Source organism: Pseudomonas sp. MIL19 (assembly GCF_028680365.1).
In the GTDB taxonomy this organism is placed as follows: domain Bacteria; phylum Pseudomonadota; class Gammaproteobacteria; order Pseudomonadales; family Pseudomonadaceae; genus Aquipseudomonas; species Aquipseudomonas spirodelae.
Map to the genome: position 1 here is coordinate 1 of NZ_JAPPVG010000026.1, position 50,218 is coordinate 50,218.

At 60.8% G+C, this 50,218-nt stretch carries 46 protein-coding genes, 1 tRNA gene and 1 pseudogene; 27 read left to right on the plus strand and 21 right to left on the minus strand.

From position 1 onward, the window contains the following. Positions 1–150: 150 nt before the first annotated feature. Entirely contained in the window at positions 151–843 is a 693-nt protein-coding gene (locus N1078_RS15030; protein ID WP_274088973.1) for a hypothetical protein, read from the plus strand. After that, positions 840–2,657 (plus strand): hypothetical protein, encoded by a 1,818-nt coding sequence (locus N1078_RS15035; RefSeq protein ID WP_274088974.1) that lies wholly within the window; start codon positions 840–842, stop codon positions 2,655–2,657. Before N1078_RS15030 ends, N1078_RS15035 begins: the two co-directional genes overlap by 4 nt. Positions 2,658–3,159: 502 nt before the next feature. Here N1078_RS15035 and N1078_RS15040 read toward each other — a convergent pair. Further along, positions 3,160–3,236: transfer RNA gene (locus tag N1078_RS15040), tRNA-Arg, on the minus strand. 538 nt (positions 3,237–3,774) lie between these two features. On the opposite strand from N1078_RS15040, the gene gabD reads away from it, so the two are divergent. The 3 genes from gabD to N1078_RS15055 all read left to right on the plus strand — a co-directional run bounded on the left by gabD (position 3,775) and on the right by N1078_RS15055 (position 8,194). Continuing rightward, positions 3,775–5,223 (plus strand): NADP-dependent succinate-semialdehyde dehydrogenase, encoded by a 1,449-nt coding sequence (gabD, locus tag N1078_RS15045; protein WP_274088975.1) that lies wholly within the window; start codon positions 3,775–3,777, stop codon positions 5,221–5,223. Between the two features lie 171 nt (positions 5,224–5,394). Next, complete coding sequence (gene gabT / locus N1078_RS15050) at positions 5,395–6,675, plus strand: 4-aminobutyrate--2-oxoglutarate transaminase (RefSeq protein WP_274088976.1); 1,281 nt, start codon at positions 5,395–5,397, stop codon at positions 6,673–6,675. A 316-nt stretch (positions 6,676–6,991) separates the two neighbouring features. Further along, positions 6,992–8,194: an HDOD domain-containing protein gene (locus N1078_RS15055; protein WP_274088977.1), complete on the plus strand. Its 1,203-nt coding sequence runs from the start codon at positions 6,992–6,994 to the stop codon at positions 8,192–8,194. Positions 8,195–8,221: 27 nt separating this feature from the next. Here N1078_RS15055 and N1078_RS15060 read toward each other — a convergent pair whose 3' ends face one another. Beyond that, complete coding sequence (locus N1078_RS15060; RefSeq protein WP_274088978.1) at positions 8,222–8,656, minus strand: BLUF domain-containing protein; 435 nt, start codon at positions 8,654–8,656, stop codon at positions 8,222–8,224. A 14-nt stretch (positions 8,657–8,670) separates the two neighbouring features. Then, a complete protein-coding gene (locus N1078_RS15065; protein WP_274088979.1) occupies positions 8,671–9,087 on the minus strand; it encodes a hypothetical protein in 417 nt (138 codons plus the stop codon). Between the two features lie 203 nt (positions 9,088–9,290). On the opposite strand from N1078_RS15065, the gene arsS reads away from it, so the two are divergent. The 9 genes from arsS (at position 9,291) to N1078_RS15110 (ending at position 20,086) form a co-directional block, all read left to right on the plus strand. After that, positions 9,291–10,259, plus strand: coding sequence for an arsenosugar biosynthesis radical SAM (seleno)protein ArsS (arsS, locus tag N1078_RS15070; RefSeq protein WP_274089017.1), 969 nt, complete (start codon positions 9,291–9,293; stop codon positions 10,257–10,259). A 15-nt stretch (positions 10,260–10,274) separates the two neighbouring features. Next, positions 10,275–11,660: a sodium:solute symporter gene (locus N1078_RS15075; protein ID WP_274088980.1), complete on the plus strand. Its 1,386-nt coding sequence runs from the start codon at positions 10,275–10,277 to the stop codon at positions 11,658–11,660. Beyond that, positions 11,660–12,628, plus strand: coding sequence for a hypothetical protein (locus N1078_RS15080; protein ID WP_274088981.1), 969 nt, complete (start codon positions 11,660–11,662; stop codon positions 12,626–12,628). The genes N1078_RS15075 and N1078_RS15080 overlap by 1 nt, the downstream gene beginning before the upstream one ends. Continuing rightward, positions 12,621–14,762 carry an FAD-dependent oxidoreductase gene (locus N1078_RS15085; RefSeq protein ID WP_274088982.1) on the plus strand — a complete coding sequence of 714 codons (2,142 nt, stop codon included), beginning with the start codon at positions 12,621–12,623 and terminating at the stop codon, positions 14,760–14,762. Before N1078_RS15080 ends, N1078_RS15085 begins: the two co-directional genes overlap by 8 nt. Then, positions 14,762–15,472 (plus strand): DUF3047 domain-containing protein, encoded by a 711-nt coding sequence (locus N1078_RS15090; protein ID WP_274088983.1) that lies wholly within the window; start codon positions 14,762–14,764, stop codon positions 15,470–15,472. The genes N1078_RS15085 and N1078_RS15090 overlap by 1 nt, the downstream gene beginning before the upstream one ends. Positions 15,473–15,536: 64 nt before the next feature. After that, complete coding sequence (locus N1078_RS15095; protein ID WP_274088984.1) at positions 15,537–16,610, plus strand: FAD-dependent oxidoreductase; 1,074 nt, start codon at positions 15,537–15,539, stop codon at positions 16,608–16,610. Between the two features lie 367 nt (positions 16,611–16,977). Beyond that, positions 16,978–18,483, plus strand: a complete 1,506-nt coding sequence (locus N1078_RS15100) for a methyl-accepting chemotaxis protein (protein ID WP_443218117.1) — start codon at positions 16,978–16,980, stop codon at positions 18,481–18,483. 199 nt (positions 18,484–18,682) lie between these two features. After that, on the plus strand, positions 18,683–19,366 hold the full coding sequence (locus N1078_RS15105; RefSeq protein ID WP_274088986.1) for a type 1 glutamine amidotransferase domain-containing protein: 684 nt from the start codon (positions 18,683–18,685) through the stop codon (positions 19,364–19,366). Between the two features lie 63 nt (positions 19,367–19,429). Further along, a complete protein-coding gene (locus N1078_RS15110; protein ID WP_274088987.1) occupies positions 19,430–20,086 on the plus strand; it encodes a cupin domain-containing protein in 657 nt (218 codons plus the stop codon). On the opposite strand, the gene N1078_RS15115 is transcribed toward N1078_RS15110, so the two are convergent. Then, positions 20,083–21,315 carry an NADH:flavin oxidoreductase/NADH oxidase family protein gene (locus tag N1078_RS15115; RefSeq protein ID WP_274088988.1) on the minus strand — a complete coding sequence of 411 codons (1,233 nt, stop codon included), beginning with the start codon at positions 21,313–21,315 and terminating at the stop codon, positions 20,083–20,085. The two genes, N1078_RS15110 and N1078_RS15115, sit on opposite strands and share 4 nt — an antisense overlap. A 77-nt stretch (positions 21,316–21,392) precedes the next feature. On the opposite strand from N1078_RS15115, the gene N1078_RS15120 reads away from it, so the two are divergent. Both N1078_RS15120 and N1078_RS15125 read left to right on the plus strand, forming a co-directional pair. Further along, positions 21,393–21,797 carry a MerR family transcriptional regulator gene (locus N1078_RS15120; protein WP_274088989.1) on the plus strand — a complete coding sequence of 135 codons (405 nt, stop codon included), beginning with the start codon at positions 21,393–21,395 and terminating at the stop codon, positions 21,795–21,797. A 356-nt stretch (positions 21,798–22,153) separates the two neighbouring features. Next, on the plus strand, positions 22,154–23,467 hold the full coding sequence (locus N1078_RS15125; RefSeq protein ID WP_274088990.1) for an NAD(P)/FAD-dependent oxidoreductase: 1,314 nt from the start codon (positions 22,154–22,156) through the stop codon (positions 23,465–23,467). A 37-nt stretch (positions 23,468–23,504) separates the two neighbouring features. Here N1078_RS15125 and N1078_RS15130 read toward each other — a convergent pair whose 3' ends face one another. Both N1078_RS15130 and N1078_RS15135 read right to left on the minus strand, forming a co-directional pair. Further along, complete coding sequence (locus tag N1078_RS15130) at positions 23,505–25,511, minus strand: alkaline phosphatase D family protein (RefSeq protein ID WP_274089018.1); 2,007 nt, start codon at positions 25,509–25,511, stop codon at positions 23,505–23,507. 94 nt (positions 25,512–25,605) lie between these two features. Beyond that, the gene (locus N1078_RS15135) at positions 25,606–26,292 is read right to left on the minus strand and encodes a Crp/Fnr family transcriptional regulator (RefSeq protein WP_274088991.1); all 687 of its coding nucleotides are present in this window, start codon (positions 26,290–26,292) and stop codon (positions 25,606–25,608) included. 104 nt (positions 26,293–26,396) lie between these two features. Here N1078_RS15135 and N1078_RS15140 point away from each other — a divergent pair, with 104 nt between their 5' ends. Then, positions 26,397–26,921 carry an Mpo1 family 2-hydroxy fatty acid dioxygenase gene (locus N1078_RS15140; RefSeq protein WP_274088992.1) on the plus strand — a complete coding sequence of 175 codons (525 nt, stop codon included), beginning with the start codon at positions 26,397–26,399 and terminating at the stop codon, positions 26,919–26,921. Between the two features lie 16 nt (positions 26,922–26,937). On the opposite strand, the gene N1078_RS15145 is transcribed toward N1078_RS15140, so the two are convergent. The 8 genes from N1078_RS15145 to hemF form a co-directional block, all read right to left on the minus strand. Continuing rightward, positions 26,938–27,687 carry a hypothetical protein gene (locus tag N1078_RS15145; protein ID WP_274088993.1) on the minus strand — a complete coding sequence of 250 codons (750 nt, stop codon included), beginning with the start codon at positions 27,685–27,687 and terminating at the stop codon, positions 26,938–26,940. Between the two features lie 173 nt (positions 27,688–27,860). Next, the gene (modC, locus tag N1078_RS15150) at positions 27,861–29,003 is read right to left on the minus strand and encodes a molybdenum ABC transporter ATP-binding protein (RefSeq protein ID WP_274088994.1); all 1,143 of its coding nucleotides are present in this window, start codon (positions 29,001–29,003) and stop codon (positions 27,861–27,863) included. Next, positions 29,000–29,680, minus strand: a complete 681-nt coding sequence (gene modB, locus N1078_RS15155) for a molybdate ABC transporter permease subunit (RefSeq protein ID WP_443218116.1) — start codon at positions 29,678–29,680, stop codon at positions 29,000–29,002. The genes modC and modB overlap by 4 nt, the downstream gene beginning before the upstream one ends. 12 nt (positions 29,681–29,692) lie before the next feature. Next, entirely contained in the window at positions 29,693–30,451 is a 759-nt protein-coding gene (gene modA / locus N1078_RS15160) for a molybdate ABC transporter substrate-binding protein (protein ID WP_274088996.1), read from the minus strand. Positions 30,452–30,680: 229 nt separating this feature from the next. After that, entirely contained in the window at positions 30,681–31,310 is a 630-nt protein-coding gene (locus N1078_RS15165) for a class I SAM-dependent methyltransferase (RefSeq protein WP_274088997.1), read from the minus strand. Positions 31,311–31,316: 6 nt separating this feature from the next. Beyond that, the gene (aroE, locus tag N1078_RS15170; RefSeq protein ID WP_274088998.1) at positions 31,317–32,141 is read right to left on the minus strand and encodes a shikimate dehydrogenase; all 825 of its coding nucleotides are present in this window, start codon (positions 32,139–32,141) and stop codon (positions 31,317–31,319) included. After that, positions 32,141–32,530 carry a VOC family protein gene (locus tag N1078_RS15175; protein ID WP_274088999.1) on the minus strand — a complete coding sequence of 130 codons (390 nt, stop codon included), beginning with the start codon at positions 32,528–32,530 and terminating at the stop codon, positions 32,141–32,143. Before N1078_RS15175 ends, aroE begins: the two co-directional genes overlap by 1 nt. Positions 32,531–32,535: 5 nt before the next feature. Then, positions 32,536–33,453, minus strand: coding sequence for an oxygen-dependent coproporphyrinogen oxidase (hemF, locus tag N1078_RS15180; RefSeq protein ID WP_274089000.1), 918 nt, complete (start codon positions 33,451–33,453; stop codon positions 32,536–32,538). Between the two features lie 156 nt (positions 33,454–33,609). Here hemF and N1078_RS15185 point away from each other — a divergent pair, with 156 nt between their 5' ends. Further along, positions 33,610–34,587 carry an NADPH:quinone reductase gene (locus N1078_RS15185; RefSeq protein ID WP_274089001.1) on the plus strand — a complete coding sequence of 326 codons (978 nt, stop codon included), beginning with the start codon at positions 33,610–33,612 and terminating at the stop codon, positions 34,585–34,587. Positions 34,588–34,684: 97 nt separating this feature from the next. Here the strand turns inward: N1078_RS15185 and N1078_RS15190 are convergent, their stop codons facing one another. The 3 genes from N1078_RS15190 to N1078_RS15200 form a co-directional block, all read right to left on the minus strand. Next, entirely contained in the window at positions 34,685–35,242 is a 558-nt protein-coding gene (locus N1078_RS15190; protein ID WP_274089002.1) for an L-threonylcarbamoyladenylate synthase, read from the minus strand. A gap of 106 nt (positions 35,243–35,348) precedes the next feature. After that, positions 35,349–36,464: a DNA-processing protein DprA gene (gene dprA / locus N1078_RS15195; protein WP_274089003.1), complete on the minus strand. Its 1,116-nt coding sequence runs from the start codon at positions 36,462–36,464 to the stop codon at positions 35,349–35,351. Positions 36,465–36,567: 103 nt separating this feature from the next. Beyond that, entirely contained in the window at positions 36,568–37,593 is a 1,026-nt protein-coding gene (locus tag N1078_RS15200; RefSeq protein ID WP_274089004.1) for a LysM peptidoglycan-binding domain-containing protein, read from the minus strand. Positions 37,594–37,745: 152 nt separating this feature from the next. Here N1078_RS15200 and def point away from each other — a divergent pair, with 152 nt between their 5' ends. From def to N1078_RS15225, 5 genes are read left to right on the plus strand one after another with little or no spacing between them, the layout of a single operon-like run. Next, complete coding sequence (def, locus tag N1078_RS15205; RefSeq protein WP_090254233.1) at positions 37,746–38,252, plus strand: peptide deformylase; 507 nt, start codon at positions 37,746–37,748, stop codon at positions 38,250–38,252. A gap of 59 nt (positions 38,253–38,311) precedes the next feature. Then, positions 38,312–39,256, plus strand: a complete 945-nt coding sequence (fmt, locus tag N1078_RS15210) for a methionyl-tRNA formyltransferase (protein WP_274089005.1) — start codon at positions 38,312–38,314, stop codon at positions 39,254–39,256. Beyond that, the gene (gene rsmB, locus N1078_RS15215; protein ID WP_274089006.1) at positions 39,253–40,566 is read left to right on the plus strand and encodes a 16S rRNA (cytosine(967)-C(5))-methyltransferase RsmB; all 1,314 of its coding nucleotides are present in this window, start codon (positions 39,253–39,255) and stop codon (positions 40,564–40,566) included. Before fmt ends, rsmB begins: the two co-directional genes overlap by 4 nt. 12 nt (positions 40,567–40,578) lie before the next feature. After that, entirely contained in the window at positions 40,579–41,952 is a 1,374-nt protein-coding gene (gene trkA, locus N1078_RS15220; protein ID WP_274089007.1) for a Trk system potassium transporter TrkA, read from the plus strand. Between the two features lie 10 nt (positions 41,953–41,962). After that, positions 41,963–42,286: a hypothetical protein gene (locus N1078_RS15225; RefSeq protein ID WP_274089008.1), complete on the plus strand. Its 324-nt coding sequence runs from the start codon at positions 41,963–41,965 to the stop codon at positions 42,284–42,286. 143 nt (positions 42,287–42,429) lie between these two features. Here the strand turns inward: N1078_RS15225 and N1078_RS15230 are convergent, their stop codons facing one another. The 4 genes from N1078_RS15230 to N1078_RS15245 form a co-directional block, all read right to left on the minus strand. After that, positions 42,430–43,083, minus strand: a complete 654-nt coding sequence (locus N1078_RS15230) for a 7-cyano-7-deazaguanine/7-aminomethyl-7-deazaguanine transporter (RefSeq protein WP_274089009.1) — start codon at positions 43,081–43,083, stop codon at positions 42,430–42,432. Positions 43,084–43,209: 126 nt separating this feature from the next. Next, complete coding sequence (locus N1078_RS15235; RefSeq protein ID WP_274089010.1) at positions 43,210–43,473, minus strand: PilZ domain-containing protein; 264 nt, start codon at positions 43,471–43,473, stop codon at positions 43,210–43,212. A 99-nt stretch (positions 43,474–43,572) separates the two neighbouring features. Beyond that, positions 43,573–44,460, minus strand: a complete 888-nt coding sequence (locus N1078_RS15240) for a lysophospholipid acyltransferase (protein ID WP_274089011.1) — start codon at positions 44,458–44,460, stop codon at positions 43,573–43,575. 56 nt (positions 44,461–44,516) lie between these two features. Beyond that, positions 44,517–45,074, minus strand: a complete 558-nt coding sequence (locus tag N1078_RS15245) for a DNA-3-methyladenine glycosylase I (RefSeq protein WP_274089012.1) — start codon at positions 45,072–45,074, stop codon at positions 44,517–44,519. A 66-nt stretch (positions 45,075–45,140) separates the two neighbouring features. On the opposite strand from N1078_RS15245, the gene glyQ reads away from it, so the two are divergent. The 4 genes and pseudogenes from glyQ to N1078_RS15265 all read left to right on the plus strand — a co-directional run bounded on the left by glyQ (position 45,141) and on the right by N1078_RS15265 (position 49,680). Continuing rightward, positions 45,141–46,088, plus strand: coding sequence for a glycine--tRNA ligase subunit alpha (gene glyQ / locus N1078_RS15250; protein WP_274089013.1), 948 nt, complete (start codon positions 45,141–45,143; stop codon positions 46,086–46,088). Next, on the plus strand, positions 46,085–48,187 hold the full coding sequence (gene glyS / locus N1078_RS15255; protein WP_274089014.1) for a glycine--tRNA ligase subunit beta: 2,103 nt from the start codon (positions 46,085–46,087) through the stop codon (positions 48,185–48,187). The genes glyQ and glyS overlap by 4 nt, the downstream gene beginning before the upstream one ends. A gap of 95 nt (positions 48,188–48,282) precedes the next feature. Further along, positions 48,283–48,816, plus strand: coding sequence for a D-glycero-beta-D-manno-heptose 1,7-bisphosphate 7-phosphatase (gmhB, locus tag N1078_RS15260; protein ID WP_274089015.1), 534 nt, complete (start codon positions 48,283–48,285; stop codon positions 48,814–48,816). 32 nt (positions 48,817–48,848) lie between these two features. Continuing rightward, positions 48,849–49,680 (plus strand): annotated as a pseudogene (locus tag N1078_RS15265) (lysophospholipid acyltransferase family protein). The last annotated feature ends 538 nt before the right edge of the window (positions 49,681–50,218 follow it).

Consider the following 50,218-nt stretch of genomic DNA (forward strand, 5'->3'; position numbering starts at 1 on the left):
CAGGAAGCCTTGGCTATGCGGCATGATGCTCCGGCTTCAATTCAATAACCGTGTTGCACTCAGCTCCTGCAACCGCCCTGCCTGCAAGCACTTTATCAAGCTCAGACCGAAGCATTTAAAGATCGCTGCAATATTATCCTGCTCGATGAGATGAACCTCTCACGACCTGAACAGTATTTTGCAGAGTTTCTCTCAGCGTTGGAAATAAACAGTGCTAGTGAGCGCCTTATTAGCTTGAGTGAAAACTGCCTGACGGATGCACCTCGCTTTCTTAAAGAGCAGCGCAAAATACTTGTTCCGGAAAATCTCTGGTTTATTGGTACGGCTAACCAAGATGAGACAACCAATGAACTGGCCGACAAAACCTATGACCGTGCTCATGTGATGATCCTGCCACGTCAGGAAGAGACCTTCGATATCCAAAAGCTACCGCCAATAAGATATTCATTCAGCTCTCTGCAAGATCGGTTTGACAAGGCTATTGCAGTGAACCAAGACGACGTACAGGAACTGCTGGAGCAGCTCAAGTACAGCGATCTGACAAGCGTCTTAGCTGAGAGCTTCGATTTTGGTTGGGGTAACCGTTTTGAACGTCAAGCTAAGCGCTTCATCCCCGTGATGATCGAGTGCGGTGCTTCAAAGCAGGATGCCTTGGATCACCTGCTTTCCACGCGGGTGATGAGACCTGGCAAGGTTACCAAGCGCTTCGACATTTCCGTTGAACAACTCGGCCGGGTAGAAGATGCACTCGACCAGTTTTGGAAGGAAATCAAGGGTGGCGAAGCTGTCAAATCTAAGCTGCTGATCGTTGAAGATCGTCGGCGCAAGGAACGCGGTGCATGAGGCTACATGATCGTATTACCGGGCAGCCTCTTAATGGGTTGCCTGAGACGGTGTCTTCGGGTCGCTATCTGCTTCGTCAGAAGGCAACCCTAAACCGTCATACGTCGCTTGAGATAGATAGCTTGCTATGTACTGATGGTTCAAGCCGCTGTCAATTGGAGGCGCTAGTATCGCCCTTCACCCCCACAGAGAAAGATGCTGAGGATGATTTAGAGCTGTTTTGCGACGCAGTTACTTCCATAGTCAGATTGATGGCAGCCGGCGACGAGCATCCCTCGCCACTTATGCCAGCGGCCATTATTAGCGAGCAGGGGCATATGAATGCTCTGGAGCAACAGTTGGCCGAGGTTTTGAAAGCAGGTCATTTACAGTCAATTGCAAAGCGTCCGCGCGTTGACCTTAAGTACGAAGAGACAGTTACTGAGGTTTCCCGTGCCCGTCGCCTGACCAGTAGTACCTACACCCATCTAGCGTCACATTCTGAGTGCTGGCAAAGCATGAGTTTGCTTGGCGTGACGCCGCGCAAAGTTCTGGCTCGATTCAGCGAGGATGATTATTCGATTTACGAAAATCGTGTTTACGCACGTTTACTGGACGAGCTGGATAAATATTTAACCCGCCGTTTGAAGCGCCTTCAAGCGCTGCGGGACGGTTTAGAAAAAACGTTGAAGTTCTCGCAGAGTGCTGACTTGCACTATCTGCTTATCCGCGAGATATGCGCTTTGTGGGGGGAAACCTACTGTACAGAGCAGACAAAGCAGCAGCTGGAAGAAACCCAGAACACCCTGGGTACGGTCAGTGCACAGCTCAAATGTATCCGTGGCCTTAAGCAAGGCGGTTTGTATCTGCAAGTCCCGCGCTCTTTACGAGTAGGCGCCTCGCTGCATCGGACCAATATCCTTACCCATGACCAGCATTATCGGCATGTCGCGTTGTTATGGGATGAGCTGCACAATGCTTGCCAGCAAGCTAACCGCACCCCTGCGCAAGTGCTTGCAGCTAATCAACAGCTAGAGCTGGACTACAGCGTCTACACCGGTCTTGTTCTGCGTCAGGCCCTGTTGCGCTATGTTCCACTAAACGATGGCAGCGCCAGCTGGGCAAATCGCCAGATCAGTATTCGACAAAACGGGCTGAACTGGCAGCTTATGGTCGATAACAATACCAAGCTAGAGCTGGTGCCTTGGGCATGCTCATGTGCTTTGCCGGATGACATCAAAGAACTGCCAAGTCAGCGTGTCATTTGCTGGCCGGGTATAGAACTTGAAGACAGCCTAGATACTGTCCTCATTGGTTGTGCGCTTCGCGTTTCCCCGATGGATCTCTATGTGGTGGAGCGTATGGGGGCGCTGGTGGATCAGGTGCTAACCCGAGTAATGCTTGCTGGTTACGCCGTGCCGGTGATGCCGTTACCAGGGCCGGTTGCTGTGGCGGGGCAAATGATCAAAGGGCTCAAAGTCCAGGGCAACCAGTTGCAAGTGCTGAGTCACCTCGCGGACGAAGATGCGGCCAACATGCAGGCATCGTTTGCAAAACATGCACGTCCAGAACTAGGGCAGGCATTCGATAGTCGCTTAAAAGAGCTTCAGGCGCTTAGTGGTTGTCCGGTTTGCGCTGCGACATGCGAGTTAACCGCTCAGAGTGACGGCGGATTTAGCAGCGTCTGTAAACAATGCGAAACCAAGCGTTACTGGCGCAAGCTAACTGGAACAGGCTGGGAGTATCAGCAGTTCCTCAATGGGATAGATGTATTTCGTGTCAACGGGCGGCGTAGCATGACTCTCGTGATAGACCGGAAAGCGGGTGATGCCTGATTGAGCACGCCAGATATTTGCTTGAGCAGGAAGCCCGTATCAGCTACGGAGACTTGTCGAGTCTTGGCCAGAATGGACGTAGCCTTTAAGTCCTCGTCCGGTCATGTCTTGTCTAAGAGGCTGTTTGGGTTAGGACATGCACCATCAAGTTCGTATTTCAGATGTGCTCGATTTTGATTACCAACCAGTAGAATCTTATTTAGGCCGTAACCAGCAGACTCCAGGACATCCAAGCGTTCCAGAGTGATCTGCAAAGCGTGCAGCATGCTGCAATCCAATTTTAAGCTAGTACTCAAAAGTCTGGCTCGTTAACTGAAGCGGCCAAACGTTAGGCACGGTTTAGGCACAGAATTGGCACAGCGCGAAAATCAACCTAAAACGAGTCGCCCAGGCAGTGCTCATCTTGGGCTGCAAGTAGGGCAGTTTAAGTTTCGAGATGTAGCTGGGATTAGAGCAGGTCGATTTTACGGATTTTTAAAAATCCCTATAAATCAAAAAGATATGGCGCACCAGGCGGGATTCGAACCCACGACCCCCGCCTTCGGAGGGCGGTACTCTATCCAGCTGAGCTACTGGTGCGTAATTGTTGCGGCGATCATTTGACCACTAGCTGTCACCCTTCTCAACCCAACGAGTATTGCCTTCGGAGGGCGGTACTCTATCCAGCTGAGCTACTGGTGCGTAATTGTCGCGGTGGTCATTTGACCACTAGCTGCCACCCTTCTCAACCCGACGAGTATTGCCTTCGAAGGGCAGTACTCTATCCAGCTGAGCTACTGGTGCAACGCGGCGCAATCATACGCATCTCGCTGGCGGGCGTCCATGCCGCTACTTTGTTCGTGATTCTGCACGGGAACCGCCGCCTGGCTATCTGGGCCTGCGAGCAGGGAATATGCACAGTCCTCGTTAATTTTTTCGAACATACTATTGCCCTTTACCCCTCTTAACCCTAGCATTCGTTTGAGATTTCAAACGCTCTTGCTGAAATCATCTGCGCTACGCTTTTTTGCGCGTTTATTAAGCAGCATAAGCCCAACGATCAAATCCAGCGACGCTGTAGGGCGGCGCATTCGATGACAGGTACCGATGCCAGGGTGTCGGAATTGAGGAGACTGCCATGCAACTGAAAGACACCCAGCTGTTCCGTCAGCAAGCTTATATCGACGGTGTTTGGTTGGACGCCGACAGCGGCCAGACCATCAACGTGAATAACCCGGCAACTGGCGAAATTCTCGGTACAGTCCCAAAAATGGGCGCGGCCGAAACCCGTCGCGCCATTGAAGCCGCAGAGAAAGCGCTGCCGGCCTGGCGTGCACTGACCGCCAAGGACCGCGCCAACAAACTGCGTCGCTGGTTCGAGCTGATCATCGAAAATCAGGACGACCTCGCGCGCCTGATGACCCTGGAGCAGGGCAAGCCATTGGCTGAAGCTAAAGGCGAAATCGTTTATGCCGCCTCCTTTATTGAGTGGTTCGCCGAAGAAGCCAAGCGCGTCTATGGCGATGTGATTCCCGGTCACCAACCAGACAAGCGCTTGATCGTGATCAAGCAGCCAATTGGCGTGACGGCAGCAATTACCCCGTGGAACTTCCCGGCGGCGATGATCACCCGTAAAGCCGGCCCGGCGCTCGCCGCGGGCTGCACCATGGTGCTCAAGCCTGCGTCGCAAACGCCTTTTTCGGCGTTTGCCCTGGCTGAGCTGGCCCAGCGTGCCGGTATTCCTGCCGGTGTGTTCAGCGTGGTGTCCGGCAGCGCCGGCGATATCGGCAGCGAGCTGACCAGCAACCCGATCGTGCGTAAGTTGTCCTTCACGGGCTCGACGGATATCGGCCGCCAGCTGATGGCCGAATGCGCCAAGGACATCAAAAAGGTGTCCCTGGAACTGGGCGGCAACGCGCCGTTCATCGTGTTCGACGACGCAGACCTGGATAAGGCCGTCGAAGGCGCGATCATTTCCAAGTTCCGCAACAACGGCCAGACCTGCGTCTGCGCTAACCGCCTGTACATTCAGGACGGCGTATACGACGCCTTCGCCGAGAAACTGGCGGTTGCGGTGGCCAAGCTGCAGATCGGTAACGGCCTGCAAGAGGGCACCACCACTGGCCCGCTGATCGACGACAAAGCTGTGGCCAAAGTGCAGGAGCACATTGCCGATGCATTGAGCAAAGGCGCGCGCCTGCTCACCGGTGGCAAGCCGCACACCTTGGGCGGCAGCTTCTTCGAGCCAACCATCCTGGTCGACGTGCCGAAGCATGCAGCGGTGGCCAAGGAAGAAACCTTCGGCCCGCTGGCCCCGCTGTTCCGCTTTAAGGACGAGGCCGAAGTCATTGCCATGTCCAACGACACCGAGTTCGGCCTAGCCTCTTACTTCTATGCCCGTGATTTGGGCCGTGTGTTCCGTGTAGCGGAAGCACTGGAGTACGGCATGGTGGGCGTTAACACCGGGTTGATCTCCAATGAAGTCGCGCCGTTCGGCGGCGTCAAAGCCTCCGGTCTGGGCCGCGAAGGCTCGAAGTACGGCATTGAGGACTACCTGGAAATCAAATACCTCTGCCTGGGTATCTAACCCCCGGCGAAGTAACTGCGCAGAGGTGCACGAGAGCGCTGCACCTTCTGCGTTTATATGGACAGACCCTGTGGCCGGGTGTGCTGCGGCAGTCGATCATCGAATACTGCCAAGCCCTCCCGGTAACACATCCTTGAACCACGCCGCGATTAAACGGCGAATGAGGACACCATGAGCAAGACCAACGAATCTTTGATGCAACGCCGGATGGCTGCCGTTCCACGCGGTGTCGGCCAGATCCACCCGATCTTCGCTGAGCGCGCGGAAAACGCCACCGTATGGGACGTCGAAGGCCGCGAGTTTATCGACTTCGCCGGCGGTATCGCCGTACTCAACACCGGCCACTTGCACCCTAAGGTAGTAGCCGCGGTACAAGAGCAGCTGACCAAGCTGTCGCACACCTGCTTCCAGGTGCTGGCTTACGAACCCTATGTCGAGCTGTGCGAAGAAATCGCCAAGCGCGTACCGGGTGACTTCGACAAGAAAACCCTGCTGGTGACCTCCGGCTCGGAAGCGGTCGAAAACGCCGTGAAGATTGCCCGCGCCGCCACTGGCCGTGCCGGCGTGATCGCCTTCACTGGCGCCTACCACGGCCGCACCATGATGACCCTCGGGCTGACCGGTAAAGTCGTGCCTTACTCGGCCGGTATGGGCCTGATGCCAGGCGGTATCTTCCGTGCGCTGGCACCGTGTGAGCTGCACGGTGTGAGTGAAGACGCGTCGATCGCCAGCATCGAACGCATCTTCAAGAACGATGCGCAGCCGAGCGACATCGCGGCCATCATCATCGAGCCGGTGCAGGGCGAGGGCGGTTTCTACACCAACTCTCCAGCCTTCATGCAGCGCCTGCGTGCCCTGTGCGACGAGCACGGCATTCTGCTGATCGCTGACGAAGTACAAACCGGCGCGGGTCGTACCGGCACCTTCTTTGCCACCGAGCAACTGGGCGTAATTGCGGACCTGACCACCTTCGCCAAGTCGGTCGGCGGTGGCTTCCCGATCGCGGGCGTGTGCGGCAAAGCCGAAATCATGGACGTGATCGCACCCGGCGGCCTGGGCGGCACCTATGCCGGCAGCCCGATTGCCTGCGCAGCGGCCTTGGCCGTGTTGAAGGTCTTCGACGAAGAAAACCTGCTGGAGCGTTCACAAGCGCTGGGTGAGAAAGTCAAAACCGGTCTGCGCGCGATCCAAGCCAAGCACAAGGTGATTGGCGATGTCCGCGGTCTGGGCTCGATGATTGCCATTGAACTGTTCGAGGGCGACGAGAAGCGCACCCCGGCGGCGGCATTGGTCGGCAAGATCGTTGCGCGTGCACGTGAGAAGGGCTTGATCCTGCTGTCGTGCGGCACTTACTACAACGTCATTCGTTTCCTGATGCCCGTGACCATTCCCGACGCACAACTGGAGAAGGGTCTGGCGATCCTCGCCGAGTGCTTCGACGAACTGGCCTGATACTCAGCTGTTCATGCAAAAGACCCGCTTAGGCGGGTCTTTTGTTTTCTACCGCCGTATCAGGCTCAGCACTGAAATCCACGGCTATATCGCACCTGTTTCAGGGCGGATTTGAAACCGTGGCAAAATGCCTCATGCCGGTTTTTTATCTAAACCAACCGCTCTAGAACAGCCTATTCAGCCATGATTTAAACTTGGCTAAGTGCTCAAGATTTTCTCGCGTTGCATGCGCGCGTGACTGGCTTTCCCTTACACTGCGCGCGGCTGGCTGCGCTGAAGCCATTATTTTGCTATGACGCTTTTCTCTGAGGTTTCCATGACTGCTACGGCCAAGGCTGCGGAGATTCTGATCGCCGAAGCAGAACCCTGGACTGCCGATCTGCTCGTGCAACTGGTTCGTGATGTTCGCCCCGATGCACGCATTCTGCGCGTCACCGACGGCGAAGCGGCGCTGGCCAAATGCAAACGGCGCCTGCCGGATCTGGTGATTGCCGATGGCGACCTGCCGGGGGTCGATGGCCTGGAACTGCTGCGCCAACTGCGCCGTCACCCACGCACCCCGGCACTGCCATTTATCCTAATCAGCAGCCGCCTGGATGCCAACAGCGTGCGCGCTACACGGCCGCTGGCACCGACGGCCTACCTGGCTAAACCGTTCAATGCCGAACAACTGCGCCAGCGCCTATTGGCCATTCTCGGCAGCGCAGAGGCGCCAGCGATGAACGCTAACGCCCCTCTGCTCGTCGACAGCCTGGATGAGTACCTCAACGCGGTGCGTGAAGAAGGCCAGGGCGCGCCGCTGTTAGCCTCGGTACGTGACTCGGTGAGCCAGTGCCTGAAAGGCGACGAAACCAACCTGCGTGAACTTGAACAGATCTTTTCCCGTGACCCGCAGATCACTGCGCGCCTGATCGCTGCGGCCAACAGTGCTGCCCAGCATCAGGGCGTGCCCTGTCAAACCCTGAGCCAGGCACTGCCACGCCTGGGCGTGGCGCGCACGTTGAATCTGGTGCTGGGCATGGCCGTGCAGCGCAACGCGCAACTCAGCGACCCGCGCTTGGCCGAGCTGGCCAACAGTGCCTGGGAGAGCGCCCAGCGCAGTGCCGATCTGGCGCGCTGGCTGGCCAACGAGCTGCATCTGGATGCCGAGCTGTGCTTTACCGCCGCGCTGTTGCACAACATCGGTGAGCTGGCATTGCTGCGTAGCCTGCAAGATTGGCAGGACGCTGGCGGCGTACTGCGTGACGAGCAAATCCCGCAAAGCCTTCAGCAACGCGCCGCCAGCTTCGGCTCGGCGCTGCGCATCCGCTGGCGGTTGCCGTTCGGCCTGCGCGAGCTGATTACCGCGTTTTACACCCTCAGTAGCGGTGTCTTTTCGCGCGAGGCGCTGGTGCTCAATCTGGTGTGCCTGCTGCTACGCCAACGCAGCAATCAATCAGCCAAAGAGTTACGCGACGAACGCTGCGTACGCTTATTGCGCCTGGATATCAGCCTGCTAGAGCGCATTCCCAAGCTGTAGCGGCCAGTGGGCTGAGCCACTGAGGTTCTAACTGAGAACAGGCGATTTAAGCGTGCTGACGGTCTCACTCAGCTCCAGTAGCAGACCGGTAATTTGCTCGGCGCTCATGTTGAACGGATCAAAGCGGTCGCTGGCCGAATACTTGAGAAACAGCTCGCGGTTGGTCTGCTTGGCCCCGGCCCAACCCATGCTCCAGTTGCTGTAACGGCGCATGCTGATTTCGGCGTAGTCGAGGATGGTCAACTCCTTGTGCCGGGTGTCATCGGCCAGGCGGTTGTACAAGGCATTAACCTCGGCCCGCGGGCCTTCCAGCGCCTGCAGGAAGATATCGGCGTTGCAGCAAAGAATCCCGGTCAGGCCTTTACGCGGGTTGTTGCGCTGCGAACTGTCGAGAATTTCGCGAATCAGCTCAGCAGACACGCTGTGACTGGCTCGGCTGGCATAGGTGAGGCGGACAAGCATGGTGATCTCCTTTATTAACGTGGCAGCAGGGTTCGAGCAAAAATCAACGTACCGACACCCCAGGCGGCGTTAACCAGAAAGCCGATCAGAAAACGCCCCGGCAGCTTCACCGGATCAAAACCCATCCCCTTGAGTGGAAACACCACCAGCAAAGCGACGGTGGTCAGGGCGATACCGCCGAACAGCAGGGCCTTGAGCCAAGGTTGTGGGGTGCCTGCCTGCCAACGCAGCACCAGCAGCATCACCACCGCCCAGAGCCCACCCCAGAAGGATGCCGAAAGTAACGCAGGCACTCCCAATGGCGCAGTAGGGCTCAGGTTGAACGGCGCAAATGGCACCACTGCCAGTGCATGAAGCAAGCCCAGCACAGGCTGGTGAAAAAACGGCACGGCCAGAAAGCCCGCGAGAAAAAACAGACTCAAACGCAACATCGGTAATCCCCAGGCTAACGACTGTTAGCCGATACTGCCTTATTTGTATAAGATCCGTACAACTAATTGCACGGCATTCTTCTATCCAGCTGTGTAACAAAACCCCGCGTGCACTCTCTATAGTGGCGACATCACGGCTGAGCCTATTCAGCCCGCTGCGCCCACCCGGCGCGCCCCTCATAAAGGAGCCAACTGTGCACGCCATGCTGCCCTTGCTCGACCAACTGGCTTTTCCGGCAATCCGCCGGGGGCCACTGGAAGCGCTGCAGATCAACCTGACCTACCGCTGCAACCAGCGCTGCCTGCATTGCCACGTGAATGCCGGGCCAACGCGCACCGAGGAAATGACAGACGAAAGCCTGGCGTTATTGCATCAAGTAATCGATGCGCACCCGGTGCAAACCTTGGACCTCACCGGCGGCGCACCGGAAATGCACCCACGTTTTCGTGAAATTGTTGTACATGCGCGCCGTGAAGGCCTGCGGGTGATCGACCGCTGCAACCTGACCATCCTCAGTGAGCCCGGCTATGAAGACCTGGCCCAGTTCCTTGCCGAGCAAGGCGTGGAGGTCAGCGCCTCGTTGCCATGCTACTCACGGGATAACGTCGATAAACAGCGCGGCGATGGCGTATTCGAGGCCAGTATCAAAGGCCTGCAACAGCTCAACGCCCTCGGCTATGGCCAACCCGGCAGCGGCCTGATTCTGAATCTGGTGTACAACCCGCAAGGGCCAAGCTTGCCGCCGCCTCAGCAAGGCCTTGAGGCCGACTATAAGCAGCACCTGGCGGAAGATTTCGGAATCGTCTTCAACCACCTGCTGACCATTACCAACCAGCCGATTGCGCGCTTTGGCAGCACCTTGGTCAGCAAGGGCCAGTTCAACACCTACATGCAATTGCTGCGCGACAGTTATCGCCCGGAAAACCTCGACGCACTGATGTGCCGCTCGCTGGTCAGCGTCGACTGGCAGGGTTATCTGTACGACTGCGATTTCAACCAGATGCTCGATCTGCCACTGCCCTTGCAAGGCCAGTTGATTGGCTGCCAGCGCGCGCATTTGCGTGACCTGCTCGGCGCCACACTCGATGGCAACCCGATTGTTACCCGCGACCACTGCTACGCCTGCACCGCTGGACAGGGCTCCAGCTGTGGCGGCGCATTAAATGAATAAGCTTGGAGTGAACCTATGAGCAGCACGGTCGGGCTGTTTTTCTGGGGGTTTCTGCTGGTGTATGGCGCGCTGATGGTGGCGCTGTCGCCGCGCGCAGTGACCCTCGGTGGCTTCTTCAACGGTGAAGACAATCAAGGCCGCAGTGCTGCGCCTTGGTTGCTGACCTCAAGCATTTTTATCAGCTGGATCTTCGCCAAGTCGGTGACCAACGCCGCCAATCTGGGAGCCAGTTACGGCCTGATCGGCGGCCTGGCCTACGCCATGTATTGGCTGTCGATTCCGCTGACCGGCTTCGTCATCTACCGCCTGCGCCGGCGTTATGCGGCCACGGGGCTGGTGAGTTTTCTCAGCAGCCATTATGGCCGTGGCGCGGCGCTGGCGTTTTCTGCCGCCATCCTGATCCGCCTGTTTAACGAGGTGTGGAGCAACACCGCCGTGGTTGGTGGTTATTACGGCGACGCCGGCAGCCTTGAGTTTATCGGCGCGGCCTTGCTGTTTACCGCCGTGACGCTGGCCTATAGCCTGCGCGGCGGCCTGCGTAGCTCGATCCTTACCGATGCGGCGCAGGCGGCGATCTTTATCGTCGCGCTGGTCTGGGTACTCGGCCTAGTACTCCCGCAGCATTCCCCCAGCGAGCTGGCCAGCACCAGCCACTGGGCACTGAATGCCGGCGTCGATCTGCTGCTGGTCGCCGGTCTGCAGGCCTTCAGCTATGGCTTCCATGACCCGGTGCTGACTGATCGCGGCTTTATCAGCGAAGAGAAAACCATGCGCCGCTCATTCGTGATTGCCGGCGTACTGGGCTTTATCGCCATCCTCGCGTTCAGCCTGATCGGCGTCCATGCGCAGCTCACTGGTTTAGCGGCCTCAGACAACGTACCCGCCGCCCTGGCCAAGACCATGGGCATCGGCGCGTTAATGGTGATGACCGTGGTGATGGTCTCTGCCGCGGGCTCAACCCTGGACTCAACCTTCTCCAGTTTGGCCAAGTTGGCCGGGCGTGAGCTGCCTAAGTTGGCCGGCCGCGACCTGGGCCAGAAAGCCATCGGCGTGGGCATGGCGGTGATGGTGCTGTTCGCCCTGCTCGGCAACCTGCCGATGATCGCCGGCACCGACATTCTCAAAGCCACCACCATCAGCGGCACCATGGTGATCGGTCTGGCACCAGTGTTTATCCTGCACGGCCTGACCACGCCAACCCGCCTGGGCTTTCACCTGAGTTTCTGGACTGGTCTGGGCTTGGGCGTGGCCCTGACGCTGGGCTGGATCCCGCCAAGCTGGGCCATTGGCGACGGCAAATACGCGCTGCTACTCGGCACTAACCTGTATGGCCTGGGCCTTTGTGTGCTGGGCTATCTGGTTCCCGGCTGGCTGCGCGCCGGTCAACGAGGCGCAGCCTGATGCGCGCCGGCCGCGATTGCCCGCTGGACTACCGCCTGGCGCGGGATGCCTTTAGCGGTGAACCGCTGTTCGAATGCGCAACGCTGTATGTAGTGGGTGGCCTGTATGGCAATCGCCAGGCCCTGGCTGCGCTGCAACGGCGCCTGGTTACCGAGCCCAATGCCCGAGTGGTGTTCAATGGCGATGCGCATTGGTTTGACCGCGACCCGCAGATTTTCCAGCAGATTGAAGAAGGGCTGAGCCCGCACCTGACCCTGCGCGGCAATGTCGAAACCGAGCTGGGCCGCGCCGACGACAGCGGTGCTGGCTGCGGCTGCGCCTACCCGATGAGCGTGGACGACGAGGTGGTCGAGCGCTCCAACGCCATTCAGATGGAACTGAATCGAACCGTGCAAGGCTTGCCCGGTATGGCCGAGCACTTGGCTGCACGTCCGAGTACAGCGCTGGTCAGCGTCGGTGGCCAGCGCGTCGCCATCAGCCATGGCGATGAGCAGTCCCTGGCCGGCTGGAATTGCTCGCGCGAAGCGCTGAGTGTGCCGGCCCGCCAGCAGCAGCTGGATAGCTGGTTCGCCACTCACAATGTGCAGGTTCTGGCCACCAGCCATAGCTGCGCCGCCGTCGCGCTGAACCTTAAGCACGGCGCACTGGTCAATAACGGCGCGGCTGGCCTGCCTAACTTTGCCGGCGGCCGTTATGGCCTAATTAGCCGCATCGCGACCACGCCGCACCCGGCGGCGCTGTATCGCTGCCAGCGCGACGGATTGTTTATCGAGGCCCTGCCGCTGAACTACGACCACGCTGCCTTTCTCGCCGACTTCGACCGCCAGTGGCCCGCCCACAGCCCGGCGGCGCAGTCCTATCGCTCACGTATTCTTGGCACTGTGGCGGACCAACCGTCGCAGGCCCTGCTGGCCGGCTTTAGCCTGTGCCAAAGCCTCTGCGCCTTGGAGGCGCTGACTGATGAATAGCCGCAAAATCGCCCTGATGGGCTTGATCCTCGCCTTGCTCGGCAGCTTCTTTGTCTTCGACATTGGCCAGTACCTCAACCTTGAGGCGCTGAAAGCGCAGCAAGTGGCACTCAACGCCCAGGTCGCCGAGCAGCCTTGGCTGGCGGCGGGGTTGTTCTTTCTTGCCTATGTCGCGGTAACCGCATTGTCGCTGCCCGGTGCGGCGCTGATGACCCTGCTCGGCGGAGCGCTGTTTGGGCTCATCGAGGGCTTCGTGCTGATTTCTTTTGCCTCCACGTTGGGCGCGAGCCTGGCCATGCTCAGCAGCCGCTTTCTCCTGCGTGACTGGGTGCAGAGCCGCTTTGGCCAGCGCTTGGCGAGCATCGATGCCGGAGTCGAGCGCGAAGGCGCGTTTTATCTGTTCGCCCTGCGCCTGGTGCCGCTGTTTCCGTTCTTCCTGATCAACCTGGCCATGGGCCTGACCCGTCTGCCGCTGCGCACCTACTGGTGGGTCAGCCAGCTCGGCATGCTGCCCGGCACTCTGGTGTATGTGAACGCAGGCCGTGAGCTGGGCCAGCTGGAATCGTTGTCCGGCATTCTTTCGCCGGGGCTGCTCGGCGCCTTTGTGCTGCTCGGGGTGTTCCCGCTGATCGCGCGCAAGTTGCTCGGGCTGATTCAGGCGCGGCGGGTGTATGCAGGCTGGCACAAACCCAAAACCTTCGACCGCAACCTGGTGGTGATTGGTGCCGGCGCAGGCGGGCTGGTCAGCGCCTATATCGCCGCGGCGGTGAAGGCCAAGGTCAGCCTGATTGAAAAACACCAGATGGGCGGCGACTGCCTCAACACCGGCTGCGTCCCCTCCAAGGCGCTGCTGCGCTCGGCCAAACTGGCTAACGAACTGAAGAAGGGTGAGGCCCTGGGCTTTACCGGCGTGCAGGGCCAGGTGGATTTCCCGGCAGTGATGCAGCGCATCCAGCGGGTGATTGCCGATATCGAGCCGCATGACTCGGTGGAGCGTTACACCGGCCTGGGCGTCGAAGTGATTGAGGGTGAAGCGAAAATTCTTTCGCCCTGGACGGTCGAGGTCAATGGCCAAACCCTGAGCAGCCGCAACCTGATCATCGCCGCCGGCGCGCGGCCGTTCGTGCCCGATATCCCTGGCCTTGAGCAGGTGCAGGCTTACACCTCCGACACCATCTGGACCCTGCGCCAGCAGCCGCGCTGGCTGCTGGTGCTGGGCGGCGGGCCGATTGGTTGCGAACTCTCGCAGGCCTTCCAACGCCTTGGCAGCCAAGTGATTCAAGTAGAACGCGGTGGCCGCCTGCTGCCCCGTGAAGACGCCAACGCCAGCGAAGCGGTAATGGCCAGCCTGCGTGCTGATGGCGTCGACCTGCGCCTGGGTCATCAGGCCGAACGCTTTGAAGTGGTCGACGGTGAAACCCGCATGATCGCCCGCAACCTGGACACCGGCGAGCCGGTGACCATCGCCTTCGACTGCCTGCTGCTGGCCCTCGGCCGTAAAGCTAATGTCAGCGGCTACGGTGCTGAGGAGCTGGGCCTGACGCTGCGTGACAATGGCACTCTGGAGACTGACGAATACCTGGCCACGCGCTTCCCCAATATATTTGCGGTGGGCGATGTCACCGGGCCGTACCAATTCACCCACGTGGCCGCCCACCAGGCCTGGTACGCGGCGGTCAACGCGCTGTTTGCCGGTTTTAAACGCTTCAAGGCGGATTACCGGGTGATTCCACACTGCACCTTCACCGATCCTGAAGTGGCCCGTGTTGGCCTCAGTGAGGGCGAAGCCCAAGCGCAAAATGCCGCCTATGAAGTCACCCGCTACGGCATCGACGACCTCGACCGCGCCATCGCCGACGAAGCCGCCCATGGTTATGTGCAGGTGCTCACCGAGCCCGGCAAGGACCGCATTCTCGGCGTGACCATCGTTGGCGAACACGCCGGTGAGCTGCTTACCGAGTACGTGCTGGCGATGAAGTACAACCTGGGCCTGAACAAGATTCTCGGCACCATTCACAGCTACCCGACCATGAGCGAGGCGAACAAGTATGCCGCCGGCGAATGGAAACGTGCCCACGCCCCACAACGGCTGTTGCGGCTGGTTGAGCGTTTCCACACCTGGCGGCGCAGCTGATGCGCGCGTTAGTGCTGGGGCTGATCCTCGCCGCACCGCTGGCCCAGGCAGAGAACCTGCTGACGCCCTGGACAGCAGGCCCGCCGAGCGCCGCATGGTCCACGCCTTGGAAGCTGGCGGACATTCCCAAGCTCAAGCCGTCTGAGCGCAGCCTGATCGAGCTGGATGGCCAGCAAGCACTGCAGATCAAAGCCGATGCCGCCGCCGGTGGACTGCTGCACCCCTTGAGCCTGCCCGGCGATCAAGCCTGGCAGCTGAGCTGGCAGTGGCGCACCGAACAGCGCCTGGATAAAGCCCGCTTCGCCACCCGCGAAGGCGACGACTACGCCGCGCGAGTCTATGTGCTGCTCGACTACCCGCTGGACTCGCTGAGTTTTGTCACACGACAAAAGCTGCGCCTGGCGCGGACCTTCTTCGACCCCGACCTGCCGGCGGCAACCCTCAGCTACGTTTGGGATAACCGCGAAGCCCCTGGCACCCATGCCCGCAGTGCCTACACCGAAACGGTGGAGATGCGGGTGCTGCGCGGCCCTAAAGCCGCGCTGGGCGAGTGGCTGACGGAATCCCGCGATCTACGCGCCGACGCCACTGCCGCCTTCGGCAGCGCACCACGCAAGATTCTCGGCGTGGTGTTTGCTGCCGACAGCGACAACACCGGTGAAAGCGTGACCAGTTATTTCGCCGCGCCACAAATACGCAAGCTGCCCTGACAACAGCTCGGGTAAGTCTTTACCATGCAGCCACTGTTAGACACCCAACCTATGGAAGCTTGGCGTGACCCATCACTATGACCTGCTATTGATCGGCGCCGGCCACGCTCACCTCGGGGTGCTGCGGCGCTGGGCCTTGGTCGAACGGCCGCCGGGGCGTATCGCCCTGCTCAGTGCCGGACCGGTGGCCTGGTATTCCGGCATGTTGCCAGGGCTGTTGGCCGGCCGGCATAGCGCTGCAGATTGCCAGGTGGAGCTGCAAACCTTGTGTCGTGCGGCCAAGGTTGAGCTGATCATCAGCCCGGTGGAGAGCTTGTCCGCGGCCCAGCAGCAGGTGCAGCTTGATGATGGCCGTACCCTCGACGCCAGCTGGTTATCGCTGAACGTCGGCGCGCAAATCAGCGCACCGCCCCAGCAGGGCGAGGCCATGCAACTGCTGGCCGTCAAACCCTTCGATAGGTTCCTTGCCGGTTGGCAGCAGTGGCAGGCCGCGCCCCGGCCCATGGCCATTCTCGGTGGCGGCGCGGCGGGGGTCGAGTTGGCCCTGGCCTTGGCCGGCCAGGTGCCGCAGCTGGCGCTGTTCTGCGCAGGCCATCTACTCGATGGCTTGTCGCCTGGGGTGCGTTTGCGCGCGCTCGGCCACTTGCGCCAACACCGCGTAGAAGTACGCGAGGATTGCCCAATCAGCCGCATCGAGAACGACTGCCTGCTCAGCGGTAATGCGCCGGTCTGGCGCGGCCAGCGGTTATTGCTGGCCAGCGGTGCCAAGGCCTTTGCCTGGCCGCAGCACAGCGGCCTGGGCTGCGATGAGCGCGGCTTTGTGTTGATTGCTCCCACTCTGCAGAGCTACACCCACCCGACAATTTTTGCTGTGGGCGACTGCGCCAGCCTGCCCGGTGCACGCAAGAGCGGGGTGTATGCAGTTCGCCAGGGCCCGGTGCTGGCCACCAACCTAAGTGCGGCGCTGCGCGGTTTGCCGCTCAAGCGCTACCGCCCACAGCGGCAGAGCCTGGCCCTGCTGGCCACCGGTGACGGCGGTGCCCTGCTGGACTGGCACGGCTACAGCGCCGGCGGGCAACTCTATGGCCGCTGGAAAGATTTTCTTGATAAGGGTTTTATCCAGCGTCATCGTTTTTAGCCGCTCTGCGCCCTAACCCCACGGGGTTAACCAAACGCTAAGTGATTAACGCTCCTGCGACCAAAGTGTCATGGTCGAATACACCCATGGCTGCTCGAATCAACCTTTCAGCAAAGGTTGGCCGCAGGGAGCGTCACCCACTATGGTCTATAGAATTGTCGACAGCGGCCGATTGCCTAAGCAGGCATATCCAACTGCACGCACCCAGGTTCCAGCAGGCATGGCCCGCCCACTGCATAGCGGCGCGCCACAGGCAGTTTCTGGCCTTGCTTGGGCCAGAATAAGAATAATGAGGTTTGTCATGCGCTCCGCGTTTATTACCTATCCCAAGGCTTGCCTGCTGCACGCCGTCGGGCTGGCCGGATTAATGGTGGCCTATCAACAGATCCAGCTGCCCTGGTTTATCAGCATTCCGTCGTTCCTGCTGTTGGCGCTCTGGCCCTGGCTCGGGCCCTGGCAGCGTCAGCACGAAGAGCCGCTGGCGCAGGCCAATCCGCCGCATCCATCATTCAACGACCTCAGCCAGAGCCTGTCGCGGCAAACCTGCCACAACGCCCTGGCCGCAGCCGAAGTGGCCCATGCGGCGCAGCAACTGGCCGGCAAGCTGCACTCGCAGCTGAGCGCCACCGAGCAGATCAACCAGGCCGCTGAGGCCATCACCCACACCGAACAGGACAACGCTCAGCGCGCCGAGCAAACCCTGCTGGCCGCGCAAAGCGTGCGCCAGAACAGCGCCAGCGGGCAGCAAGAGCTGCGTGAAGCGATCGAGGCCATGCAGCAGTTGAGCGCGCAGACGGCAACCAGCCGCGAGCTGATTGATGGCCTCAGCAGCCGCACCGAACAGATCGAGAAAGTCACCCAAGTGATCCAGTCAATCGCCAGCCAGACCAACCTGCTGGCGCTCAATGCGGCCATCGAAGCGGCCCGCGCCGGTGAGCTCGGCCGCGGTTTTGCCGTGGTCGCCGATGAAGTACGCAACCTCGCTGGGCGCACCAGCAGCGCCACCGAGGAGGTCGCGCAGATCGTCGGCGATATCCGCCAGCAAAGCGGCGCCGTGGTCAGCCACATGCAACAACAAGCCGAGCAGCTCACCCAGGCGGCGCAACAAATCGAGCATACCGGCGAGCAATTGCTGGGGATTGCCGAGCTGGCCGAGGATGTCGAAGCCCAGGTTGGGCAGATCGACAGCGGCACCCGGCATAACCATGAACGCCTGGCCGAACTGTCCGTCGCCGTCGGCCAATTACGCAGCGATGTCGACGACAGCGAAGGGCAAACCCGCCAACTCAGTAACGCCGCCGAGCGCCTGGTCGGCCAAGCGGAAAGCATCAGCGAGCAACTCGCCGAAGTCGGCCTGGATGACTATCACCAGCGTATTTTTGATCTCGCGCGTAACGCCGCCGCGCAGATTGCCGCGCAGTTCGAAAGCGATATTCAGGCGGGCCGGGTCAGCGTCAGCGACCTGTTCGACCGCCACTACCAACCGATTGCCGGTAGCTTCCCAGCCAAATACAGCACCCGCTTCGACCGCTATGCCGATCAGGTGCTGCCAACCATTCAGGAGCCGCTGCTCAGCCAGCATGAAGGCCTGGTGTTCGCCATCGCCTGCACCCCGGAAGGCTATGTGCCGACCCACAACAACGCCTTCAATCATCCGCCCTGCGGTGACCGTACCGTAGACACCCTGAAGAGCCGCAGCAAACGCCTGTTCAACGACCGCACCGGCATCCGCTGCGGCAGCCATCAAAAGCCGTTGCTGCTGCAAACCTATATGCGCGACACCGGCGAGCTGATGCACGACCTGTCGGTGCCGATCATGGTTCAGGGTCGCCATTGGGGTGGTTTGCGCCTGGGTTATAAGCCCGAGGCCTAAATCGGCGCGACGCTATCCCGTCGCACCCCGAGAGCCAGGCCTGTGGCGGCGGGCAGCACGGACAGAGATTCGAGCGGAGCGGGGTATTCATCCTCTCGATACTCGTCATTAAAACTTTTGAATTATCGAATCAGAGCAAGGCTCCTATGCTGTACGCCATTCACGCTCGCAATGGGCATTTACCTACAAGGAGCAGGTTATGAAGATTCTGCTGGTTCTGACTTCCCACGACCAACTCGGCGATACGGGCCATAAGACCGGTTTCTGGCTAGAGGAATTTGCTGCGCCTTATTACGTATTCAAGGATGCCGGTGCGCAGCTGACCCTGGCCTCGCCCAAGGGCGGTCAGCCACCCCTTGACCCGAAAAGCGCTGATGCCGATGCGCAAACCGCCGCTACCGACCGCTTCAACGCCGACCCGGCCGCGCAACAAGCACTGGCCAACACAGTGCCGTTAAGCCAGGTAAAGGCGGACGATTTCGATGCCGTGTTCTACCCAGGCGGCCATGGCCCGCTGTGGGATTTGGCCGAAGACCGCACCTCAATTGCCCTGATCGAACGCTTCCAGGCACTCAACAAGCCAGTGGCGGCGGTGTGTCATGCACCGGGCGTGCTGCGCCATGTGAAAGCGGCCAACGGTAAGCCGCTGGTCAGCGGTAAAAAAGTCACCGGGTTCAGTAACAGCGAAGAAGCGGCGGTGCAGCTCACCGAAGTGGTGCCCTTCCTGGTGCAAGACATGCTGATCGCCAACGGCGGCCATTACACCAGCAAGAACGACTGGCACAGCCATGTGGCGGTCGACGGCCTGCTGATTACCGGGCAAAACCCGGCGTCCTCAGAGGCCACCGCCGACGCACTGATCACGCTGCTAAACAGCCACTAATCGCTAAACAGGCTGGCGTACCGCATATATAAAGCTGAACGCCGGCCAGAGGTCATTTCAACCATGCAACTTAACGCCGATTTCAGCCAGCGGGCGCTTGTGCGTCCAGACGACAGCCCCTGGGTCGCATCGCCCATGCCCGGTGTCGAGCGGCGCATGCTCGACCGCATTGGCGAGGAACTGGCACGAGCAACCTCCATCGTGCGCTATGCCGCAGGCTCTCACTTCAGCTCGCACCAGCACCCCGGCGGTGAGGAGTTTCTGGTGCTGGAAGGGGTGTTCTCCGACGAGCGCGGAGATTACCCGGCCGGCACCTATGTGCGTAATCCGATCGGTAGCCAACATGCGCCGTTCAGCCGCGATGGCTGCACGATCTTCGTCAAACTCATGCAGTTTGATCCAGCAGATGATCAGCACGTCGTCATCGACAGCAACCGCGCCGAGTGGCGACAAGGCTTGGTTCCGGGTCTGCAGGTGTTGCCGCTGCATCAGCATGGCACCGAGCATGTGGCGCTGGTGCGTTGGGCGCCGGGCACCTATTTCAATGCGCACCGGCATTGGGGCGGCGAAGAGATTCTGGTGCTCGAGGGTACCTTTCAGGATGAATTCGGCGACTACCCGGCCGGCAGCTGGCTACGCAGCCCGCACCTGTCGCAGCACACCCCATTCAGTGAACAGGGCTGCCTGATCTGGGTAAAAACCGGGCACCTGCCCGATTAACCCTCGCTGGCCATCGACCGCTTATACACACGGGTGCGCCACGCCGCTTTGAGTTGCTCCAGCAATAAGGCGCGCAGCGGTGAAACCTGCGCATGGGTGCGCTTACCGCGGCTAAGCTGGCGCAGCTGAAACTTCACCGTGGCCATGTACGCCAACGAGGCAAACGCCTTGTTCTTCCAGCGGATCGGCGGCAACTCGGCCAGGGCTTCACGCTGGCCAGCCTGCCACTGCTTAGGCAAGGCCGGCTCGATGGCCAACGCCGTACCGATACCGGCCATGGCCACACCGCTGGCCAGCACCTGCTCGACCACCGGCAGGCGGCGAATACCGCCAGTGACCATCACCGGCATCCTGGCCACCGCCGCGATCTCCCCGGCAAATTCGAGGAAATACGCCTCGCGCGCCAAGGTCCGCCCGTCGCGGGCATCGCCCTGCATGGCCGGCGCTTCGTAGCTGCCACCGGACAGCTCGACCAGATCAACCGCCTGTTCATTAAGCAACTGCACCACACGCTTGGCATCGGCTGCGGCAAAGCCGCCGCGCTGGAAGTCCGCCGAGTTGAGCTTGACCGCCACGCAGAAACCCGGCGCCACCGCCGCGCGCACCGCCGTGACCACCTCAAGCAGCAGGCGTGCGCGGTTCTCCAGCGGGCCACCCCAGCGGTCCGTGCGTTTGTTGCTCAGCGGCGAGAGGAACTGGCTAAGCAGGTAACCGTGCGCCGCGTGGATCTGCACGCCGTTGAAGCCGGCCTGTTCGGCCAGTTGCGCAGTGCGCGCAAAACGCTGAATCAATTCGGCAATCTCCGCCTCATCCAGGGCTTTGGGCACGGCAAACATCTTCGATAAACCGCCCAACTGCAACGCCACGGCCGAAGGTGCAACAGTCGGCTGGCCGAGGTTAGCCTGCATCTGCCGGCCCGGATGATTGATCTGCATCCAGATCTGCGCCCCCTTGGCGCGGCCAATGCGCGCCCAGTCGCGGAACTTGTCCAACTGCGAGGCGTCTTCCAGCACCACGCCGCCAGGGCCGGTCATGGCGCGACGGTCGACCATCACATTGCCGGTCAACAACAAACCCGCACCGCCTTCGGCCCAGGCGCGATACAACTGCAACAACTCGGCAGACGGGCCCTGATTCAGGTCGGCCAGGTTCTCTTCCATCGCCGCTTTGGCGATGCGATTGGCCAGGATGCTGCCGTTGGGCAGATGTAAGGGTTGGAAGGCGGTCATGGCGTACTCCGAGGTAGCAGGTGGAGCGAGCCTAAGGTTAAAGTCAACTTTAAGGTCAATAGCCCGGAGTGACGCTCATGAAAATTGGTGAACTGGCCACCCGCAGTGGCTTGGCGCCCTCACGCATTCGCTTCTACGAAGCCAGCGGGCTGCTCAGCGCGCAGCGCCAGGCCAACGGTTATCGCCGCTACCCCGAGCAGGCGTTGCACACCCTGGGGATTATCAGCTGCGCACAGCAGGCCGGGTTCAGCCTGGAAGAGATTCGCCGCCTGCTGCCGCAAACCGAGTCACAGGGCTTGGGGCACGCTGAATTGCTCGCCAGCCTGCAGCGCAAGGTCGTCGAAATCGAGGCCATGCAACAGCGGTTGCTCGAGAACAAAGCACAACTGCTGACGATCATCGCCACCATCGAAAATAAACCCGAAGGCATGCCCTGCAGCGAGAATGCCGAACGGGTACTGGCCAATCTGCGCGGCGCCTGAATCAGCCAAACAAGCCCGGCCAATGTTTAGCGATACAGCAACCAAGCATGTGAAAAATCAGATTTAACCGATGCTTGGCCCTGTGTGACCCTGCTGGCCATGTGTTCTTCCACCGCGTTTTCCGCCCCCTCTGCATGCGCCACGCAGCTGTCTAAACGGTGCCATTGCGCCGCCCGGCAGAGCAATGCCACGCTGCCAAAACCCCTGGCCTTCTGGGCGCTCTGGCATTGCCGCCATGCGCGCCCACCGGATGCTGCACAGCTATTCCTCTGATTGCCTTGTAGCCAGCGCCGCTGGTTGCCAACGCGGAGCCCTGCTTGCTCCAGCACCCGCATGTTGTACCCAGGAATCGTCTTATGAACGCCGCAATCAAACCCGTGCTGCCCGCCGCCGAACGCTGCCCGTCCTATTACAGCGCCACCCTCAATGAAGAAACCGACTACCCGACCCTGCAAGGCGAGGTCAGTGTCGATGTGGTGATCATCGGCGGCGGTTTTACCGGTGTAGCGTCTGCCGTTGAATTGGCCGAACGCGGCCTGAAAGTGGCGATTGTCGAGTCCAACAAGATTGGCTGGGGCGCCACCGGGCGCAACGGCGGCCAGGTCACCGGCAGCCTGTCGGGCGATGCGGCAATGACCAAGCAGATGCGCAACACCCTCGGCGAAGAGGTTGAAGACTTTATCTGGCACCTGCGCTGGCGCGGCCACGACATCATCAAGAACCGCGTGGAAAAGTACGGGATCAACTGCGACCTCAAGCACGGCCACCTGCATGCGGCGATGAAGCCCGTGCATATGCAAGAACTGCAGGCCACCTACGCCGAAGCGCAGCGCCGCGGCATGGGCGCTGACGTGACCCTGCTCGACCGCGACGGCGTGCGCAGCCACCTGGCCAGCGACCTTTACAGCGGCGCGCTGAAGAACACCCGCAATATGCACCTGCACCCGCTGAATCTGTGCATCGGCGAAGCCAAGGCGGCGGCAAGCCTGGGCGCGCTGATTTTCGAGCACTCCGAAGTACTGGAGATTGTGCATGGCAACAACCCGGCGGTGGTCACCGCCCAAGGCCGGATCAATGCCAAGCAGGTGCTGCTGGCCGGCGACGTGTACCACAAGCTGGAGCCGAAGAAGCTCAAGGGCATGATCTTCCCGGCCATGGGCGGCATCGTCACCACCGCACCGCTGGGTGAGCTGGCGAAGCAAATCAACCCGCAAGACCTGGCCGTGTATGACTGCCGCTTTGTCCTCGACTACTACCGCATGACCGCCGACGGCCGCCTGCTGTTTGGCGGTGGCTGCAACTATTCCGGGCGCGATTCACGCGACATCGCCGCCGAGCTGCGCCCCGGCATCGAGCAGACCTTCCCGCAGCTCAAGGGCGTCGCCATCGACTTTCAGTGGAGCTGCGCCATGGGCATCGTGATCAACCGTATCCCGCAGCTGGGCAAGCTCTCGAACAACGTCTGGTACTGCCAGGGCTACTCCGGCCATGGCATCGCCACCACCCATATCATGGGTGAAATCATGGCCAACGCCCTGACCGGCACGCTGGGCCACTACGACACCTTCGCCGCCTGCTCACATATCAAGGTGCCGCTGGGCGATGTGTTCGGCAACCCGATGCTGGCCGCCGGCATGTGGTACTACCAGATGCTGGAAAAATTCCGCTAAGGCATGCGCTTGTACTAAATCGCGGCCAAAGCCGCTCCTACGACAGGTGTGAGTCTGTAGGAGCGGCCTTAGCTGCGAGCGTTGGATCAGCGCAGGGATCCTGGGCCTCATCACGCTCATCGACAAACTCCACCGCTGGCGAGCCGTCGGCATTTAGCTGGTAGATCGCGCGTGGCTGGCCGTTGTCGTTGAAGAACACCTGCCCCAGCCCCGTGCCATTCCAAAGGCGCTCGCCGGCCTTGCTGCGTGAGGGAATGCGCGGTGTGACCTGCATACGCCGACGCTTGGTCAGCCAGTTGAGCGGCGACCAAGGCGCATATAACCAGCGATTGAGGCGATCAAACCAGTCGAGCAAGCGCCGTGGAAATTCGTTTTTCACCCCGCTGCTGGTGATCTGCCAGAGCTGCGGGCCGCGTTTGCGCTGGCGGATTAGCACCTCGTAAACGAACGAATAGTGCACGTCGCCGGAGAGAATTACGTAGTTACCCGGCGTGCGCGAGTGGCGAAAAATGTTCAGCATCACCTGCGCGGCGCCGCGGTGGGCCATCCAGTTTTCCGCATCGACCATCAGCGGATGACCGGCCCAGCTGAAGAGCTTCTGGATAGCCTCGATCAGCTTGACGCCAAACATCGGTGCCGGGGACACGATAATCGCCGAGGGATGATCGAGCAGTTCTTGTTGAAACTCGCACAGCGCTTCCCAGTCCAGCAGGCCAGACGGCCGCTTGAGGTTGCGCTCGCTGCGCCAGCGCCGGGTGCGCGTATCCAACACCACCAGCGCCGGGGTACTGGGCAGCACAAACTGCCACTGGTGAAATCTCAGCAGGGTGTCGATCAACCCATCCTGCGGCTGACTGTCCATATGATTGGCGGCATCACGACCCTCGGTCATCGCGCGGATCATCTGCAGCGGTTTGGCGAACACATCCGGGTTGTTACCCCAGCCCTGGCACAGCAGGTAGGCGATCAAGGCATTGCCGATAATCCGTTTGGAAAACGGATGACCATAGGCGGTCTGTTCCCACTGCGCGGAGAGGTTCCAGTCATCGGTGATGTCGTGATCATCGAAAATCATCAAGGTCGGCAAGTGGGCGAGGGCACGCGCAACCCCGCCGAGGCCAGCGCGAAACGCCTCGATATGCTCACGCTCAGCCTGATAACGCGCGACTTTCTCCACGCTCAATTCAGGCATTTCGGCCTTGAGCAGCGTCCAGGGCAGCGGCGACCAGACCAGCAGGTACATGGCCAATACTTCGGCGCAGGTGACCAGGTGGTTGTCGGCGCTGCTGGTGGTAAACACCGGCTTTTCCACCCCACCGAAGAAGCGCTCACGCAGGGTTTCGTTGCTCTTCAGCGCCGGCAGCAACTCGCCGCGCTGGTAGTAGCTGGCCGGGTGCTGATACAGCGCCTCGCTGTCATCGACCACCGCGCCCTCCAGGTGCTCACCGAACAGGCCGAGGCGCGCGATCACCTGATGAATCGCCCGCAGCATCGGTCCGCTGACATCATCGGCATAGATCTGATCACCGCTCATCAGCAGCAAGGCCGGACGTTGTTCGGGGGTGTGCGCTTCAGCCAGCAAACGGTCGGCGCAGAGCAGGCCATCGGCCGCCGGGTGATGCGGCTTGCGGCAGGAGCCATGCAGAAGGTGATCAAGTTGCGCACGCAGGACAAAATTCGCCTGGCGCGCGCCGGCATACAGCAGGTGCGGGGCCCACTCCGCCATGCCCATGTCGGCCTGGCCGGCCTGTTCGATCAGCAGGTCGTAGTCGATCTGCACGTCGCAGGGCAGCGGCGTATCCAGCTTGAGGTCGATCAGGTGAATAAATGCCTGCTCGCCGATCTGGATGACCTGGCAGCTGTCGCCTTGCAATGGGTAGCGCTGCGGCTCTGCAGCGTCGCCATGCGCCAACTGCAGGCTCAGCGTCAGTGGCTGACTACCGACCAGCCACAGCACCAGGCGCTTTGGCTCCATGCGCCGCAGCAGCGGGCCAGCCAGCACCGGGGGCACGTCAAGGTGGGCAACAGCGCTGGTGGTTGGCATCAGGTCATTGAGCTCGAGTGGCAATACAGGTCGGCAATAGAGCGCCAGTGTGCACCAGAGGTTCAGTCGGTGCAGCGTGTCGCGGCAGTTTGCCTCACTGCGCTGCTTGGCGCAGGCGCGGCCAGTCGAGGATTTCGATCTCGCCATAGGTCAGGCGCACAATGCCCTGGCCTTCCAGCTCCTTGAGAATCTGATTGGTGGTTTGCCGGGAGATCGCCAGCATCAACGCCAGCTGCTCTTGGGGCAAATGCAGAACACGGCGCGGCTCACCTTCGCCGTAATTCTCGGCCATCAGCAGTAAGCGCCGGGCCAAACGGGGGGCGGCGGGCAGCAGGCTCATTTCTTCCAGGGCGATAAATGCCAGGCGCAGTTTCTGGCTCATTAGCAGGGCGAAGTCGCGCCAGTACTGCGGCTGTTGCTCAAGCAACGTGAGCAAGCGTGCCTGCGGTACCCACAGCAGGGTTGAGGCACTTTCGGCAAAGGCGTCGTGGGTGCGCGGCTGGCCATCGAACAAGGAGATTTCGCCAAACCAGTAAGGCGCTTCGACCAGGGTCAGCAGCGCCTCTTTACCGGTCGCACTGACCGCACCAATGCGCATACCGCCAGCAACCACCGCATACAGGCCGCAGGGCTTGTCGCCACGACGAAACAGCACCTGACCCGCGGCTAACGGCTGCACCTGGGCGGCCGTCAGCAGGGCTTCTTGCAACTCCATGGGCAAGGCGCTGAACCAGTGGCCCTGACGCAGACGCGCCTGATAAGCGTAGGCCGCCGCGCTCATCGGGCGCTCACAGAGCGGTGGCTCGCAGTTTGTCGGCTAGCTGACAGAGCCGTGCGAGTAGGCGAGTTCATGCTAAGCACCTGTCCTGCGTGAGGAAAATAATAATGAAAACCCTAGTCGACCATCTGGCGCAATACGCGGCGTATCACCGCGATCAACGCAACATTCTCAGCCACTTTATCGGTATTCCCCTGATTGTGCTGGCCGTGGCCGTGCTGCTTTCACGTCCCGGCTTCGAACTGCTCGGCCTATGGCTTTCCCCCGCGCTGTTGGTAGCCCTGGCGGCGGGTGTGTTCTACGTGCGCCTAGATCGGCGTTTCGGCCTGTTGATGGCGTTGCTGCTGGCACTCAGCCTGTGGGTGGGCGCCGGCGTGGCGCTGCAATCGACGCCAGTCTGGCTCAGCAGCGGTATTGGCCTGTTCGTGATTGGCTGGGTCATCCAGTTTGTCGGCCACTACTACGAAGGGCGCAAACCGGCGTTTGTCGATGATGTGATGGGCCTGGTGATCGGCCCACTGTTCGTCGCCGCCGAAGCCGCCTTCCTGCTGGGCCTGCGCAAAGACGTTGAGCAGGCCATCGTCGAGCGCGCAGGGCCAACCTGCATCCGTGACAAGCACGCCAGCTCCTGAGCACGTGCGGTACGGTTCAGCCTTTGGAGAGCGCCATCCACTGGTCAGTCAGTGAACGCGTATGGCGATACACGGTGATCGGCGCAAACGGCCGGCCCGAGGCGCTCTGCAGGGCGCTGCTCTGGCTATTGAGGTCAACCAGGGCGGCCTTGAGGTAATCCCAGCGGGTTTTCAGCTTGCCAACCTGCGGATCGGCCTTGCCGTCTAGAGTGGCCAGTTGCGCATCCACTGAGGGCACGATCTTGCGCTCATCCTGGCCGAGGTAGGTATCGGGCTGCTCACGGGCGGTTTCGAAATTGCCAAAGTAGGCGCGGCTCAGGTACTGCACCGCGAGGTATTCGAGCTTGGCGGACAATTCACTGTCGCCCGGGCTGGCAAGTGTGCGGCTGTGCTCCAGCACGCCGAGCAGGGCTTTGCTGAGGTCCTCGGGGTAGCGCCAGGGCATGTCATCTTCGTTCGGCCCAAAGGCCACGCCACGACGAATCTGCACCACCAGTTCCTGATGCGCGCCGCGCAGGGCATTGCTGCTTTGCGGCAGGCTTTGCACTGCCGCCGCCAGGGCTTGCAGGTCGGTCTCAAGGGCATCCTGATGTTTCTTTTGGAAACCTTCACCGCGTAACAGCATCAGGCTGCTGGTGACCCGGCTAGCCTGCACCTGTACCTGTTCTTGCGGAGTCACGGCATGGGCAGCGGTCAGTGGCGAGAGAGCGGCCAGCAAGCCAATAACCGCGAGCAATAGCGTGCGAGACAGCGATGTAAAACGCATACGAGGGGTGCTCCTTATTATTGTTGTGAGCAGCGCTGAGTCGAGTCAGCTAATACAAACGCGCGCCACAGGGTACTGCACTGAATAGCGCAGAAAAGCAGCCTAAAGAGTGATTTCGTCGGAAAGATGCGCCAATCCGCCAGATGCGCAGCGCGCTGTAATATGACTGCCCGTCAACTGGCGCCCAGCAGTGACACCGACTTGACCTGCGCCCACAGTGATTGCTCGCGCTGGATGTTCAGGCGGTCGAAGGAGTAACGGGTGATCCGCGCCATCAGTTGCTCGCGCCCTACCTGCACACGCACCAGCACATGCGCCTGTTCGGCGACGTTGATCCAGTCCACCACCCGCGCCGGTAGCAGGTTGAGCACACTGCTTTGCTGCGCCTGCTGCAGGCTCAGGCTGACATCCCGCGCCTTGATCTTTACCCGCACCGATTGGCCCGTTGGCAGCGGCCCATGGGGCAACTGCAGGCTAATGTCGCTGCCGGGCAACTGCACCGCGAGCAACCCGTAAGCGGGGTCATGGGCCGTGACCTGTGCATCCACAACGGCCTCGGCATCCTCCTCAAAAACAAACGGCAGGTCGGCGCGCAGCAAGGTTTCCTTCAAGGGGCCGCTGGCGCTGACCTTGCCGTCTTCCAGCAACACCAGATGATCGGCTAGGCGCGCGACTTCATCAGGCGAATGACTGACGTAGATAATGGGCATCTGCAGCTCACTGTGCAGGCGCTCCAGATAGGGCAGCACTTCTTGTTTGCGCTTGAGGTCGAGGGCAGCCAGTGGCTCATCCAGTAACAGCATCCGTGGGCTGGTCAGTAGGGCACGGGCGATGCCGACGCGCTGCTGCTCGCCACCGGATAGCTTGCCCGGCAAACGCTGCAGCAAATGGCCAATACCCAGTAACTCCACTGCCTGCTCCAGAGCAATGCGCCGCTGCGCTGCCGGAATACGTTTAAGCCCGTACTCCAGGTTGCGCCGTACCGACAAATGGGCAAACAGATTGGCGCCCTGAAACACGTAACCCACGGCGCGTTTGTGGGCTGGCACGAAGAGGCCTTGGGCACTGTCTTGCCACACCTCGCCATTGACCTGCAGATAGCCCTCGCTGGGCCGATCCAGCCCGGCAAAACAGCGCAGGCAACTGGTCTTGCCTGAGCCCGAGTGGCCGAACAAAGCGCTGACCCCACGACCGGGCAGGTTGAGGTCGACATCCAGAGTGAAGCCAGCATGCTCAACCTTGAAGCGCGCCTGGATTTCGCCCGCGCCGCCAAGCGTCGGCGTCGGCACATTGCGCCGCTGCAACGGCCAGATCATTGCCACACCCGCTGGCTGCTTCGCCCGGAATACAGGGCCAGCAGCACGATAAAGGAAAACAGCACCATCCCACCGGCCAGCCAATGGGCCTGGGCGTAATTCATGGTTTCTACGTGGTTGTAGATCTGCACAGACGCCACCTGGGTCTTGCCGGGGATATTGCCGCCAATCATCAGCACCACACCGAACTCACCAACGGTATGAGCGAAGCCGAGAATGGAGGCGGTCACAAAACCCGGTTTGGCCAACGGCAGCACCACCGTAAAAAAAGCATCCCACGGCCCAGCACGCAGCGTGGCGGCGGCCTCCAGCGGCGCCCGACCAATTGCCTCAAAGGCGTTCTGCAGCGGCTGTACGACAAAGGGCAGGGAATAGAACACCGAGCCAATCAGCAGCCCGGTAAAGGTAAACGTCAGGGTGCCCAACCCGAGGCTCTGCGTCAGCTGACCGATAACGCCGTGCGGGCCCATGCTCACCAGCAGGTAGAAGCCAATCACCGTGGGCGGCAGCACCAGCGGCAGGGCGACGATGGCGCCAATCGGCTGCTTCCAGCGCGAGCCGGTGCGCGCCAACCACCAGGCAATCGGCGTACCGATCAGCAGCAGCAAGACCGTGGTCAGCGCGGCCAGCTCAAGCGTCAACAGTACCGCAGCAAAATCAGCTTCAGTCAGAGGCATCAGCACATCCCTTTAACGCTGGTAGCCGTAAGACTGGATAATCGCGACCGCTTTTTCGCCTTTCAGGTACTCGCTAAAGGCCAGCGCAGCAGGGTTGTGTTCACCTTTTTTAAGGATCAACGCATCCTGCTTGATGGGTGTATGCAGCTCCGCCGGCACTTGCCAGGCCGAACCGCTACTGAGCTGACCCTCCTTGTACACCTGTGACAATGCAACAAAGCCCAGCTCGGCATTGCCGGTGGCAACGAACTGATGCGTTTGGGTAATGCTCTGCCCCTCAACCAGTTTGTCTTTCAGCGTTGCGCTCAGCCCCAACTTTTCCAGCACCTGGCTGGCCGCCAGGCCATAAGGTGCAGCCTGCGGGTTAGCCATTGCCAAGTGCCTGAACGGGCTGGCCTTGAGCACCGCATCGCTGCCATCCACATACCCCGCTTGCGCCGACCACAGCACCAAACGGCCGACCGCGTAGGTAAACCGCGAGCCGCTGACCCCCAGGCCTTCACGCTCCAACTTGGTCGCCGTGCGTTCATCGGCACTTAAAAACACCTCGAACGGGGCGCCATTGCGGATCTGCGCATACAGCTGGCCGGTGGCCCCAAAAGCGGCGAGCACAGTGTGCCCGGTATCGCTCTCAAACTCGCGGGCAATGGCCTGCAGCGGCGCAGTGAAGTTGGCCGCAACCGCCACCTGTACCTGCTCAGCCAGGACGTTACCGGTGAATGCCAGCGCCGCGAACAGCGGACACAGCGTGTGGAAAATACCAAACCTCATGCCGACTCCTGGGGGTGACGTGATCGCAGTAATGCCGCAACAACTCGCGTTATATACAAGAGAACATAGCGATAGGCGAAATTTATTCGTGCTCGCTGCACGCCCACACATAAGCAGACGGAGGGAAATACCGGGAGGTGTGAGATGTCGACGCAACCGTTTTGTTGAAACCAGGCGGCAACGTCAGGCTTCAATGCCGTGCGGCGAACAGCCAAGTATTGCCCATGGCTTAGTCGGTTCGGCGCCAAACACTGGCTAGCCAGGGCTGCTGTTCGCGCGGCAAGCCGGCTGGGCGGTAGTAATGCTGCAACTCACTAAAACCAGCGGCGGTTAACAACGCGCGCCAGGTGTTCAGGTCGTAATAGGCGGCGTAGCGGTCACCCTGCCAGCCTTCCTGATTATCACCACGGGGGTTGGAGCTGAACAATACGCCGCCCGGTTTGAGCGTGGCATGCAACTGCGCCAGCACCCGTGGCAATTCCTGGCTGGGAATATGGAACAGCACGGCATTGGCGAACACGCCGTCAAAGCGCTCGGGCGGCAGATCGAGGGCGAGAAAGTCCTGCTGCCAGGCTTCGCAGCCGCTGTCGGCGCGGGCCATTTCGACAAACCGTGGGCAGCCATCCAGGCCAACGGCGGTGTGGCCCATAGCGCTGAAAGTGCGCAAATCGCGTCCGGGGCCGCAGCCGAAATCGAGAATCTGATAGGGCGCAGTCGCTTCAATGGGCGCGAGCAGGGCGGCGATGTTCTGGCTGACATCGTGCTCGCGGGTGCCCTCACGAAAGTCTTCGGCGCAGTCCTGATAGTGCCGCACCGTCAGCGCGCTGATCTGCGCCAACTGCTCCGCGCTCAGGCGCATACGCGCTTAACCCTCGGCCAACAAGCGGCGTAACTCAGCCAATACCGGGGCGCTGGCCGGGCGTATATCACGCCACAGAGTAAAGGCCTCAGCCGCCTGCTCGACCAACATGCCCAACCCATCCAGGGTGCGCGCCGCACCCTGCTCAGTGGCCCAACGGTTAAAGGCCGTCAGCTCCTTGCCGTACATCATGTCGTAACACAGGGTATGCCCCGGCTGGATTAGGCTCGGCGCAATCGGCGGTACATCACCGGCCAGGCTGGCCGAGGTGCCGTTGATAATCAGATCGACCGGTGCATCGATCCAGTCATAACCGCTGGCAACCACCGGGCCCAGGTCGGCGAATTCACGGGCCAATTGCTCAGCCTTTGTCACCGTGCGGTTGGCGATCACCAGCGCCGCCGGTTGCTCGGCCAGCAACGGCTCCAGCACCCCGCGCACCGCACCGCCCGCGCCGAGCAGGAGGATGCGTTTACCCTTGAGCGGCACCCCGGCATTCACCGTCAGATCACGTACCAGGCCCGCGCCGTCGGTGTTATCACCGAGAAGGCTGCCGTCATCCAGCTTCTTCAGGGTATTCACCGCACCGGCGCGGCGCGCGCGCGCGCTGAGCTGATCGGCCAGGGCAAACGCCTGTTCCTTGAACGGTACGGTGACATTGGCACCCAGACCATGCTCGAAGAAGGCGCGGGCATAGCCGGGGAAATCCTCCAGCGGCGCCAGTAAGGCCTCATAGCTCAACTGCTCACCGCTCTGCTCGGCAAACAGGCGATGGATCAGCGGCGATTTGCTATGGCCAATGGGGTTACCAAAAACGCCGTAGCGGTCCATCAGGCTTCCTCTTGCAGGTTGGCGAGTTCGATCAGGTTACGATCAGGGTCGCGAATGTACACCGAGAGCAGCGGTCCGGTCGCCCCAGTACGAAGCACCGGACCTTCCTCGATGGCCACGGCGCAGGTGTGCAAATGTTCGATCACCTGGCTCAGCGGAGTGCTAAGAATGAAGCACAAATCAGCTGAGCCCGGCGTCGGACGCAGAGCCTTGGGTTCAAACTCGGCGCCATAGCGGTGCAGGTTGATCTTTTGCTGACCGAAGGCGAGCGCCTTACGCCCAGCGCCGAACGTGACGCAGTGCATGCCCAGCACTCGCGCGTAAAAAGCGCAGGTGACCTCAATATCGGCTACGGTCAGCACCAAGTGATCAAGACGCTCGATGTGCATGCGTCTCAGCCCTGCAGCCCGAGCCAATCGCGGTCGGTGAGGAAGTACTCGGTCAGGCGTGCTTCTTCACTGCCGGGCTCGGGCTTCCAGTCGTAGCCCCAACGCACATGCGGCGGCAGCGACATCAGGATCGATTCGGTGCGCCCGCCAGACTGCAAACCGAACAGCGTGCCGCGGTCAAACACCAGGTTGAATTCGACGTAGCGGCCGCGGCGGAAGGCCTGGAATTCGCGCTCGCGCTCGCCATAAGGGGTCAGCTTGCGGCGCTGCACGATGGGTAGGTAGGCCGCAATATAGGCATCGCCGATGGCGCGCATAAAGGCGAAGCTGGTGTCGAAGTCCCACTCGTTCAGGTCATCGAAGAACAAGCCACCAATGCCGCGCGGCTCGCCCCGGTGCTTGAGGTGGAAGTAGCGGTCACACCATGCTTTGAACTTCGGATACACCTCAGCACCGAACGGCGCGCAGGCATCATGAGCCACCTGGTGCCAGTGCGCGCAGTCCTCCTCATTACCGTAATAAGGGGTCAGGTCGAAACCGCCACCGAACCACCAGACAGGCTCTTCGCCCTCTTTCTCGGCGCTGAAGAAGCGCACGTTGGCGTGGGACGTTGGCACGTAGGGGTTTTCCGGATGAATCACCAGCGACACGCCGAGGGCTTCAAACCCCCGACCGGCCAGCTCTGGGCGATGAGCGCTGGCCGAAGGCGGCAGGCTGTCGCCGAACACATGGGAGAAGTTCACCCCGCCCTTTTCGATCAGCGCGCCATTCTCCATGACCCGCGTGCGGCCACCGCCACCCGCCGGACGCTGCCAGGCATCCTCGAAGAACTCAGCACCGCCATCCTCGGCTTGCAGGGTGTTACAGATACGGTCTTGCAGATCCAGCAGGTAGGCTTTGACGGCCTCAGTACGGTCACTCACGGCGGCACCTTAAAGCAGGTAGGGCAGCTCAGCGGCCAGAGGGCTGAGCGGCGAAATCGGCCGCAAGCATAACATTTGCATTCGCCACCTCGCAGTTGACGCCGGTCAATGGAGAGGATTGGATAGCACACCCTTATCTAGCGTCAGGAGACCGGCATGGCCAAGCGTATCCAGTTCAGCCACCACGGCGGCCCGGAAGTTCTCGAATACCGCGACTACACCCCTGCCGCACCAGGCCCTAATGAAGTCCGTGTGCACAACCAGGCAATTGGCCTGAATTTTATCGACACCTATTTCCGCAGCGGCTTGTACGAACCACCCAGCCTGCCAAGCAGCCTGGGCACTGAGGGTGCAGGGATTGTCGAGGCCGTGGGTGCTGCTGTGAGCGGTTTTCAGGTCGGCGACCGCGTGGCCTACGCCACCGGGCCGCTGGGCGCGTACAGCGAGCTGCATGTGTTGCCGGCCGAGAAGCTGGTGAAGTTGCCGGATGCGATCAGCTTCGAGCAAGCGGCAGCGGTGATGCTCAAGGGCCTGACCGTGCAGTACCTGCTGCGTCAGACGTTTGCCCTGCAGGGTGGCGAAACCATCCTGTTCCATGCCGCCGCCGGCGGGGTCGGTTCCCTCGCTTGCCAATGGGCCAAGGCGCTGGACGTCAAATTGATCGGCACCGTTAGCTCGGCCGAGAAAGCCGCGCGAGCCAAGGCGCAGGGCGCCTGGGCAACCATCGATTACAGCCATGAAAATGTCGCCCAGCGTGTACTCGAGCTGACCGACGGCCGGAAGTGCCCGGTGGTTTACGACGGCGTTGGCAAGGACACCTGGGAAGCCTCGCTGGACTGCGTGGCCCAGCGCGGCTTGCTGGTCAGCTTCGGCAATGCCTCCGGTGCGGTGACGGGCGTCAATTTGGGCATCCTCGCGCAGAAGGGCTCACTGTTCGTAACCCGACCGACGCTGGCGGGCTATGCCGATACCTCGGCGCACCTGCAAAGCATGGCCGACGAGCTGTTTGCCATGATCGAAAGCGGCACGCTGCACGTGGACATCAACAACCGCTATGCGCTCAAAGATGCCGCGCTGGCGCAAACCGCCCTGAGCGCGCGGCAGACCACTGGCTCGACCATTCTGCTGCCGTAAAAATCCGTAGGGTGGGTTAGTGACGCCTCCACAAAACGTGCATCCCGTGAGGTGCCCGTGCGTCGCGTATCCCACCATTTAGAGGCGCAGACAGTCTTCAGGACGGCCTAATCACATCCCCAGTAATCAGGTCACGGATCAGGCTGGGGTTCTTGCGCCCGCCCAACGCCCCGCCAAGCACAGCATCCAGCTGACCGGGGAAATACTGCTCGACTCGCAGGCGCGAGCGCGCGGACGGGCGACCGGCGGGATTGGCCGACGTTGAAACCAGTGGCCCGGTCAGACGGCAAAGCGCACGGACCTGTGGATGATCGCTGACGCGCAGGGCCACGCTGTTGTGCTGGCCGCTGATCCACTCGGGTAAGCGATTCTGATGCGGCACCAGCCAGGTGTTGGGCCCCGGCCAGCTACCGGCCAAGCGCGCCAGCCAGATTTCCGGCAGGTCTTCGAGGAGGAAGTCGAACTGCTCGATGTCACCAGCAACCAAAATCAGCCCCTTGTGCATGGGCCGGTCCTTCAGTTCCAACAAGCGCTCCACGGCGTCGGCATGCCAAGGATCGCAGCCCAGCCCCCATACCGCTTCAGTCGGATAGGCAATCACCCCACCATTACGCACAACCAGTGCGGCCTGTTGTATTTGCCAGTTGCTGACCATTGACTGCTCTCCACTAAGGTCTTGCGGGCAGTGTATCCAAGCCAAGAGCCTACACAAGGCCTCGCGCTAGAGCCAAGCCAGGCAAAACTGCGCTGGCCGGCAGTGTTTAAGGCGCGCGAGCTACCCAGTGGCCATTTTCACACACCACTTGGCCTTCCAACTCCAGCTCCGTCAGCGCGGCTAGAACTGCGGCCAACGGCAGACCACTGGCCACCACCAACGCCTCGCTGCTATGGGGGGCGGCGCGTAACAAGGTCAGCAATGGATGACTAAAAGGCTGCGTTTTACCCTCAGTGCTAACTGGCGGCTGCGCCTGCCAGCCGCGCAAGGCCTGCAAAATATCCTCGATGCTTTCCACCAGGGTCGCGCCTTCGCGAATCAGCTGATGACAGCCACGCGCACCGGGATGATGAATTGAGCCAGGAATCGCATACACCTCGCGGCCCTGCTCAGCAGCCAAGCGTGCAGTAATCAGCGAGCCGCTGGACGGGCTGGCCTCCACCACCAGTACGCCGACGGAGAGGCCACTGATGATGCGGTTACGCCGCGGAAAATTGCTGGCATGCGGCGGGCAATCCAGTGGTAACTCGGAAACCAGCGCGCCGCCCTGGGCCACTATCGTCGCCGCCAACTGTTTGTGCCGCGCCGGATACAAACACTGCAAGCCGGTACCCAGCACTGCCACCGTCTTGCCGTTGGCATCCAGCGCACCTTGATGGGCCGCACCATCAATGCCCAGCGCCAGGCCACTGGTAATTACAAAGCCGCCGCCGGCCAAGCTGCGGGCAAAGCTGTGCGCGGTATCCAACCCAGGTCGCGATGCACGTCGGCTGCCGACCATGGCCAGTTGCGGCTGTTCCAGCAGCGTCGGGTCGCCCTGCACAAACAACAGCGGCGGGGCATCCGTCAGTTCGCCCAGCAACCCGGGATAAATGGGGTCGTCCCACATCAACAGGTGCTGCGTCTCGCCCTCCAGCCAGGCCAGACTGTGTGCGGCGCGCTCACGCACGGTTGCACTGCGCCGCCCCTCACTGCAGGCCTGCGGCAAACCCAATGAACGCCAGGCGCTAGCCGGTGCGCTGAGCGCGGCAGACGCACTGTCGAAAGCACTGAGGAGTTTTCGAAAACGACGGGGGCCCAGCTCCGGCAAGCAATGCAGGCGCAGACGGGCTTCCAATTCAGCTGGAGAGACGGCGGGGGAAATAAGGGCAGATTGCGACATCGGGATCATCCTTGATCAGTCGCGCCGCGTGGGCGGCAGAGTCAGGTCAGGCGGCCAGAGCTGGCACACCATAAAAAGCCCCGCATCTGCGGGGCTTTCGGTGTTACGGGTTACGCACTTTGTCCATCAGCTCAAGCGAGCGAGAAGCGCCCAGCACCAGGCCATAGCTGAGCTTTTCGTAGGTGCGGAACACCATCAGCAAGCCTGAACGCTCATCCGGGATCTTCACCGAGTCACCGGTTATGCGGTCACGCACGGTTTCGCCAGTTTTGTAGATCGCCAACACGTTGCCTTCTTTCAGACCGTCACGTGCCCCTTTATTGATGGTCACCACATCGAACTGACCAATCTGGGTCACACCGCGCGGCACATCGAGAATCACCCCGTTGATTTCACCTTCCGGCTCACTCGGCATAAAGGTCGAGTTGATCGCACGCTCTTCGGTGGCGAACAGGCGGTCGCCAAGTCGTACTTCCTGGGTCGAACGGGTGAGTTCCATCGTGCCGACGTCGCCTTCCTCGGCAACAATTTGACCGGAGCCGATGTCGTCGGCGTTGATCCCAAGGAACTCCTTGGTCTCAGGGTCTGTGTAGGTTTTGCCTTGACGGAAAATGCCGTAGGCCGGCGCGGCTTGATCAAAGCTGCCACGGGCATACACGCGGTCACCGGCACCGCTGACGACGCGCTCGGCGTTACCGGCGACGATATAGGGCGCACCCAAAAACTGCTCGGGCTTATCCACAATGCGGTTGCTTAACAGGAAGCTGTTAATCGCCTCCAGCGGAATGGCCGGAATGGCTTCAGCCATCGGCGTGCTGCGGATCTGCGGCGACAGCTTGATGGTGCCGCGCGACTCGCCACGGTTAAGCATCAGGCGCGGTTGGCCATCAACATACACCAGGCTGAGTTGGTCGCCCGGGTAGATCAGATGAGGATTTTCCACCTGTGGGTTGGCGTGCCAGATTTCTGGCCACTTCCATGGCTGGCTAAGGAATTTTCCGGAAATATCCCAGAGGGTATCGCCCTTGACCACGGTATAACGGTCTGGGTGACCGTCCTTAAGTTGCACGGCGGCATGGACCAAGCCGCTTGCCGCAACCAGCAGCAGGGCGAGTAGTGATTTCCTCATGCGGTGAATCCCTTTATTATGTGCCTTCACGTGGAGCGCCCTAGCGCCGCGACAAAACCCAGTCGTGCTGCGGCGTGAAGCCGTTTTTCAATGCTGCTCATCATCTTAGCAGCGGATTTTGACTTTATTCCACAAGTGCATCACAAACGCATATGGCGATCCTGAATATCCTCGAATTTCCCGATCCGCGCCTGCGCACCATCGCCAAGCCGGTGGACGTAGTCGACGACGCCTTGCGTCAGCTGATCGATGACATGTTTGAAACCATGTACGACGCGCCCGGTATTGGCCTGGCGGCGACCCAGGTCAACGTGCATAAACGCCTGGTGGTGATGGACCTGTCTGAAGACAAGTCCGAGCCGCGGGTGTTTATCAACCCCGAGTTCGAACCACTGACCGAAGAAATGGATCAGTACCAGGAAGGTTGCCTGTCGGTGCCGGGGTTCTACGAGAACGTCGACCGCCCGCAAAAGGTCAAGATCAAGGCGCTGGACCGTGATGGCCAGCCCTACGAGCTTATCGCCGAAGGCCTGCTGGCCGTGTGTATCCAGCATGAGTGTGATCACCTCAACGGCAAGCTGTTTGTCGATTACCTGTCTAATCTCAAACGCGACCGCATCAAGAAGAAGCTGGAAAAGCAACATCGCCAGCAGGCTTGATCCACACCTTTACAAAGGCTTGCTACGGCAAGCCTTTTTCTTTTTAGCAGTGAGAATCTATGTCTGAGTCTTTGCGTATTGTCTTTGCCGGCACCCCGGAATTCGCCGCCGAACACCTCAAAGCCCTGCTCGACACACCCCACCAGATCGTTGCGGTGTACAGCCAGCCAGACCGCCCGGCCGGTCGCGGGCAGAAACTCACACCCAGCCCGGTCAAACAGCTCGCCCTGCAACACGCCATCCCGGTGTACCAGCCGCAGACCCTGCGCGACCCAGCGGCGCAAGCCGAACTGGCGGCGCTCAAGCCCGACCTGATGGTGGTGGTCGCCTATGGCCTGATCCTGCCGCAAGTGGTGCTCGATATCCCGCGCCTGGGTTGTATTAATAGTCATGCCTCCTTATTACCGCGCTGGCGCGGTGCCGCGCCAATTCAGCGCGCGGTCGAAGCCGGCGATGCCGAGTCGGGTGTAACCGTGATGCAGATGGAGGCGGGCCTGGACACCGGGCCAATGCTGCTGAAAGTCAGCACCGCCATCAGCGCCGAAGACAGCGGCGGTAGCTTGCATGATCGCTTGGCCGCGCTCGGCCCACCGGCCGTTATCGAGGCCATTGGTGGTTTGGCCGCTGGCACGCTGCAAGGTCAGGTGCAGGACGACAGCCTGGCCACCTACGCACACAAGCTCAACAAAGATGAAGCGCGGATTGACTGGAGCCGCCCAGCCGTTGAATTAGAACGCCTGGTACGGGCTTTTCACCCATGGCCGATCTGCCACAGCACCCTCAATGGCGAAGCCCTAAAAGTGCATGCCGCGCAGATGGGCGAGGGCAGTGGCGCCCCCGGGACCATCCTCGCCGCCGACAAGTCCGGGCTGACCGTGGCCTGCGGCACGGGTGCGCTGCGCCTGACGCGCCTGCAACTGCCGGGCGGCAAAGCGCTGAATTTCAGTGACCTGTACAACAGCCGTCGCGAGCAGTTCGCCGCCGGCTTGGTACTCGGTCAATGAACCCGCGTCTCGCCGCCGCCCGTGCCCTGGCCGTGGTGCTCAATGGCAAAGCCTCGCTGGGCAGCAGCCTGCCGCCGTTACTGGATAAAGTTGAACTGCGCGACCGTGGCCTGACTCAGGACCTGGCCTTTGGCACCGCCCGCTGGCAACCGCGCTTGGCATTAATCGCCGAGCAGCTGCTGCAAAAGCCCTTCAAGGCCGTCGACCGTGACGTTGAGGCGTTGCTGCTGATTGGCCTTTATCAGCTGTTCTATACGCGTATTCCGGCCCATGCCGCCATCGGTGAAACAGTGGCCTGTGTCGATAAGCTGAAGAAGCCTTCGCTCAAGGGCCTGCTCAACGCCGTACTGCGCAATGCCCAGCGCGACAGCGAAAGCATTCTTGCCAGCCTCGACCGCGACCCGGTGTTGCACACCGCGCATCCCCGCTGGCTGCAGAAAGCCCTGAAAGCTCAGTGGCCAGAACAGTGGGAAGCCATCTGCGCGGCCAACAACGCCCACCCGCCACTGATTCTGCGGGTCAACCGCCGCCTTGGTAGCCGCGATGAGTACCTGGCCGAACTGCGCCGCGTTGGTTTCGAAGCCGAACCTTGTACGTTTAGCCGCGACGGCATCCGCTTGCTCCAGGCCTGTGATGTCACCACGCTACCGGGCTTTGCCGAAGGCCGCGTCAGCGTGCAGGACGAAGCGGCGCAACTGGCGGCCGAGTTGCTCGACCTGGCCCCCGGCCAACGCGTGCTGGACGCCTGCGCTGCGCCCGGCGGCAAGACCTGTCACCTGCTCGAAGCCGAACCGGCACTGGCCGGCGTAGTCGCAGTGGACCTGGAAGAAAAACGCCTGGTGCGGGTGCGTGAGAATCTCAAGCGCCTGGGCCTGGACGCCGAGCTGATCGCCGCCGACGGTCGCGACTTGGACGCCTGGTGGGACGGTAAAGCATTCCAGCGCATCCTGCTCGACGCGCCCTGCTCGGCCACCGGGGTGATCCGCCGCCACCCGGATATCAAACTGACCCGTCAGCCCGACGACATAGCCGCCCTGGCGCAGTTACAAGGTGAGTTGCTGGACAGCCTGTGGCAAACCCTTGAGGTTGGCGGCATCCTGCTCTATGCAACCTGCTCGGTGATGCCGGCGGAAAACAGCGACAACATTGCCGCTTTTCTCGCCCGGACCCCCGGTGCGCGTGAGCTGGATATTGCCGGGGCGTTCGGTCACAAGACCGCCCACGGGCGCCAGCTATTCCCGCAAGTAGACGGCCACGACGGCTTCTACTATGCCAAGCTGATGAAAATCGCTGCCGCTGCGCGCAGCTGAGGAACACACGGCATGAAGATCATCATTCTCGGTGCAGGCCAGGTCGGCGGCACCTTGGCCGAACACCTGGCCAGCGAAGCCAACGACATCACCGTGGTCGACACGGACGGCGAGCGCCTGCGTGACCTCGGCGACCGCCTGGATATCCGCACCGTGCAGGGCCGGGGCTCGTTCCCCACAGTATTGCGCCAGGCCGGTGCAGACGATGCCGACATGCTGGTGGCGGTGACCAACAGCGACGAGATCAACATGATCGCCTGCCAGGTGGCCTACAGCCTGTTCCACACCCCGACCAAGATCGCCCGGGTGCGCGAAGCGGCCTACCTGACCCGCAGCGGCCTGTTCTGCAACGAGTCGATCCCGGTCGACGTGCTGATCAGCCCCGAGCAGGTGGTGACCAATTACATCAAGCGTCTGATCGAATACCCCGGTGCACTGCAGGTTATCGACTTTGCCGACGGCAAGGCTCAGCTGGTCGCGGTCAAGGCTTACTACGGCGGGCCACTGGTCGGTCAGCAACTGCGGCAGTTGCGCGAGCACATGCCCAATGTCGACACCCGTGTGGCGGCGATCTTCCGCCGTAACCGGGCGATCATGCCGAAGGGCGACACGGTGATCGAAGCCGATGACGAAGTGTTCTTTATCGCCGCCAAGGCGCATATCCGCGCGGTGATGAGCGAAATGCGCCGCATGGAAGACAGCTACAAGAAGATCGTCATCGCCGGCGGCGGGCATATCGGCGAGCGTCTGGCCGAAGCCATCGAGAGCCGCTACCAGGTGAAGATTATCGAGATGAATCCGGCCCGTTGCCGCTACCTCTCGGAAACCCTCGACAGCACCATCGTGCTGCAGGGCAGCGCCTCGGACCGCGACCTGCTGGTGGAAGAAAACATCAGCGACGCCGACCTGTTCCTGGCACTGACCAACGACGACGAGGCCAACATCATGTCGTCCTTGCTGGCCAAGCGCCTCGGCGCGCGCAAGGTGATGACCATCATCAACAATCCCGCCTATGTGGACCTGGTCCAGGGCGGCGAAATCGACATCGCCATCAGCCCGCAAATGGCCACCATCGGCACCTTGCTGACCCACGTGCGCCGTGGCGATATCGAAAGCGTGCACTCCTTGCGCCGCGGTGCTGCCGAAGCCATCGAGGCCATCGCGCATGGCGACGCCAAATCGAGCAAGGTGGTCGGCCGCGCAATCAAGGACATTGACCTGCCGCCCGGCACCACCATCGGCGCAATCATTCGTAATGAAGAAGTGCTGATTGCCCATGACGCCACGGTGATCAATTCCGGCGACCATGTGATCCTGTTCCTGGTCGACAAAAAATACATTCGCGATGCTGAGCGGTTGTTCCAGGTCGGCCTGACCTTCTTCTAGGAAGCGCGCCATGAGCACAGAAGCGCTGGAAAAGATGCTGGCCAAGGGTGTGGATAACGCCCTGCTGCGCTTCGGCCTGGGCAAGGGCTATCTCGACGCGGGCGATAACTCGCTGGCGGCGCAGCACCTGCAATGCTGCGTGCAATTCGACCCGCAATATTCGGCAGCCTGGAAGCTGCTCGGTAAAGCGCTACTCGCCGCCGAGCAACCGCTGGCGGCACGCCAGGCCTGGGAGCAGGGCATGGCGGCTGCCCACGCGCGGGGTGACAAGCAGGCGGAAAAGGAAATGACGGTGTTTCTGCGCAAGCTGGCGAAACAGCACCCCGCCGACTAGCGCTGACGGCAAGCCTGGCCATTTACCCCATGCACCCAACCACGGCCGCTGCTGGCCAGCGCAGGCTTGGCTATTGGCCTGCAAGTGCGGCCGAACACAGGTAATGCGCGCTGCCACCGCGAATGCACGGCAGCAGTCAGCGCTTAATTCGCCGTGGCGACGCGCCTTACCATCAGCCGCGTAATGGCGTTGAGCAACATGCCGTAGAGCGGCACGAAAAGCAGCAAGCTGACCGCCAGCTTGATCACATAATCCACGCTGGCAATCTCGACCCAGTGCTCGGCCATAAACGGGTCGCTGCTTTGCCAAAAGGCGATGGCAAAGAACACCGCGGTATCCAGTAGATTGCCCAATACCGTCGAGGCCGCCGGCGCGACCCACCATTGCCGCAAGTTGCGCAAACGGTCGAACACCTGAATATCCAGCAGTTGGCCGAGGGCATAGGCAAGGAAGCTGGCCAGGGCGATGCGGGCAACGAATACGTTGAACTCCTGCAGCGCGGTAAACCCGGCAAAACTGCCGCTCTGGAACAGCACCGATACCGCATACGAAGCGAGCAAGGCGGGCAGCATCACCCGCGCGATGACTTTCCGCGCCGGGCCTTTGCCAAGCAGGCGTACGGTAAGGTCAGTGGCCAGGAAGATAAACGGAAAGCTGAACGCCCCCCAGGTGGTCTGCCAGCCGAACAGGGTCATGGGCAGTTGCACCAGGTAGTTACTGGCAATGATGATCAGCATGTGAAAGGCGATCAGGCCGGCCAGAGCCGGGCGCCAGATCGACGGAGAAACCGTTGGCATGTCATGTCCTTTTTGAATGAGATGGGGTTAGGGAACCCATTGCCGCGGCAGGGCAAAGTAGCCGCGCGGCATTCTAGCGTTTTCTTGACCGAGAGGATGGTTTTCCTCGCGTAACCAGACCGCTGGTCAGCGTTCGATAAAGCGCAGGCCGATGCCGTCGGCGTCTACGCGCATAACTTCCATCTGCAGCACCGGTGCCTCGATCGGCAAATCCTGCACCTGGCCGGTGACAATCGTGCCGTAGGGCAGGGCCGCGAGGTCAGGGTGTTTGACGTAAACGCCGCCGTCAGAAAGATCGCGGGTCTGTGCCACGACTTCACCGAAACTCGGGTGGCATATCTTGATCCGACACTTCATTGGGGTGCGAGGATGCTGGCGCTGACTGGGCATAAACCTGACCGACCTCCATAAGGGTGGTGCGATTAATAGCGAAAAACCCTGAAACCGCCAAGCATTAATACTGAAAAGGTGCCACGTGGGCACCTCAATTCAATACCACTTCGCCTCACCTGACGGACGCTTCTTGAAGCGTTTCATGGTCCACATGTACTGGCTCGGGTAAGCCCGCACATAACGCGCGATCACTGTACTCATGGCAGCAACCGCCGTGGCCGTGTCGGTGCTGTACATCTCCTCCGGGGCGGCCTCAAGAATCACCTTGAAACCCGAACCATCCGGCAGGCGCAGCGCATGCAAAAACACACCACGGGCCTTGCCGCCACTGAGCATGCCGGCCACAAACTTGCTGGTCAGTGCCTCGGTGCCGAGGAAGGGCACGAATACGCCAGAAGACAGGCTCGGCTCTGGGTCGGCCGGAATCCCCACCGCGCCGCCTTTGCGCACTTCCTTGATGACGCTGAGGATGCCTTCTTTGGTCGATGGCGCGACGCGGTTGCCCATCTGCACGCGCTGTTGGCGCAACAAGTCATCGACCGCCTTGAGCTTAGGCGGACGGAAGAAAATGATCGGTTTGCACTGGTTGCAATAGAAATGGTTAAGCACTTCCCAGTTACCGAGGTGACTGGTGATGCCGACCACGCCTTGGCCACTGGCCAAGGCCTCTTGCAAGACCTCAATACCTTCAACTTCGCGGACTAGACCCAAGGTCTTCTGTGCGGGCCAGATCCAGGCGCAGGCGCTCTCGGTAAAGGCGCGGCCGATATCCATCAATGATTGGCGCAACAACCGCTGGTGTTGTGCTTCATCCAACTCAGGAAAGCATTTGCGCAAATTAATACTGGCCACTTCTCGCGAACTGTTGGGCAGCTTCCACATCAGCCAACCAATCGCCGCCCCCACGGCCTGCACCGCGCGCCACGGCAGTAACGCGAACAAACGCAGAAAGCCCACCACCAGGGCACCTTTGAGCTTTTCCACAGGCAACTCCAGCCGATCAAAAGGCGCTTAGTGTAACCGGCCGCGCGGCTCGGTGTTCAGTCGCGGCGCAACGCCGCATAGCGATCACAGTCAGTGGTGTGATCCATCACCATGCCGGTGGCCTGCATGTAGGCATAACAAATGGTCGGCCCGACGAAGGTGAAACCGGCCTTCTTCAAGGCCTTGCTCATGGCCTCGGCTTCGGCGGTGATAGCCGGCACCTGGCTGCGCTCGCTGAAGTGATTGATCATCGGTGCACCACCGACAAACGACCAAAGCAGCGCCACCGGATCGTCCAGTTTTAACCAGGCCTGGGCATTCTGCCGCGCGGCTTTAAGCTTGAGGCGATTACGGATGATGCCGGCATCGTGCATCAGCGTGTCTTCGATGTATTCGTCTCTGAGCGCCGCCAAACGCTGTACATCAAAGCCGAACAACACCTCGCGATAACGCTCGCGCTTCTTCAGCACGGTGATCCACGACAAACCGGCCTGAAAGCCTTCCAGCAACAACAACTCGAACAGCACCTGCGGATCGCGCTGCGGCACGCCCCATTCGTGGTCGTGGTAGGCGATATACAGCGGATCATCGGTGCACCAGAAACAGCGCGGCATGCGGGTTTTCCTGAGCTTCGGTATACTCGCGGACTTTCTGAAGCCGCCAAAGTACGGGTGATATTTGTGAGCCAGACTACGCCTGCCGTGCGCACCTTCCAAGATTTGATCCTCGCCCTGCAACAGTACTGGGCTGAGCAGGGCTGCGTAGTAATGCAGCCCTACGACATGGAAATGGGCGCGGGCACCTTCCACACCGCGACCTTCCTGCGTGCCATTGGCCCCGAGACCTGGAACGCCGCCTACGTGCAGCCTTCACGCCGTCCGGCCGACGGTCGCTACGGTGAAAACCCCAACCGTCTGCAGCACTACTATCAGTTCCAGGTGGTGTTGAAGCCGAACCCGGAGAACTTCCAGGAGCTGTACCTCGGCTCGCTGAAAGCCATCGGCATCGACCCGCTGGTGCATGACATCCGTTTCGTCGAAGACAACTGGGAATCGCCGACCCTCGGCGCCTGGGGTCTGGGCTGGGAAATCTGGCTGAACGGCATGGAAGTCACCCAGTTCACCTACTTCCAGCAAGTCGGCGGCATTGAGTGCTACCCGGTGACCGGCGAGATCACCTACGGCCTGGAACGCCTGGCCATGTACATCCAGGGCGTCGATTCGGTGTACGACCTGGTGTGGACCGACGGCCAGTTCGGCAAAGTGACCTACGGCGATGTGTTCCATCAGAACGAAGTGGAGCAATCGACCTACAACTTCGAACACGCCAACGTCGAGAAGCTGTTTGAGCTGTTCGATTTCTATGAGTCGGAAGCCAATCGCCTGATCGAACTGGAGCTGCCGCTGCCGACTTACGAGATGGTGCTCAAGGCCTCGCACACCTTTAACTTGCTGGATGCACGCCGGGCGATCTCGGTCACTGCGCGTCAGCAGTACATCTTGCGCGTGCGCGCCCTGGCCCGCTCGGTGGCACAGAGCTACCTGCAAGCGCGCCGCAAACTCGGCTTCCCGCTCGCCACCCCTGACCTGCGTGATGAAGTGTTAGCCAAGCTGGAGGCAGCAGAATGAGTACCCGTGATTTCCTGGTAGAACTGGGCACCGAAGAGCTGCCGCCGAAAGCCCTGAAAACCCTTGGCGAAGCCTTTTTAGCGGGTATCGAAAAAGGCTTGAAAGCCGCCGGCCTGTCCTACAGCGCCAGCCGCTATTACGCCGCGCCGCGTCGCCTGGCCGTGTTGATCGAACAGCTTGAAGAACAACAAGCCGATCGCACCCAGAACCTTGATGGCCCGCCCGTACAGGCGGCGTTCGACAAGGACGGTAATCCGACTCAGGCCGCCCTTGGCTTTGCCAAGAAGTGTGGCGTTGAACTGAGCGCCATCGACCAGAGCGGCCCTAAGCTGAAATTCAGCCAGAGCATTCCGGGCCAAGCCGCTGCCGGCCTGCTGCCGGGTATCGTCGAAACCTCGCTGAACGAGCTGCCTATCCCTAAGCGCATGCGCTGGGGTGCACGCAAGACAGAGTTCGTCCGCCCAAGCCAATGGCTGGTGATGCTGTTTGGCGATGAGGTAATCGACTGCGAAATCCTCGCCCAACAATCCGGTCGCGTATCCCGTGGTCATCGCTTCCACGCTAATCACGACGTGCGCATCAGCGCGCCGGCCAACTACGCCGAAGACCTGCGCAGCGCTTACGTGATCGCCGACTTCGCCGAGCGCCGTGCGCAAATCGCCACTCGCATCGACCAACTCGCAGCTGAGCAAGAGGGCACCGCCATCGTGCCATCCGCACTGCTGGATGAAGTCAGCGCCTTGGTCGAGTGGCCCGTGCCGCTGGTGTGCTCTTTCGAGGAACGTTTCCTTGAGGTGCCACAGGAAGCGCTGATCATCACCATGCAGGACAACCAGAAGTACTTCTGCCTGCTGGATGCCAACGGCAAGCTGCTGCCGCGCTTTATCACCGTGGCCAACATCGAAAGCAAAGACCCCGTACAGATCATTTCCGGCAACGAAAAGGTGGTGCGTCCGCGTCTGACCGACGCCGAGTTCTTCTTCAAGCAGGACAAGAAACAGAAGCTGGAAAGCTTCAACCAGCGCCTGGCCAATGTGGTTTTCCAAGCCCAGCTTGGCTCGGTATTCGACAAGGCGCAGCGGGTCTCCGCTCTGGCCGGATTTATCGCCGAGCGCACCGCTGGCAATGCCACCAACGCCGCCCGCGCCGGCCTGCTGTGCAAGTGCGACCTTGCCAGTGAGATGGTCGGCGAGTTCCCGGAAATGCAGGGCATCGCCGGTTACTACTACGCCAAGCATGACGGCGAAGCCGAAGACGTCGCCCTGGCGCTGAACGAGCAATACATGCCGCGCGGTGCCGGCGCTGAACTGCCGAGCACCCTCACCGGCTCTGCCGTGGCCCTGGCTGACAAGCTGGATACCCTGGTTGGGATCTTCGGCATCGGCATGCTGCCCACCGGCAGCAAGGACCCGTATGCCTTGCGCCGTGCGGCGCTCGGTGTGCTGCGTATCCTGATCGAGAAGCAGCTCGACCTCGATCTGGCCGACGCAGTGGCGTTCGCCATCAAGCAGTTTGCTGGCAAGGTTTCTGACCTCAAAAACGCCACTACTGAAAGGAATGGCGTTATCAAGAAAGAAGACATCCCGCTCAAAGATCTTGTTTTTGATTTTATCTATGATCGTCTGCGCGCTCGTTATGAAGACGAAGGCGTGGAAATGGCCGTTTACCAGGCCGTGCGTGCCGTCAGCCCGACCTCGCCGCTGGACTTCGATCAGCGCGTACAAGCCGTGCAGGGTTTCCGCGCGCTTCCGCAGGCTGCCGCATTGGCCGCTGCCAACAAGCGCGTCTCCAACTTGTTGAGCAAGGCCGAAGGGCAGGTTGCGGCGAGCGTCGAAGCCCACTACTTCGACAACCCCAGCGAGTTTGCGCTGAATGCCGCAATTCAGCAGGCTGAGCAAGCGGTACAGCCACTCGCTGCAGCGCGCCAATACAACCTGGCCCTGAGCCAGCTGGCGAACTTGCGCGAGCCGGTGGATGCGTTCTTCGAGGCAGTGCTGGTCAACGCCGAAGACCCAGCCGTGCGGGCTAACCGCTACGCGCTGCTGGCCAAGCTACGTGGCCTGTTCCTTGGTGTCGCCGACATCTCGGTACTTGGCTAACGCCTGCTAAATCGTAGGATGGGTCGAGCGCAGCGATACCCATCACCACCTTTACCGGGTGGCGGCCATCACCGCCAGCCGGTTCGGAATACTGCATGAAACTGCTGATTCTCGACCGCGACGGCGTAATCAATTACGACTCCGACGCCTATATCAAAAACCTCGCTGAATGGATTCCGCTACCCGGCGCCATTGAGGCGATCGCGCGCCTGTCGCAAGCCGGCTGGACAGTCGCCGTGGCCACCAATCAATCCGGGGTGGCTCGCGGCTATTACGACCTGGCCACGCTGGAAGCCATGCATGCACGTTTACGCGAATTGGTAGCGGAGCAGGGCGGCGAATTGGGTCTGATCGTGCACTGCATTCACGGCCCGGATGAAGGCTGCGCCTGCCGTAAACCGAAACCCGGGATGCTTGAGCAGATTGCTGCGTACTATGACGTCGCACTCAAGGGTATCTGGTTTGTCGGCGACAGCAGCGGTGACCTGAAGGCCGCACAAACCGTCGACTGTCAGCCAGTTTTAGTAAAAACCGGCAAGGGTGAACGTACCCTGGCGCAAGGATTGCCAGCGGGCACCCTGATATTTGATGATCTGGCGGCGGTTGCCGATCAGCTTCTCCACCTATAGAGCAGGCCCTGCCTGCGACGGTAAAAGCTCCCATGTCGATAGTGCAGACCCTCAGAACCTTCCTCTTCTATCTGTTGTTGTCTTTCAGCGCCTTCTTCTGGTGCACCCTCAGCGTCTTTGTCGCGCCCTTTTTACCCTTTCGTGCCCGCTACCGGTTCGTCGTGCAGAACTGGTGCCGCTGCGCCACCTGGCTGGCCAAGGTAGTGGTCGGTATCCGTTACGAGATCAAGGGCCTGGAAAATATCCCGGAGCAGCCCTGTGTAATTCTGGCCAAGCACCAGAGCACCTGGGAGACCTTCTTCCTCTGTGGCTTCTTCGAGCCGCTGAGCCAGGTGGTCAAACGCGAGCTGCTGTATGTACCGTTCTTCGGCTGGGCGATGGCCATGCTCAAGCCCATCGCCATTGACCGTAGCAACCCCAAGGCGGCACTCAAGCAACTGGCCAAAGTTGGCCATGAACGTTTGGAGCAGGGCGCCTGGGTATTGGTCTTCCCGGAAGGCACGCGTATTCCACCTGGCCAGATCGGCAAATTCAGCCGCGGCGGCGCCTCCCTCGCGGTCAACGCCAACCTGCCCGTGCTGCCGATTGCCCACAACGCTGGCGAGTTCTGGCCCAAGCAGGGCTGGGGTAAAACCCCGGGTACCGTTCAAGTGGTGATCGGCCCGCTGATGTACGCCGAAGGCACCGGCCCGCGCGCCATCGCTGAACTCAACGACCGCGCCTTTGCGTGGGTCAGCCAGGCACAGCGTGATATCGGCTCACTGGATACGCAGAACCAACCCCTCAAAACTCAGGCGTCTGCCTGAGCCGTCTGTAACCAGGCGCCCCATGGCATCGACTCCATTAGCTCGGAGCCAAGCGTAAGGGGCGCCTGCAGGCTGAAACGCTGGCTAGGCATATGTGAGGCGCTTATCGGGCGCGCAACCCCGCCTAGAGTCTAGTGGCAGGCTTTAAGCCACAGCCTGAGTTGACCGCCTGTCAACGCCACCTGATTACAGTAATTAGCCACGACCACCAGTACCGCACCTCACAATCGCCCACCTGATGCCCCTATGGGTAGCTGCTGCAGTGAGTGGCGATGGTCGGCTTCGATTGGCGGACTCGCATTAGCTCGACGAGCTTTTAGCTGAAGTATTGGCGGCGCTATCACTCAGACTTTTCTATTCCTTCAGTACCGCGGCTAAAGGTCGTCCGAGCAACCTTCCCGCGCTTCAAAATAGCCAGGTCATCAACACTGAAGGAAATGGTTACTGCCCACACTCATTTTTAGCGATCTCGCCGAGTCGTTAATCAATCGACTGACACAAAAATCGCCTTTTCGCAGAATCGAGTAGGAGGCAGATTCACATCTGCCGTCCTCTCACACCACCGTACGTACGGTTCCGTATACGGCGGTTCAGGT

What these genes read in the sequence shown, in the direction of transcription:
- trkA (WP_274089007.1), top strand. Translation starts at nt 40,579, where the DNA reads ATGAAGATCATCATTCTCGGTGCAGGCCAGGTCGGCGGCACCTTGGCC.
- modB (WP_443218116.1), bottom strand. Translation starts at nt 29,680, where the DNA reads ATGCCTCTGACTGAAGCTGATTTTGCTGCGGTACTGTTGACGCTTGAG.
- N1078_RS15135 (WP_274088991.1), bottom strand. Translation starts at nt 26,292, where the DNA reads ATGAGCGCGGCGGCCTACGCTTATCAGGCGCGTCTGCGTCAGGGCCAC.
- N1078_RS15140 (WP_274088992.1), top strand. Translation starts at nt 26,397, where the DNA reads ATGAAAACCCTAGTCGACCATCTGGCGCAATACGCGGCGTATCACCGC.
- N1078_RS15085 (WP_274088982.1), top strand. Translation starts at nt 12,621, where the DNA reads ATGAATAGCCGCAAAATCGCCCTGATGGGCTTGATCCTCGCCTTGCTC.
- N1078_RS15120 (WP_274088989.1), top strand. Translation starts at nt 21,393, where the DNA reads ATGAAAATTGGTGAACTGGCCACCCGCAGTGGCTTGGCGCCCTCACGC.
- aroE (WP_274088998.1), bottom strand. Translation starts at nt 32,141, where the DNA reads ATGGACCGCTACGGCGTTTTTGGTAACCCCATTGGCCATAGCAAATCG.
- N1078_RS15200 (WP_274089004.1), bottom strand. Translation starts at nt 37,593, where the DNA reads ATGAGGAAATCACTACTCGCCCTGCTGCTGGTTGCGGCAAGCGGCTTG.
- N1078_RS15130 (WP_274089018.1), bottom strand. Translation starts at nt 25,511, where the DNA reads ATGCCAACCACCAGCGCTGTTGCCCACCTTGACGTGCCCCCGGTGCTG.
- fmt (WP_274089005.1), top strand. Translation starts at nt 38,312, where the DNA reads ATGTCTGAGTCTTTGCGTATTGTCTTTGCCGGCACCCCGGAATTCGCC.
- gabD (WP_274088975.1), top strand. Translation starts at nt 3,775, where the DNA reads ATGCAACTGAAAGACACCCAGCTGTTCCGTCAGCAAGCTTATATCGAC.
- modC (WP_274088994.1), bottom strand. Translation starts at nt 29,003, where the DNA reads ATGATCTGGCCGTTGCAGCGGCGCAATGTGCCGACGCCGACGCTTGGC.
- N1078_RS15100 (WP_443218117.1), top strand. Translation starts at nt 16,978, where the DNA reads ATGGTGGCCTATCAACAGATCCAGCTGCCCTGGTTTATCAGCATTCCG.
- def (WP_090254233.1), top strand. Translation starts at nt 37,746, where the DNA reads ATGGCGATCCTGAATATCCTCGAATTTCCCGATCCGCGCCTGCGCACC.
- N1078_RS15245 (WP_274089012.1), bottom strand. Translation starts at nt 45,074, where the DNA reads ATGCCGCGCTGTTTCTGGTGCACCGATGATCCGCTGTATATCGCCTAC.
- N1078_RS15115 (WP_274088988.1), bottom strand. Translation starts at nt 21,315, where the DNA reads ATGACCGCCTTCCAACCCTTACATCTGCCCAACGGCAGCATCCTGGCC.
- N1078_RS15075 (WP_274088980.1), top strand. Translation starts at nt 10,275, where the DNA reads ATGAGCAGCACGGTCGGGCTGTTTTTCTGGGGGTTTCTGCTGGTGTAT.
- modA (WP_274088996.1), bottom strand. Translation starts at nt 30,451, where the DNA reads ATGAGGTTTGGTATTTTCCACACGCTGTGTCCGCTGTTCGCGGCGCTG.
- N1078_RS15080 (WP_274088981.1), top strand. Translation starts at nt 11,660, where the DNA reads ATGCGCGCCGGCCGCGATTGCCCGCTGGACTACCGCCTGGCGCGGGAT.
- N1078_RS15030 (WP_274088973.1), top strand. Translation starts at nt 151, where the DNA reads ATGAACCTCTCACGACCTGAACAGTATTTTGCAGAGTTTCTCTCAGCG.
- N1078_RS15165 (WP_274088997.1), bottom strand. Translation starts at nt 31,310, where the DNA reads ATGCGCCTGAGCGCGGAGCAGTTGGCGCAGATCAGCGCGCTGACGGTG.
- N1078_RS15090 (WP_274088983.1), top strand. Translation starts at nt 14,762, where the DNA reads ATGCGCGCGTTAGTGCTGGGGCTGATCCTCGCCGCACCGCTGGCCCAG.
- N1078_RS15175 (WP_274088999.1), bottom strand. Translation starts at nt 32,530, where the DNA reads ATGCACATCGAGCGTCTTGATCACTTGGTGCTGACCGTAGCCGATATT.
- N1078_RS15190 (WP_274089002.1), bottom strand. Translation starts at nt 35,242, where the DNA reads ATGGTCAGCAACTGGCAAATACAACAGGCCGCACTGGTTGTGCGTAAT.
- glyS (WP_274089014.1), top strand. Translation starts at nt 46,085, where the DNA reads ATGAGTACCCGTGATTTCCTGGTAGAACTGGGCACCGAAGAGCTGCCG.
- arsS (WP_274089017.1), top strand. Translation starts at nt 9,291, where the DNA reads ATGCTGCCCTTGCTCGACCAACTGGCTTTTCCGGCAATCCGCCGGGGG.
- N1078_RS15185 (WP_274089001.1), top strand. Translation starts at nt 33,610, where the DNA reads ATGGCCAAGCGTATCCAGTTCAGCCACCACGGCGGCCCGGAAGTTCTC.
- rsmB (WP_274089006.1), top strand. Translation starts at nt 39,253, where the DNA reads ATGAACCCGCGTCTCGCCGCCGCCCGTGCCCTGGCCGTGGTGCTCAAT.
- N1078_RS15230 (WP_274089009.1), bottom strand. Translation starts at nt 43,083, where the DNA reads ATGCCAACGGTTTCTCCGTCGATCTGGCGCCCGGCTCTGGCCGGCCTG.
- dprA (WP_274089003.1), bottom strand. Translation starts at nt 36,464, where the DNA reads ATGTCGCAATCTGCCCTTATTTCCCCCGCCGTCTCTCCAGCTGAATTG.
- N1078_RS15035 (WP_274088974.1), top strand. Translation starts at nt 840, where the DNA reads ATGAGGCTACATGATCGTATTACCGGGCAGCCTCTTAATGGGTTGCCT.
- N1078_RS15225 (WP_274089008.1), top strand. Translation starts at nt 41,963, where the DNA reads ATGAGCACAGAAGCGCTGGAAAAGATGCTGGCCAAGGGTGTGGATAAC.
- N1078_RS15145 (WP_274088993.1), bottom strand. Translation starts at nt 27,687, where the DNA reads ATGCGTTTTACATCGCTGTCTCGCACGCTATTGCTCGCGGTTATTGGC.
- N1078_RS15060 (WP_274088978.1), bottom strand. Translation starts at nt 8,656, where the DNA reads ATGCTTGTCCGCCTCACCTATGCCAGCCGAGCCAGTCACAGCGTGTCT.
- gmhB (WP_274089015.1), top strand. Translation starts at nt 48,283, where the DNA reads ATGAAACTGCTGATTCTCGACCGCGACGGCGTAATCAATTACGACTCC.
- N1078_RS15055 (WP_274088977.1), top strand. Translation starts at nt 6,992, where the DNA reads ATGACTGCTACGGCCAAGGCTGCGGAGATTCTGATCGCCGAAGCAGAA.
- N1078_RS15105 (WP_274088986.1), top strand. Translation starts at nt 18,683, where the DNA reads ATGAAGATTCTGCTGGTTCTGACTTCCCACGACCAACTCGGCGATACG.
- N1078_RS15065 (WP_274088979.1), bottom strand. Translation starts at nt 9,087, where the DNA reads ATGTTGCGTTTGAGTCTGTTTTTTCTCGCGGGCTTTCTGGCCGTGCCG.
- N1078_RS15125 (WP_274088990.1), top strand. Translation starts at nt 22,154, where the DNA reads ATGAACGCCGCAATCAAACCCGTGCTGCCCGCCGCCGAACGCTGCCCG.
- N1078_RS15110 (WP_274088987.1), top strand. Translation starts at nt 19,430, where the DNA reads ATGCAACTTAACGCCGATTTCAGCCAGCGGGCGCTTGTGCGTCCAGAC.
- gabT (WP_274088976.1), top strand. Translation starts at nt 5,395, where the DNA reads ATGAGCAAGACCAACGAATCTTTGATGCAACGCCGGATGGCTGCCGTT.
- N1078_RS15235 (WP_274089010.1), bottom strand. Translation starts at nt 43,473, where the DNA reads ATGCCCAGTCAGCGCCAGCATCCTCGCACCCCAATGAAGTGTCGGATC.